Below are 55,492 nucleotides of genomic sequence, written 5' to 3' on the forward strand. Positions count from 1 at the left end.
GACGGCGCTCGCGCGGCGGGCGGAGCGCAGGCGCGTCGCGGCGCGCCCCGGGGACGCCGCGCCGCGCGTGGTCATCGTCGGCGGCGGGTTCGCCGGGCTCCAGGCGGCGCGCGCCCTCGCGGGGGCGCCGGTGCGGGTCCTCCTGGTGGACCGCCGCAACCACCACCTCTTCCAGCCGCTCCTCTACCAGGTCGCGACCGCCGCCCTGAACCCCGCCGACATCTCGGCCCCGATCCGCCACGTGCTCCGCCACCAGGCGAACGCCGAGGTCGTCCTCGGCGAGGTGCTCGCCGTCGAGCCGGACGCGCGTCGCCTCCGGCTCGCGGACGGGGCGCTCCCCTACGACTTCCTCGTCCTCGCCGCCGGGGCGACGCACTCCTACTTCGGCCACGACGACGACTGGGCGCCCCTCGCGCCCGGCCTCAAGACCGTCGAGGACGCCCTGGAGATCCGGCGCCGCATCCTGCTCGCCTTCGAGCGGGCCGAGCGCGAGCGGGATCCCGTGGCGCGGGGCGCGCTGCTCACCTTCGTCGTGGTCGGCGCCGGCCCGACCGGCGTCGAGCTCGCGGGGGCGATCGCGGAGATCGCGCGCCACACCCTCGCCGCGGACTTCCGCCACTTCGACCCGGAGAGCGCGCGGGTGATCCTGCTCGAGGGGCTCCCCGCCGTGCTGCCCACCTACCCGCCCCGGCTCCAGGCGGCCGCGCGGCGGCAGCTCGAGCGGATCGGGGTGGAGGTCCGGACCGGCGCCCGGGTGACCGGGATCGACGCGTCCGGCGTCACCGTCGCGGGCCAGCGGCTCCCCGCGCGCACGGTCCTGTGGGGCGCAGGGGTCGCCGCCTCGCCGCTCGCGCGGACGCTGGGTGCGCCCCTCGATCGCGCGGGGCGCGTGAAGGTCCTCCCCGATCTCACCGTTCCCGGCCACCCCGAGATCGCCGTCGCCGGCGACCTCGCCGCGGTCGCGAGCGACGGCGCTCCCGTCCCCGGCGTCGCGCCGGCGGCGATCCAGGAAGGGCGGCACGCCGCGCGGAACGTCCTGCGCGCCCTCGCCGGGCGACGGCCGCTCCCGTTCCGCTACCGGGACAAGGGCTCGCTCGCGACGATCGGGCGCGCCGCGGCGGTGGCCCGCATCGGCCGGCTCCAGTTCGCCGGGTTCCCCGCGTGGCTCGCCTGGCTGCTCGTCCACATCTTCTTCCTGATCGGGTTCCGCAACCGCGTGGCGGTCCTCGCCCAGTGGGCCTGGTCGTACGCGACCTTCAAGCGCGGCGCGCGGCTCATCACCGACACCGCCGAGCAATGGCGCGCCATCGCCGGCCGCCGGGCGCCGGTCGACGTCGGCCACCTCCCGGCGGAGCCGCCCCCCACGCCGTGAGCCGGTCCCACCGACGAGGGCGCTCAAGGCCCGTCGAACAATCGACGGGCCTTGACCATCCAGGAGGGGCGGGCCGTCGCCCGCCCCTCGCGCCCGAAGTGAATTCGGGCGCTTCACCCCACCCGCCGCCCCGCTCACGCGGGCCGGCCTGAGAGCTCGTCGAATTCTTCGACGAGCTCTCAGCGCGGCGGCAGGGTCGGCAGCGCCGCGGCGATCCGCTCGCGGACGGCGTCCCTGAGCTTCGCCGTGTCCTCGGGGCGGGCACCCTCGAGCGCCACCGGCTCGAGGATCCGCGCCGTCCCCCGGCACGGGCGCACCCACGGGCCTCCCTTCGGGAGCCCGTGCGCGGTGCCGGAGACCGCGATCGGCAGCACCGGCACGCCGGCGTCGATCGCGAGCCGGAACGCCCCCGACTTGAAGGGCAGCATCGTGCCCTTCGTCGAGCGGGTGCCCTCCGGGAACATCATCACGCTCATGCCCCGCGAGAGGTACGCCTTCGCCTTCGCGAGCGCCTCGCCGCCGCTCTCCGGATCGCCGCGGCGCACCGCGATGTCCCCGGTCATCCGCAGCATCCACCCGACCCAGGGGGTCCGGAACAGCTCCTCCTTCGCCACCCACTTCATCTCCTTCGGGATGTGCGAGAGCAGCAGGATGTCGAGCATCGACTGGTGGTTCGCCACCACCACGTAGGGCCCCTTCCCCGGCCAGCGCCCCTCGACCCTGAGGCGCCACGGCGGGAAGGTCTTCGCGATGAGCACGCCGACGATCCGGAGGAACCGCCCCGCCACCACGCGGTTCCGGTCGAACGGCGCGGTGACCGCGAGCAGGAGCGCCTGCACCGGCAGCGCGACGAGGAGCAGCGCCAGCACGAGGACGTAGCCGACGGCGGCGATGGGGATGTAGTATTTCACGATTTGTGATAGTGGCCGAGCCGCGTCACCGCGCGGTCACGGCGGAGGGAGGACCGGCGGCGGCCCGCCGCGGGGAGCACGGACATGCCCGCCTGATTACCAGATCCGGCCGGCGCCGGCGCGGCCGGCCCGCTAGGATTCTTGCGTGCCCGAGCTCCCCGACCTCGAGGTCTACCGCGAGGCGATCGCCGCGCGCACGCTCGGCCAGCCGCTCGAGCGGGTCCGCCTCGGCAGCCCGTTCGTGCTCCGCTCCGCGGAGCCCCCCATCGCGGAGGCGGCGGGGCGGCGGGTCGTCGCGGTCCGGCGGCTCGGGAAGCGGCTCGTCCTGGGACTCGAGGGCGACCTCTTCCTCTGCCTCCATTTGATGATCGCGGGCCGGCTCCACTGGCGGGAGCGCGGGGCCAGGCTCCCGGGCCGGGCCGGCCTCGCCGCCTTCGACTTCCCGGCGGGTACGCTCGTCCTCACCGAGGCGGGGTCGAAGCGGCGCGCGGCGCTCCACCTGGTCCGCGGCGAGGCCGCGCTCGCCGCGCTCGATCCGGGCGGCCTGGAGCCGCTCGCCGCCGATCGCGCCGCCTTCGCCGCCGCGCTCCGGCGCGAGAACCACACCCTGAAGCGCGCCCTCACCGACCCCGCGCTCTTCGCCGGGATCGGGAACGCCTACTCGGACGAGATCCTCCACCGCGCGCGGCTCTCGCCGGTGAAGCTCACCTCGCGCCTCGACGACGAGGAGCTCGCGCGGCTCCACGAGGCCACGCGGGCGGTGCTCGTCGAGTGGACGGAGCGGCTCCGCGCCGAGGCGGGCGAGGGCTTCCCGGAGGGCGTCACCGCGTTCCGCCCGGAGATGGCGGTCCACGGGCGGCACCGGGCGCCTTGCCCGGTGTGCGGGACGGCGGTGCAGCGGATCGTCCGCGCCGAGAACGAGGTGAACTACTGCCCGCGGTGCCAGACCGGCGGGCAGATCCTGTCGGACCGCTCGCTCGCGCGCCTCCTCAGGCAGGACTGGCCGCGCACCGTCGAGGAGCTGGAGCGGAACCCGGCCCTGGGGCTGCGCGCGGCCGAGCGCCCGTGATCGGCCGGGCCGCCGTCTAGATAGAGGCCGCGATCGCGTCTCCGCTCCGCCCCAGGCGCGAGGCCCTCACCCCTGCCCGTCCCGACTCCCCGCTGCCCGCCGACGGGCCCGGAGCACCGCCTCGACCCCGGCGAGCAGCGCGATCGCGGCGCACGCGCCCTCCCCGCCGCTCGCGCAGCCCCCGCGCGCCGACGTCGCGACCGACGCGCCACCGCCCGGCGCCTGATCGGGCGGGGGCTGCTGCACCGTCGGGTCCGACGCCGTCGAGGGCTCGAGCCCGGCGCGGCGGAGCACGTTCTCCATCATCCGCTGCACCCTCGCGTCGGCGACGCCCGGCCGCGACAGCCCCCACGAGAAGTCGTTCGAGCCGGTGGCGAAGACGAAGGCGCCGGAGGGGCGCACGTGGACGGCGGCCTCGTGGGTCCCGAGGGTCCCGTCCGCGAGCGGGTACGGCGACCGGGCCAGCACCACGAGCCCGGGCGGCGTCTGGCCGTTGTCGGCGACCCGGTCGACCTCGTAGCCGACGATCCCCGGGATCGCGTCCCCGTCCTTCACCCCGGTCCCCTCGTACACCCAGTGCCCGGCGCTCCGCACGATCCAGCTCGCCGGCGGCGCCTCCGCCTCGTTCCACCCCGAGTACATGACGCCGACGAGGGCGTTCTCCGGCCAGGCGAGCTGCGGATCGCGGAACTGCACCGTCACGAGGGGCGTGCCGACCATCGGGTCCGAGGCGAACAGCGTCTTGTAGCAGACCTGGGTGCGGCGGGGCCGGGAGGGATCGGCGCGCGACGGCTCGAGGCGGATGTGCCAGTACACCGCGTTGGACGACAAAAAGGCGGCGTTCACGCCGGCGGCGAGCGCCGCCTCGAGGTGCTCGCGGGCGGCGCGGGTCCAGTACTCGTCGTGGCCCACCGAGAGGAACAGGCGCTGGCCGGAGAGGAGCCCGGCGTCGCGATCCATGTCGAGATCCGTGACGTAGACGAGGTCGTACCCGCGGGACTCCGCCCACCGGACGAAGTCGTGCTCGAACCGGAAGTACTGGCCCGCGCCGTCGCCCTCCGCGAAGGGCCGGTCATAGGAGATCTCCGGCGCGAAGCCGGAGTACGAGCTGCGGCCGCCCCAGCGGTTGTACGCCTGGTAGGTGGTGAAGGACGCCTGGAACACCCCGGCGCCCCGGCGGGCGTCGTCGCGCAGGACGAAGATGGCGTGCCGCTGCAGGCCGTCGTCGCGCGTGAGCACGAAGAGGTACACGCCGCTCGTCCAGGCCGGATCCGTCTGCACCGTGAACGTGACCGGCCAGCGGCACTCGACCAGCCCGGTGCCCGGCGCCGCCGCGGGCGTGGGCTGCGGCCCGACCGGGACCGGCCCCCCACTCGCCACGCGGCGCCCCTCGGCGCCGCCGTAATGGCCCATCCGGTAGAGCGTCCAGGCGAGCGTCCCCGGGACGTCGGCGCGTGCGTGCACGTGCACCGCCTCGCCCCGCGCGACGCTCGCCTCGTCGAGGTACGCCTCGAGCTGGCCGTCCGCCGCCGGGTGCGCGAGCTTCCAGCCCGTGTCGCCCGGGAGGGCGTTCTCGAGGGCGATCGCGGTCGCCGCCGCAGCACGCGCCGGGCGCGCGGCCGCCGCGACCACCCCGAACGCGAGGAGCAACCCCGCCCACGCCCGCCCTGCCGCCGGAGTCATCCAGGGAAGAAGGAGCCGCGGCGCGAGCGGGAGAAGTCTCCGGGTGGATCCGCACACGCGCGGGCGCGCCCCCCGTTCACGTCCAGTCTTCCCCCGGGGTCACCGGCAGGGCACCGGCATGCGTCGGGCGCTGCGCACCGGGGCGCGGCGACCCCGACGCACCCGGGCCGGGGCGGGTGACGTGCAGCCGAGCGCAAGGGCCTGGAATCAGGTGGGGCGAGGGTCCGGCGAGACGCGCTGCGGCATGGAGCGGGCGCGCGTCCTCCTCGCCGTCCGGGCCGAATTGCAAAAGACATGCCTCCCAATCCCGATTCCCTTGACACCGGAAAAACACGGGTGTTTCCTGCGCATTTCACACGCCCGCGAAGGTTCCAAATCCACCGCGAGGAGAAGCATGTCGACCGACTTCACGCCGCCCCAGAACCCGCCCTCGTCGCCCGTCCCGAAGAAGAAGATCCGCCGCGAGGACGCGCTCGCGTACCACTCGTCCGGCCGCAAGGGGAAGATCGAGGTCGTCCCCACGAAGCCCTGCGCGACGGCCCGCGATCTCGCCCTCGCGTACAGCCCCGGCGTCGCCGAGCCCTGCCTCGAGATCGAGAAGGATCCGGACGCGTCGTACCTCTACACGGCGCGCGGGAACCTCGTCGCCGTCGTGTCGAACGGGACCGCCGTGCTCGGCCTCGGCGACATCGGCCCCGCCGCCGGCAAGCCGGTGATGGAGGGCAAGGGCGTCCTCTTCAAGAAGTTCGCCGACGTCGACGTCTTCGACATCAACGTGGACGCGAAGGACATCGACAAGTTCTGCACGGTGGTGAAGGCGCTCGAGCCGACGTTCGGCGGGATCAACCTCGAGGACATCAAGGCCCCCGAGTGCTTCGTCATCGAGTCGCGGCTCAAGAAGGAGATGCAGATCCCGGTCTTCCACGACGACCAGCACGGGACCGCGATCATCTCCGGCGCGGCGCTCCTCAACGCGCTCGAGCTCGCGGGGAAGCGGATCGACCAGGTGAAGGTCGTGGTCTCCGGCGCCGGCGCCTCGGCCACCGCGTGCACCAAGTTCTACCTCGCGCTCGGCGTGAAGCGCGAGAACGTCACGATGTGCGACACCAAGGGCGTCATCTACAAGGGACGCGCCGAGGGCATGAACGAGTTCAAGGCCGAGTTCGCCGCCGACACCAAGGCGCGCACGCTCGCCGAGGCGGCGAAGGGCGCCGACGTGCTCCTCGGCTGCTCCGTGAAGGGCATGTTCACGCAGGACATGATCAAGTCGATGGCGAAGGACCCGATCGTGTTCGCCCTCGCCAACCCCGATCCCGAGATCAGCTACCCCGAGGCGAAGGAGGCGCGCGAGGACGTCATCATGGCGACCGGGCGCTCCGACTACCCGAACCAGGTGAACAACGTCCTCGGGTTCCCGTACATCTTCCGCGGCGCCCTCGACGTCCGCGCCAAGCAGATCACCGAGGAGATGAAGATGGCGGCGGCGCGCGCGCTGGCCGCCCTCGCCAAGGAGGACGTGCCGGACTCCGTGTCCCGCGCCTACGCCGGCGAGAAGTTCCGCTTCGGCCGCGAGTACATCATCCCGAAGCCGCTCGATCCGCGGGTGCTCCTCGCGGTCGCCCCGGCGGTCGCCCAGGCCGCCATCGACGGCGGCGTCGCCCGCGTGAAGCTCGAGATGGGCGAGTACCGGGACCGGCTCCGGAAGATGCAGAGCCGCTCGCACCAGGTGATGGGCTCGATCTTCACCAAGGCGAAGAAGAAGCTCGCGAAGATCGTCTTCCCCGAGGGCCACCACCCGAAGATCCAGCAGGCCGCCGAGATCCTCCGCGAGGAGGCGATCTGCGAGCCCGTGCTCCTCGGCCCGGTGGACGAGATCCGGCGGTCCATCGCCGAGCAGCGCCTCGACGAGCTCGACGGCGTGACCATCGTCGATCCGCAGCAGAGCCCGGAGTTCAGCCGGTACGTCTCCTGGTTCTGGGAGATGCGCCAGCGCCACGGCATCAACCTCGAGGAGGCCCGCAAGCGCGTGCGGACCCGCAACTACTTCGGGTCCCTCATGCTCAAGGAGGGCGCGGTGGACGGCTTCGTCACCGGCCTCACCACGGGTTACGCCGAGGCGATCCGCGCGCCGCTCGAGATCATCAAGACCCGCACCGGCCGCCGGGCCGGCGGCGTCTACATCGTGGTGACGAAGCACGACTTCAAGTTCTTCGCCGACTGCACCGTCACCATCGACCCCGACGCCGACGAGCTCGCCGAGATCGCGGCGACCACGAGCGACCTCGCCCGCTACTTCGAGGTGACGCCGCGGATCGCGATGCTGAGCTACTCCACGTTCGGCTCGGCGGGCGGCGACAGCCCGCGGAAGATGCGGGAGGCGACCGAGCTCATCCGGCAGCGCCGGCCCGACCTCGAGGTGGACGGCGAGATCCAGGTGGACATCGCCACCAGCACCGACGTCCGCAACGCGGAGTTCCCGTTCTCCAACCTCAAGGAGGACGCGAACGTCTTCATCTTCCCGAACCTCGACTCCGCGAACATCGCCTACCAGCTCCTCGAGCGCCTCGGCGGCGCCGAGGTGATCGGGCCGGTGCTCCTCGGCATGCACAAGCCGGTGAACGTCCTGCAGATGGGCTGCTCGGTGCAGTCGATCGTGAACCTCGCCGCGATCACCGCGCTCCGCGCGCAGGGCGATCAGTTCCTGTTCTAGGCGGCGCGCCCCGCCGGTGTCGAGCCGCGGCGCTCGACCGGCGGGGCCCCCCGCTGCACCGGCTCGCGGCACCCCGGGCCCCGGTCGCGGACGTGCGGCCGGGGCCCTTCGCTTCCGGCGCTCCCCCTCAACGGCGGACGTTCAGGTTCGCCTTCTTGGTCATGCCGTCGTACGTCGCCTGGATCGCGACCCGGACCTTGCGCCGGGGCGGCGTGGTCGTGGCGATCTGGAACGACACGCGATCGGCGCCGGGCGGCACGGTCACCGAGGCCGGGACGGTCGCGACCGGATCGGACGTGGCGAGCGCGACGTCGATCGGCTCCGCGGTGGGGCGGATCAGGACGACGGTGCCGGTCACGATCCCGCCGCCCTGAATGGAGCCGCGGCTCAGCGCCAGGTAGGCGATCTGCATCGGGACGTTCGTCGGGAGGACCGTGACGACGGTGGCGCCCTGGAGGCCCGTCACCGGATCGGTCGCCGTGATGGTGGCGGTCCCCTCGGAGATCGCGGTCACGAGGCCCTGCGCCGAGACGCTCGCCACGAGCGGCGCCGAGGACGTCCAGGTCACGATTTCGGTGACGTCGACCAGGGAGTCGTCGCTGAGGGTGCCGTTCGCGATGAGGGGCACCGTGCCGCCGACCTGGACCGACGGGTCGATGGGGGCGACGTCCACGAGCACGAGCTGCGCGGCGAGGACGGTCACCTGGACGGAGGCGCTCGCGTCGCCACAGGTGGCGGACACCGTCGCGGTGCCCTCTCCCGCGGCGTTGACGAGCCCGCCCTGCACGGAGGCGATGGACGGATCGCTCGAGGTCCACGCGGCGTCAGCGGTGCAGTCCCAGCTGGCGCCGTCGGAGCGGCTCGCGATCGCGCTGAGCTGGCTCGAGCCCCCCTTGGGCAGGCTCGGGTCGGCGCCCAGCGTGAGCTGCGTTTGAAGCGTGGACCCGCCTCCGCCGCCTCCGCCGCCGCAGGCGATCAGCGCGGCGAGGCAGGCGAGGACGACGAGCGGACGGAACGGCGAACGAGAAACCCAATCGAAGCGCGAAATGTTGCGCATGCGACCCCCAGGAAATTGAGCGGGTCGAACATGGCAACGGAGGGGCGCGAGTCGGAGTCCCGCGACCACGGCAGGCCCGACTCGGACAGTGGACGTCCGGGGCTAGACGCTGGCCGCACCCGCGGCGAACGGCGGCGACGGCGGCGACACCCTGGCCGCACCCGCGGCGAACGCCACGACCGGGCGGGGTACGGCCGACCAGCGGCCGCGCCCCATGTGGCGTCACCCGGCGCGGTCGAGCACGCGGGACAGCCGCTGCCGGACCTCCTGCGCGATGGGCGCGAGCGAGGGCTGCGCGGCGGCGATGGTCTGCATCGGATCGACCGCGACGAGGTGCGCCTTCCGGTCGTCGCCCTCGTACACCACCACGTTGCAGGGCAGGAGCGCCCCGATCTCGAGCACCGCCGAGATCGCCTGGTGGGCGAGGGTCGGGTTGCACGCGCCGAGGATGCGGTAGCGCCGGAAGTCCACCCCCAGCTTCTGCTTGAGCGTCGCCTGCACGTCGATCTGCGTGAGCACGCCGAAGCCCTCCGACGCGAGCAGCGCGGGGAGTCGCTCCAGCGCCTCCTCGAAGGTCCAGCCCGTCGCCTTGCGGATCCCGATCTCGGCCATCGTCGTCCCTCCTCGCCGGTGGAGCCTGTCCTTGCGCCGCCGGTTCGCGCCGACCGCCGTCAGATGGGGACGCGCGCCGCGCCGCCGGTGGGACGCCCGGCGACCGTGCGCCCGCGCGGCCGCGCGGGACGCCGCCGCGGTCCGCCAGGGCGCCCCGGAGCGCCTCCCGCGCGGCGAGCGCCTACCTTGAGGGAATGCCCGAAAAGACCACGCTGCGGCGCGCGCGCCGCGCCCGGAAAGAGGGGAAGGCGGCCACCACCCAGGCGGGCGAGTTCGTCCGCGAGGAGATGGAGCACGCGAAGCGCGGCAAGCACCCCGTGAAGAGCCGGAAGCAGGCCATCGCCATCGGCCTCTCCAAGGCGCGCCGGTCGGGGGTGAAGGTCCCACCGAAGAAGGCAACCCGCTCCCCGTCCAGGACGGCCGGTGCCCGCTCGAGCCGCGCGCGCGTCGGGGGCGCCGGGAAGCGCGCACGGGGGAAGTCCCGCGCCCGCCCCAGCGGGTCGCGCCGGACATCGGCGCGCCGGTCGCGCTAGGGCGGTGAGCCGGCGCTCAGGGTGCCCTTCCTGGTCGTCGTTCACGGCGCCGCGGCGGCGAGCGTCATCGTCATAGGCTCACCCGGAGCGCCACCCCGAGGTCGATCACCGGCGCCTTGCCGAGCCGCGGGTCGGGCGCGACGCCGAGCGCCTGCGCCGCCCCGGGCGGCAGGTCGAAGGCGAACCGGAACTCGCCGCCCCTCCGGCCGAGGTGGCCCGCGACGAAGGACTCGACGCGCAGGTAGGTGAGCGCGAGGACGGCGTGATCGAGCCGGGCGATGAAGCTCCGGTCGGAGAGGTTCCCGAGCACGGAGAGCGTGAACGTGTGATCGTTCCAGCTCCCCGGGCTGGGGAGCGAGGCGTAGGCGCCGGCGTAGTGGCGACCGAGGTAGTAGGGCGTGAACGCGCCCGGCGCCCGCTGCGAGACCTTCGGCGCGGCGGGATCGGTCACGTCCACGAGCGGCGCTCCGGCGAGGAGGAACGGGTAGACGGCGGGGCCGTCGTAGCCGGCGTCGTTGTAGAAGTACTCCGCGCCGAACGTCGCCGCGTCCTCGTCGGAGTACTTCCAGGACCAGGTCCCGCCGACGGTGACCTGCGGCACGAACCCCTCCGGATCGCGGCGCACGTAGCCGAAGACGTCCGCGGCGGAGCTCGGCCCCGCCACCCAGCGCGACCCGTCGACGCCGGTCCGCAGCGCCGCCTCGGCGTACAGGTCGAGGTCCCAGACGCCCGCCGAGACGTCGGCGCCGAAGCGCGGCCGGCGCCCGTCCTGCACGAGCGCGTCCACCCCCAGCTCCGCGAGGCCGAAGACGACCTCGGCGCGCCCGCCGCTCGCCACCCGCCCCACCCGATCGACCGCCTGGGGCTGCCCGGCCACGTCCTCGAGGAGCGCCACGCCGTAGAGGTTCCAGCCCCGCTTCTCCCACGGGACGTGCACCTTCACCATCGTCGCGCCCGCGCGCGGGTCGAACACCGCGAGCGGATCGCGCTTCACCGGGTGCAGGTAGTCCGTCGGGTTCCAGAACTTCCCCACGCCCCACTTGACGTGCTGCTTCCCGGCCGTGACGAAGACGCGCCGGCCGAGATCGAAGTTCACCCAGAGCTGGTCGAGCACGCCGCGCGGGTTCTGTCGCGGCGTCGCGCTCACCCCCGGCACCGGGATGACCGGCTGCCCGAGGGTGCTCGTGTCCGCGACGAGCGTCGGGTCGTAGCTCACCCGCTCGAGGGCGAAGCCGCGGACGCGATCGTTCGGGCGCGCGTCCAGGTACACGTCGAGGAGGTTCGGCGAGGAGAAGAACCACTGCGAGGCGGGGACGCCCTGCTGCGCCGTGGCCAGCGCGCGGAGGTAGAGCTGGCCGCCGATCACCAGGGGGTTCTCCTGGGCGCGGGCGCGCTCGACGATGCGCTCGGGCGGCGGCGGCACCGCGTTCGGGGAGCCGCTCGAGCCGAACATCTCGGCCTCGCGCGCGTCGGAGGGCGCGGGCGGGCCCGGCGGGGCCTGCTCCCCGGCCGGCGCCGGGGCCGAGGGCGCGGCGGGCTGCGCGGGCGGCGGCGCCGGGCCGAACAGCTCCTCCTCGCTCGGGCGGTCCTGCGCGACGGCGGGGCCGGCGGCGCCCAGGGCGGCCGCGAGGAGCGCCGCGGCGAGGAGGCGAGGCGAGCGGGTCATCTCCGATCTCCAGGCGCTAGCGGCTCTTCGACTCGAGCCAGGCCTTCGTGAAGATGTTCGCCGCGAGCGCGCGCAGGTCGATCTCGCGGATGAGGACGAGGGTCGAGTTCCCCTTCTCGATCTCGTCGAACACCCGGATCTCCTCCGGGTACCAGACCTCGCCCCGCTTCGACTCGGAGTAGATCTTCCGCCAGCGCGGGTAGTAGCTCGTGCGCATGAGCCGGCCGGAGAGCGCGAGATCCTGCCGCTTCAGGATGTTGAGGCTCGCCCGGTCCACCCAGAGGCGGCGGACGGGGAAGGAGACGTCCACGCCCGGCTTCACGTCGAGCCGGATCCGGTGGACGTCGTAGACGCCGAGCTTCTCGTCCCCCTCCCACGTCGCGGTGTAGTCCTCGGCGAAGCGCGGCTCGGAGACGTCGTCGCGGCGCATGTCGGTGCCGCCGATCCGCTCGCGCTCCGTCCGCCGCTCCCACCGGCCGGTGGACGGGTCGTAGCTCCAGAGGTTCTTCTCGACCCGCAGGTAGCCCTTCCCCGCCTCGGACTTCGGCTTGGTGAAGAGGAACATCTGCTTGTCGTCCGCGTCGCGCCGGTACACGACGAGCTCGTAGACGACGTCGGTCTTCCCCTTCTCCTTCGCCTCCATGTAGCAGAGCGCCTTCCAGTCGCCCGAGTTGCGCTGGCGATCGTCCAGCACCCGGACGACCTTCGCGAGCTCGTCCGGCCCGAGGGCGCGAGCGGCCGGCGCGGCGAGCGCGGCGGCGAGGGAGAGGGCGGCGAGCACGAGGCGCATGGCGGATTCACCCGATGTGGTGCATGGCGGTGACCGGCCGCAGGCGCGCGGCGCGGAAGGCGGGGAGGAGCGAGGCGAGGACCGTCACCCCGGTGAGGATCGCGACGTGGACCGCGATGGCCCCGGGCTCGAGCAGGAACCGGAGCCGCTCCTGCATCACGAAGATCTGCATGCTCTCGGGGATCGCGATCCCGACGAGGTTCACGAGGCCGGCCACGCCGGCGGCGAGGAGGGCGCCCGCGCCGGTGCCGGCGAGGCCGAGCAGCAGCGTCTCGAGCACGAACAGCCAGAGCACCTTCCGCCGCTGCATCCCGATGGCGCGGAGCGTGCCGATCTCGCGGGTCCGCTCGCGGATGGCGATGAGCAGCGTGTTCAGGATGCCGATGATCACCACCGCCATGAGGACGACGACGAGGAGCCAGGTCAGGGCGCGGACCCCGAAGATGAACTGCCTGAACTGGCCCATCTCGTCCTCCCAGGTGGTGACGTCCAGCTTCTGGCCGGTCCAGTCCTCGCTCGGCACCTTCTGCATGAGCTTGATCCAGTAGGGCTGCGGATCGGGGTCCATCACCCGCCAGCCGGCGCCGGAGAGGGTGGCCCGCAGCCGCGCGGCGATCGCCTTCGCCTCCTCGGGGCGGCGGAGGTAGAGCTGCAGCGCGCCGGTGGTGCTCGAGGCGAGCCCGTAGAGCTGGCGCAGCGAGTCGCCCTGGATGAAGGCGCTGAACGCGGAGAGGAGGCCGACGTTCCGCGCGACGACCGCGACCCGCACGTCGGCGGTGTTGTTCACGCCGCGCGCGGTCGGCGCCGAGAGGGTCAGGACGTCCCCGACCCGGACCTGGAGCCGCTCCGCCTGCCCCTGGAAGAGCAGGACCGTCCCGGGCTGGGCCAGGTCGGCGAGCCGCCCCTCGAGCGGGACGATCACCTTCGCGAAGCCCGGCTCCTGCGTCACGTCCACCCCGCCGATGATGAGGTCCATCGAGGCGGTCTCGGACACCGCCTTCGCCCAGCCGCGCCCGCGCACCGCGATGTAGTCCACGTCGGGGACCGCGCCCCGCACCGCCGCGAGGACGCGCGGGTACTCCGACACGAGCGGCGCGGCGCTCCCCGAGGTGACCTTGAAGAAGCCGCCCACGTTGACGTGGCCGGTGAGGAGCGTGGTCGCGGACTCCATCATCGCGTGCTCGATGCCGGCGGTGAGGCTCGCGAGGAGCACGAGGAGCGAGGTGACGGTCGCGAGCGCGCCCGCGAGGAAGAGGTTGCGCCGCGCGTGGCGGGTGAGGTTGCGGCTCGCCATCAGGAGATCGATCGGGAGCACGCTAGTCCTCCGTCGCCATCGCCTCGACGGGCGTGACGCGCATCGCGAGGAGCGCCGGGTAGAGGCCGGAGAGGACGCTCACCACCACCACGATGACGAGCGAGACGACCACGCTCGCGCCGCCCAGGACGGGCCGGAGCGCCGGCCCGGCGAAGAGGAAGTTCAGCATGTCGTTCGTGGCGGGGATCCCGCCCGCCGCCCGCACCAGCCACACCGCGGCGCCGCCGAGCGCGGCGCCGGCGAGGCCGAACGCGAGGCCGACGGTCGCGGTCTCGACGAGGAGCATCACCAGCACGAACCGGCGCTGCGCGCCGATGGCGCGCATCGTCCCGATCTCCGTCACGCGCTGGAGCGTGGCCATCACCATGGCGTTGTTGACGATGACGAGCGCCACCCCGAAGAAGACCAGGAGCGAGACGTACAGCACGATCCGCAGGGTGGTCACGAACTGGCCGACCACGCCCGAGGCGGCGTGCCAGTCCACGACCCGGAGGCCGAGCCCGGCCCGGTCCGCGGCCGCCTGGACGTCGCGGCGCGTCGCCTCGAGCTTCGCGGGATCGTGGAGCACGAGCGCCGCGTTGAGCGCGACGCCGCGATCGAGCTCCTCCTGCGTGTAGGTCCGCGCGGCCGGATCCTGGGCCGGCCCGGGCGCCCGGGCGCCCTCGAGGAGCGAGCGCTCGTCGATGCGCGCCGTCGCCGCCCGACCCTCGAGCGGGCCGCCGCCGCCGAAGAGCGCCGCCTCGGCGTCCTCGCGCGCCAGCTCCTTCGCGCCCACCGCGCCCTTGAGCCGCGCGATCTCGGCCGCCCGCTCCTTCGTCATGTACCCGTACAGATCGCGGAACGAGAGCAGGTCGAGCACGCTCGTCATGCCGGCGATGCCCGACCGCTCGATCTGCCGGAACTGGATGAAGCCGTAGACCTTCACGTTCACCGAGTTGAAGTAGCCGCTCTTCGCGGGCGCCTTGATGGTGATCGTGTCGCCCACGTCGATGAGGTACAGGCGGAGGAGCGGGGCGAGCTGGTCGTAGAAGATCCGGTAACGCGCGTCGAAGTTCGCGTCGTCCACGCGGAACAGCCGGGCGAGGAGGGCCGGGAGGTCCTCCCCCGCCGCCTCGGACCCGAGCGCCGCCCGGAGCCGGCGCGCCGCCTCCTCCGCCTGGAGGGGATCGAGCTGCTGCAGGATGTCCTTGGTGCCGCGCTGGTTCTCCCTCACCCAGCGCTGCAGCTCCTCGTCCTTGGCGTCGGCGAGCCGGCGGCCGCGCCGGTCGCGCGCGTCCTTGATGAGGTCGAGGCGGCGCGCGTTCTTGAGCTTCAGCCACTCCTCCGCGTACTGCTTCCCCACGAGGATCCCGCGGTGGCCCTTCGGGATCATCTCGCCCTTGGCGACCTGGGCGAGCTCGAAGGCCCGGAAGAACGCGTCGGGGTCGGTGCCGACGTAGCGGATGAAGGTGAAGCTCCCGTCCATGGAGAGCCGGGCGATCCGGTTCTCGAGGAGCTCGAGGTGGCCGTAGCGGTCGCCGTCGAACCCGGCCCAGAAGCCGTCGCTCGCGGCGTTCGTGAGATCTGCCCACTCGCGGCGGCGCTCCTCCGCCTCCCGCCCCTCCAGATCCACGATCGCCAGCGCCTGGCCGAGCTCGTCCCGCAGGAGCCCGACCAGCCGCCGGACGTGGGCCTTTCGCGCCTCGTAGCCGCGGAGCGCCTCCGGGGAGCGGTCCCCCTCCTCGAGCCGCCGCACGTCGGCCCGGAGCCGCTCGAGCGCGACGTCGATCACGTTCCCGGTCGCCACCATCGCCTGATCGATGCCCATCGGCACGACCGCCTTCACGTTGGGGACCCTGGAGAGGACCTCCTTCACCCTGGAGAAGTCCTCGATGGGCTCGAGCTGCGGCTCGCCGCGGAGGCCGCCGTAGAGCTCGAGCGGATCCTTCGACGCCGCGGAGTAGACCTGGAGCTGGCCGCCGAGGCTCCCCTGGATCGAGGTGCGCATGCCGCGGTCGATCGAGTCCATGAGCGACGACCCGAGCACCACGAGGAACGCACCGCCGAGGACGATCGCGCCGATGATGGCGGTCCGGACCCGGGCCGCGGCCAGGTTCCGGAAGGCGATCCGGAGCAGCACCCGGAGCGCGTCGGTCCGCGCGGACACTAGCGCCCCTCCGCCGCGGCCGCGTCGCCGCCCACCGCCTCGCGCCCGACGAGCTGCCCGTCGGCGATCCGCACGATGGCGCTCGCGTGGCTCATCACCTTGGGATCGTGGGTCGAGAAGACGAACGTCGTGCCGTCGCGGCGGTTCATCTCCTTCATGAGGTCGATGAGGTTCGCCCCGGTCTTCGAGTCGAGGTTGGCGGTCGGCTCGTCGGCGAGGACCAGCGCCGGACGCGTGACGAGCGCCCTGGCCACCGCCACGCGCTGGCGCTGCCCGCCCGAGAGCTCGCTCGGGCGGTGGCGCGCGTGGCTGCCGATGCCGACCGCGTCGAGCAGCGCGAGCACCCGGTCCCGCCGCTCCCGCCGGCCGAGCCCGCCCTGGAGGAGGAGGGGGAACTCGACGTTCTGGAAGACCGAGAGCACCTGGACGAGGTTGAAGCTCTGGAAGATGAAGCCGATCGTCCGCAGGCGCAGCTCCGTGAGGGCGCGCTCGGAGAGCCGGGAGGTGTCCCGGCCGTCCACCACCACCGTCCCGGCGGTGGGCGTGTCCACGCAGCCGACCAGGTTGAGGAGCGTGGTCTTGCCGCTCCCCGACGGGCCGGCGAGGGAGAGGAACTCGCCCTTCTCGATCTCGAGCGACACGCCGCGGAGCGCCGGGACGACCGTCTTGCCGAGCATGTAGTCCTTCGACACGTTCCGGATGGAGACGATCGACATGCCTGCTCCCGGTGACGCCGGCCGCGCCGGCGAGGTATCCGGAGATTCTACAATGGGTGGACTCCACCCGCGACGGAGGGCGGCCCCGCCCCGATCATCGCGAGACCCGCGATCCCGTCGCCGAGCGGGTACACGATCACCGGCCAGCGCACACTGCGGCCCCCCGCACCGCCGCTCGCCCCGCGCCCGTTCGTCCGGGTCGCCGGAGCGCAGCCGCCGTGGTGCGGCGCCGTCGCGTCGCCCCCGCGCGTTGCAGGACGGGCCGCGACCTCCGATAATCCGCCGCGCGCGCCCGCGCGTCCGCACACCATGACCACCCCACGTCCCGCCACCCTCTCCTACTTCAGGGGCTCGTTCGCCCTCACCTTCGTCGGCCTGCTCGTCGCGGGCGGGGTGGGCCTGTACTCCACCGGCACCGCGGCGGGCGCCGCGAGCACCGTCTTCATCACCGCGGTCCTCGGGGTCCTCGAGGTCTCCCTCTCCTTCGACAACGCCGTGGTGAACGCGACGGTGCTGAAGGACATGACCCCGGTGTGGCGCCACCGCTTCCTCACCTGGGGCATCGCGATCGCGGTGTTCGGGATGCGGCTCGTCTTCCCGGTCCTGGTGGTGAGCGTGGTCGCCCGGATCGCCCCCTGGGACGCGCTCCGGCTCGCGGCCGTGCAGCCGCGGGAGTACGCGCGGCTCCTCACGAGCGCCCATGCCCTGCTCGGCGCGTTCGGCGGTTCGTTCCTGGGCATGGTGTCGCTCCGGTACTTCTTCGACTCCGACAAGGACGTCCACTGGCTGCGCGGGCTCGAGCAGCTCCTCGCGCGCGTCGGGAAGGTCGAGTCGGCCGAGCTCGGCCTCGTGCTCCTCGTGCTCTACGGCTTCTCTCGCGCGGTCCCGCCCGCCGAGTCCGAGGCCTTCCTCGTCGCCGGCCTCTTCGGAATCGTGACCTTCATCGCGGTGGACGGGATCGCCGCCGCGATGGAGGTGGACGAGGTGACCCTCGGGGCCGTCCACCGCGCCGGCGCCGCGAGCTTCCTCTACCTCGAGGTGCTCGACGCGAGCTTCAGCTTCGACGGCGTGATCGGCGCCTTCGCCCTCACCACCAACCCGTTCGTGATCGCCCTCGGCCTCGGGATCGGGGCGATCTTCGTGCGGAGCCTCACGATGGTGATGGTCGAGCACGGCACCCTCGCCTCGTACCGCTTCCTCGAGCACGGCGCGTTCTACGCCATCGGGGCCCTCGCCGGGCTCATGCTCCTCAACACGGTCGTGGAGGTGCCGGAGGCGGTCACCGGCCTCGTCGGCGCCGCGTTCATCGGCCTGTCGCTCTGGTCGTCGATCCGCTGGAACCGGCGCGCCGCGCGGGCCGCCCCGGACTCGGCGGCCTGACGAGGGCTCGAGCGCCGGCCGGCGTGAGCCTGCGCTGCCCGGTCCACGTGCGTTCGCTGCTCGGCCTCGCTCGGCTCGCCACGGCCGGAGCTCCCTTCACGGCCCGACGCCGGAGGCCCGAGGCCCCGCAGGCCGGGACCTTCACTCGTCCTGGCGCGCCACGCCCACCGCGAAGCCGCCGGGCTCCTCCTCGACCGCGTGGATCGTCCATGGGCGACAGCACGCCGGGCAGTCCTCGACGTAGGTCTGCGACTCTCCGCCGCTGGGGTCGACGAAGATGGTGACCAGCTCGCCGCAGTAAGGGCACTCGATCTCGATGTCCACGCCGAGCGCCGTTATAGTCGCTCCGTGGGAAGGAAGCCCTTCAACAACCCCTTCGAGAAGCTGAAGGCGCTCGCGAAGGAGCAGCCGGCGCCGCCGGCTGCGCGGCCACCTCCCCTTCCCGCTCCCTTGCCCGCGCCGCCGCGGGAGCAGACGGAGGACGAGCTCTGGGCGAGCGCCACGGCCGGCGTCCGCAGGGTCGAGCGCGGCGTCGAGACCGCGCCGCCGCCGCCCCCGCCCGGACCCGGCGCGGCCTTCTACCACCCTGATCTCGAGGCCATCGACGCGCTCCGCGCGCTCGTCTCGGGGGACGCGCCGTTCGACCTCTCCGACTCGGACGAGTTCATCGAGGGGCGGGTGGCGGGGCTGGACAGCGCGATCCTGCGCAAGCTCCGGCGCGGCGACTTCGCGGTGCAGGGCCACATCGATCTGCACGGCATGACGCGCGAGGAGGCGAAGGGGGCGGTGGACGCCTTCCTGCGCGCCTCCCGGCAGGCGGGGAAGCGCTGCGTGCTCCTCGTCCACGGGCGCGGTCTTCACTCGAAGGATCAGCTCCCGATCCTCAAGGACGCGCTCCGGACCTGGCTCGCCACCGCCCGGTTCGCGCGCCACGTCCTCGCGTTCGCGACCGCGCGCCCGACGGACGGCGGCGCGGGCGCCCTCTACGTGCTGCTCCGGCGCGCCGGGCGGTAGGTCTTCGGCCGGGCTGTTGCCTCGACCGCTCGAGAGCGCCGGATCAAGCCCAGCGTCGCTCTGGAGCAGGTGAGAGTCGAGCGCCTTCCGCCAGATCGCCCTGGCGCAATCGGTCCGAGCCCGTCCGTCCCCGCCGCCACCCAGTCGCCAAGGGTAGAAGCCTTCAGCGCAACCCCGCTCCGCTCGTAGATTCCGGAGAGGCGGTGGAGCGGCAGGTGGTCCTTGTACTTGGAGACCGCGGCGGCGGCGGCGGCGATCTGGTGTTGTTGTCCAGCGGCGTCCGCGTGGTACTGGGTGGCGACCCCGGTGAAGATGCTGGACATCGCCTGGCAACCGGACCGGCGCGAGGCCATGCTCCGCTCACCGGCCGCCCGCGCCAGACGGGCTCCCTGCAGTGGATACTGCACGGTCGTCGGCCAAGGCGGAGCGCGTTCGACGCCCCGGCAATCATGACAAACGCTAGAGATGCGTAACGCCGCGGCCGCCAGAGCCGCCGAACTCGTTCACATCAATACCCGGCCATCATCATCACCATCGCCAGGGCTCCACACCCAAACCCGATTACAATCATCCACATACGAGGAGACATCAACGGAAACCCTGCATCTCGCCACGCATCCAGATATGCGGCCCAGAAAGAGTACCTAGAATGCCGACAAACAGTAATTGCGGCCGCAGTCCGAATGACAAGCTGACTCGCAAGCGCAACGACCAGCAACGTTATCGAGGCACTCATAAAGGGGCGCTACCAGAGCCAGTAGGGTAACACCAAAGGCGGGCGACGAAAGAACACCGCCGGCTGCCAGGCGGATCTTGTCCCTTCGGTTCGCGCCCCCGGGCGGCGCCTCGGCCTCCACCTCCTTCTCGAGCCAGCCCCACGCTTGCCGTGCAGCCGCGCTCGCATCCCGCGATCCCTCAGCTTGAAACACCTCGCAGAGCGGGGGCGGGGCCGGGACGATGTGATGGAGGGTCAGCGCCGGCAAGCACGCCTGCGCAGCTCGCTCGCCGTCTGCCCTCGCTCGTGACGGCTTCGTTTGTCTCGCGACGCTCGACGCAAGCGGGTGGCGCCATCAGATCCCGGCGGCGAGGTCGCGCGCGGCCTGGACGGGATCCGCGGCGTCGCGGAGCGGCCGGCCGACCACGATCACGTCGGCGCCGGCGCGGACCGCCTCCGCGGGCGTCGCGACCCGGGCCTGATCGCCGGCGGCGGCGCCCGCCGGGCGGACGCCGGGGACGACCAGCAGCGGCCCCGGGCCGACGGCGGCCCGCACCGCGCGGACCTCGTGCGGCGAGCAGACGAGGCCGCCCGCGCCCGCGCCGACCGCGAGGCGCGCGAGCCGCACGACGGCCGTCTCCGGCGGGCCGGCGAGGCCGATGGCGTCCAGGGCGGCGCCGTCGAGGCTCGTGAGCACCGTGACCGCGAGGATCCGCACCTTCCCCGCGGCGCCCCTCACCGCCGCGCGCACCATCTCCGCGCCGCCGGAGGCGTGGACGGTGAGCAGCGACGCCCCGCTGGCGGCCGCGCTGCGCGCCGCCCCCTCGACCGTGTTCGGGATGTCGTGCAGCTTGAGGTCGAGGAACACCGGCCGGCCCAGGGCTGCGACCGCCTTCACGACCGACGGCCCCTCGGCGACGAAGAGCTCGAGCCCCACCTTGAGGAGCCCGACGTGCGGCGCGATCCGGCGCGCGAACGGCTCGGCGGCGGCGAGCGAGGGGAAGTCCAGCGCGGCACAGATGCGTTCGTTCGGCGTCATGCTCTCTCCCTCCCCGTCACGCGGCGCTCGGCGCGAGCCGTCACACCGCACCGGCGTCGCGATCCCGAGGCCCGAAGGTGCGGCCTTCGGCCCGATCCTCACGCCTTCCCGGCCTGCATCCGGCCGACCTCGCGCAGGAGCGCGTCGGCCTCCGGCTTCGGCAGGCAGTTCTTCACCTCGAAGAGCGCGAACGCGAGCAGGTCCTCGAGCGCCTCGAGGGAGCGGGCCTTCGCCGCGGCGCCCCGGTACGCGCCGCTCGCCGAGACGTTCACGAGGATCTGCGCGACGTCCACCTCGCCGTCCTCGTCCACCCGCACGCCCTCGAAGATCGGCCGCTGCTTCGCCGGCAGCCGGTCGAAGTAGCCGTTCAGCCGCGCCCGGGCGTCGGGCTGCGCCGTCGCGAGCCGGTCGTACACCCGCTTCAGGATCCGCCGGTAGAGCTCGAACGGCCCCGCGGCGCGGCGGCGGCCGGAGGCGGCCGGGACCTCGACCTCGACCTCGACCGCGATCTCCTCCTCCGCGGGCTGCGGCGCGGGCGCGGCGGCGAGGACGCCGGCGCCCACGAGGGCGGTCGCGGCGCGGAGCGCGTCGAGCAGCCCGATCCCCGCGCGGTGGGCCGCCTCCGGGAGCGCGCGCCGGCCGTCCACCGCCTCGACGAGCCGCGCCTCGAGCGCCCCCGGCGCGCTGGCGCCGGCGGCGGTGCGGGAGAGCACCACGTCGCGGCCGCCCAGCTCCGCCCCGAGCCGCTCCGCCTCCTCGACCCGCTTCATCCCCTCGAGCAGGAGGTCGCGCATCCGCACCGGGAGCTTCACCGCGTTCGTCTCGTCGTGCGGCCCCTCGAGGAACGCGAACGTGCCGGTGGTCTCGACGAAGGCGTCGAGCAGGATCTCCTTCACCTGGAGCGCGATCCCCTCGTAGAGCTGGGCGGACGTGAGGAGCCCCTCGTCCACCAGGACCTGCCCGAGGGGGCGCCCGCCCCGCACGAAGGGCGAGCAGCGCTCCAGGTCCTCGGGGCCGATGAGGCCCGCCCGGACGAGCACCTCGCCGAGGCGGTCGGCGGGATCCGACGACGACGCGAACACCACCTGCCCGTCGCGGAAGTAGACGCTCTTCCGGCGGAGCAGCTCGGGGCGCTCGGCGGGCGCGGCCCGGTCCTCCTCCCGGCCGAACGAGAGGAGCAGCACGCCGGTCTTCAGCGTGGTGAAGACGAACTGGACCACCTCGGGGACGGTGAGCGCGGCGAGCGAGCCGGCGAACCACGCGCCGGGGGCGTCGCCGCGGGCGGGGGTGACGAGCGCGAAGGCGTTGGGCGCGGAGAGGAGATCCGCCTGGCCGCCGCCCGCGAGCCCGAGCTGCTCCGCCTCCCGCGGGGGCAGCACGATCTCGCCCTCCGCCCCGACCGACAGCTTCGCGCGCATCTCCGCCTCCGCCGGCGGCGATGCCGCCGGCCGCACCCGTCCTACGCCCGCTCGCCCGGCCCGGGCTTCACGCTCGCGGCGACCAGGGCCGCCGCCTTCCGCGCCGCCTCGGCGACGGGCACGAGCTCGACCGCGCCGCCCGCGCGGAGCTTCCACTCGACCTGTCCCTTCGCGAGCCCCTTCTTGCCCACCGCGATCCGGATCGGGATCCCGACGAGGTCCGCGTCCTTGAACTTCACGCCGGCGCGCTCGTCGCGGTCGTCGAACAGGACGTCCACGCCCTCGCGCGCGAGCCCGGCGACGACCTCCTCGGCCGCCTTCCGGAGCTCCGGCTCGGGGCCGAGGGTGAGCACCGTCGCCTGGAACGGCGCGATGGAGAGCGGCCAGACGATCCCGTTGTCGTCGTGGTGCAGCTCGATCGCCGCGGCGAGGATCCGCTCGACGCCGATGCCGTAGCTCCCCATCACGATCGGCACCTGCTTGCCTTCCGCGTCGAGCACCGTCGCCCCGAGCGACTCCGAGTACTTGGTGCCGAGCTTGAAGATGTGGCCGATCTCGAGCGCCTTGAAGACCTCGAGGGTGCCGTCGCAGCGCGGGCAGCCCTCGCCCGCCTTCACCGTGCGGAGCTCGGCGAGCACCGCCCCGTGGGCGAGGAGGTCGCGCTTCACGTCCACGCCGCGGAGGTGGAACCCGTCCTCGTTCGCGCCGGTCACCATGTCCCGCCGCTCGGCGAGGGACCGATCGACGAACACCTTCGCCTTCGTGAACCGGACCGCGCCGAGGGAGCCCGCGTGCGCGCCCATGAGCGGCGGGATCTCCTCGGGGTGCGCCGGCCGGACCACCGCCGCGCCGGTGGCGGTCTGGAGCTTCGCCTCGTTCAGCTCCTGGTCGCCGCGCACCACGGCGACGACCAGCTCTTCGTCGGCGACGTAGATGAGGGTCTTGAGCTGGCGCCGCGCGGGGACGGAGTGCGGCGCCGCCTCGAGCGCGTCGATCGTGAGGACGCCGGGCGTCGCGAACTTCTCCGGCTCGGCGAGCCCGGGGCCGTCCGCCTCGGGGGCGACGCGGGCCGTGGCCGTCTCGGTGTTCGCGGCGTACCGGCACCGCGGGCACGCGGCGACGAGATCCTCGCCGGCGTCGGTCTTCACCATGAACTCGGACGACTCGCTCCCGCCCATGGAGCCGGAGTGAGCCTGGACCGCCACGAAGTCGAGCCCGCAGCGCGTGAAGATCCGCTCGTACGCGCGCCGCTCGTCCTCGTAGCGGAGGTCGAGGCCGGCCCGGTCCACGTCGAGGGAGTACGCGTCCTTCATGGTGAACTGACGGACGCGCAGGAGGCCGGACTTCGGGCGGGGCTCGTCGCGGAACTTCGTCTGGATCTGGTACCAGACCTGCGGGAGCTGGCGGTAGCTGCGGAGCTCGGCGCGGGCGATGGCCGTGAAGATCTCCTCGTGCGTCATGCCGAGGCCGTAGTCGCCGCCCTTGCGGTCCTTCAGGCGGAACATGTTCTCGCCCATCACCTCCCAGCGCCCCGACTCCTTCCAGATCTCGGCCGGGTGGAGGGCGGGGAGGAAGAACTCCTGGCCGCCGATGGCGTCCATCTCCTCGCGGATGATCGCCTCGATCTTGTTGAGCGCGCGCTTCGCGAGCGGGAGGTAGTCGTAGATCCCGGCCCCGAGCTGCCGGATGAAGCCGGCGCGGACGAGGAGCTTGTGGCTGGCGACCTGCGCGTCGGCAGGTGCCTCCTTGAGCGTCGGGATGAAGGCCTGGCTGTAGCGGACCACGTGCATGGTGCCCGGAGTTATACAATGGAATGCTCCGGGCGCGCGTCACGCGTCCGCTCGCCGGGACCGGGCGGCGGGCGCCTCGCGCCGCGACGGCGCGGGCCGCCGGCGCCGGCGGCTACTTCGCCGATCGCTCGGCGGCGATCCGGATGGCCTCGGACACCACGGCCTCCTCGAGCTCCTCCGCCTTCATCCGCTTCACGATCTTGCCCTCGCGGAAGAGGAGCCCGACGCCGCCGTGGCCGTAGGCGACGCCGACGTCGGCCGCGGCGGCCTCGCCGGGGCCGTTCACCTCGCACCCCATCACCGCCACCTGGACGTCGCCCTTCACGTTCGCGAGGCGCCGCTCGACGCGCTCGGCGATGGGGATCATCGCCACCGAGCAGCGACCGCAGGTCGGGCACGAGGTGAGGGTCGCGCCGCCGAACTTGAGCCCCATCGACGTGAGGAGCATCCGGGCGACGCGGACCTCCTCGACGGGATCGGCGGTGAGCGAGATCCGGATCGTGTCCCCGATGCCGTCGGCGAGCAGGATCCCGAGGCCGGCGGCGCTCTTCACGGTGCCGGCGAGGAGCGTGCCGGCCTCGGTGACGCCGAGGTGGAGGGGGTAGTCGAACCGCTCGGAGAAGAGCCGGTTCGCCCGCACCGTCATGGCGATGTCGTGCGCCTTCAGCGAGACCTTGATCTCGCGGTACCCCTCGTCCTCGAGGAACCGGATGTGGCGCGCGGCGCTCTCCACCATCCCCTCGGCGGTGGGCCAGCCGTGCTTCTCCACGATGTCCTTCTCGAGGGAGCCCGCGTTCACGCCGATCCGGATCGGGACGCTGCGCTCACGGGCGGCCTTCACCACCTCGCGGACGCGCTCCTGCGAGCCGATGTTCCCGGGGTTGAGCCGGATGCCGTGGATCCCCGCGGTGAGCGCGGCGAGGGCGAGCCGGTAGTCGAAGTGGATGTCGGCGACGAGCGGCACCGGCGCCCCGCGCACGATCGCGGGGAGCGCCGCGGCCGCGTCCTCGTCCGGCACCGCGAGGCGGACCACGTCGGCGCCCGCCTCGGCGAGGGCGCGGATCTGCGCGAGCGTCGCCGCGGCGTCGGCGGTCTGGGTGGTGGTCATGGACTGCACCGCGATCGGGGCGCCGCCGCCGATGAGCACGCTGCCCAGCCGGAGCTGCCGCGTCCGGCGGCGCTCGCCCAGCGACGCCCGCTCGCCCTGCCCGTATCCACCCATCTCTCGGCTCCTGTCCCCCGCGGGTGAAGCGCCGCCCGGAACGACGACGGCGGCCGGCCCTCGATCTAGGGCCCGGCCGCCGCGCGCGCCACCGCCGCTACTTCTTCGCGCCCAGCTCGGCGTCGATGACCTGCTTGAACGCCTCGGCGGGCTGCGCGCCCGAGACCAGGCGGCCGTTGATGAAGAACGCGGGGGTGCCGTTCACGCCGGCGTCGTCGCCCGCCTTCTTGTTGGAGGCGACGAGCGCCGCCTTCTGGCCCGAGTCGAGGCAGGCGGTGAACTTGGCGGTGTCGAGGCCGAGCTCCTTCGCGTACCCCTTGAGATCGTCCACCTCGAGCTTGCCGGCCGCCGCGAAGAGGCGGTCGTGCATCTCCCAGTACTTGCCCTGGTCCTCCGCGCAGTGCGCGGCCTCGGCGGCCTTCGGCGCGAGCGTGTGGCTCGGGAGCGGGTAGTCGCGGTAGACGAGCCGGATCTTGCCCGGGTAGGCCGCGACGACCTCCTTCACGGTCGGCTCGGCGCGCACGCAGTACGGGCACTGGAAGTCGGAGAACTCGACGATGGTCACGGGCGCGTCCGCCGGTCCCTTCGACGGACCGGTGGCCGCCACCTCGACCTTCGGCGGCACGTACGCGGGGAGCAGCACCTCGACGCCCATCTCCTTCTTCAGGCCCTCGTAGTACTTCGCGAGGACCTCCTGGCCCTTTTGCCCCTTGATGAAGCGGACGATGCTCGGCTTCACCTGCTCGAGCGGCGGGAGCTTCTGCCCCTGCGCGACCGCGCCGTCGTAGAGCGCCTTGACCTCGGCGTCGTCCGGCTCGGGGAGCTTCTGGACGACCTCGCGGTCGATGAGCGCGTCCACCGAGACGCCGGCCGCCTTCGCCTTCGCCTCGAACACCTGCTTCTGGACCATCTGCTCGAGGGCGCGGCGCTTCAGCTCGTAGATCTGCTCCTGGTACTGCTGCTCGAGCTGCTTCAGGTCCTTCTTCACGACGTCGTCGAGCTGCGCGGCGGTGATGGTCTGCCCGCCGATCTTGGCGACGGGCGCCTGGGGGGCGAGCTGCTGCTGGCCCTGCGAGCCCGGCGGGGTGGACCGCGGCGACTGGCAGGCGGCCAGCGCGAGGGCGAGGCCGAGGACGAGGGGACGAATGGACATGACGCTCCAGGGAAGGACGGCGGGTGCGGAAAAACCGGCAGAGGGTCCGCCAAAATGGCGGACACGTCAATGGAATAGGGCGAGCGCGAAGATCGCGCCGCCCCTCTTGAGAACCACCGGCGCGCGAAGGGATTCCTGCGCTGCGGACGCGCCCGGGAGAGCGAGCGGCGCGCCGAACCTTCCCGATGACACGCCGGCTCCGAACGAATAGAAAAGGACTCTTTTCCGGTTCTTCCGCAGCGCGCCGAGGAGATCGCATGGCCCAGCACGAGAGGCTCGTCATCATCGGGAGCGGTCCCGCCGGCTACACAGCCGCCCTGTACGCCGCCCGCGCGAACCTGAACCCGCTCCTGTTCGAGGGGTTCCAGCCGGGCGGGCAGCTCACCATCACGAGCGAGGTCGAGAACTACCCCGGCTTCCCCGAGGGCGTCCTCGGCCCCGAGCTGATGGAGCGGATGAAGAAGCAGGCGGAGCGCTTCGGGACGCGCTTCGAGGCCTCGGAGATCACCCGGGTGGACCTCTCGCGGCGCCCCTTCCAGCTCTGGCGCGACGACGACCTCTTCACCGCCGACGCGGTGATCGTCGCGACGGGCGCGTCCGCCAAGTGGCTCGGGATCGGGTCGGAGAAGGTCTACCAGGGGCGCGGCGTGTCGGCGTGCGCGACCTGCGACGGCTTCTTCTTCCGCGGGGTCGAGGTGGCGGTGGTGGGCGGCGGCGACACCGCGATGGAGGAGGCGGTCTTCCTCACGAAGTACGCCTCGAAGGTCCACGTCATCCACCGCCGCGACGAGCTCCGCGCCTCCAAGATCATGCAGGATCGGGCCCGCAAGAACCCCAAGATCGAGATCGTCCTGAACGCCACGGTGGACGAGATCCTCGGCGACGGGAAGGCGGTCACCGGCGTGCGCCTGAAGAGCTCGAAGGACGGCTCCCTCCGGGTGCTGCCGCTCCAGGGCGTCTTCATGGGGATCGGCCACGAGCCCAACACGAAGGTCTTCCGCGGCCAGCTCGCGATGAACGACGTGGGCTACCTCACGGTGGACGCGGGCTCGACCCAGACCAGCGTCCCCGGCGTGTTCGCGGCGGGCGACGTGTCCGATCCGAGCTATCGCCAGGCGATCTCCGCGGCCGGCTCCGGCTGCCAGGCCGCCATCGACGCCGAGCGCTGGCTCGGCGAGCACGTGACCGAGAAGTGGGACTGACGGGCGGCGTTCCGCCCAGCGAGCACGCTAGATGAAGATGATCGACGTCGGCGAGAAGCCGAAGACGGAGCGCGTCGCCGTCGCGCGCGGCTTCGTCACCATGTCCCCCGCGACCGTCCAGCGGATCCGGCGCGGCGAGGTCGAGAAGGGGGACGTGCTCGCCGCCGCCCGGCTCGCCGGCATCCTGGCCGCGAAGAAGACGCCCGACATCGTCCCCCTCTGCCACCCCATCGCCCTCTCCGCCGTGGACGTGACCGCCGAGCCGGGCGCGCGCGGCGTCGCGGTGACCGCGACGGTGCGCACGGTGGATCGGACCGGCGTCGAGATGGAGGCGCTCACCGCGGTGTCCGCGGCGTGCCTCACCGTCTACGACATGCTGAAGCGGTACGAGAAGGGCATGACGATCGTCGGCGTCGAGCTCATGGAGAAGAAGGGTGGCCGGAGCGGGCACTGGGTCCGCGCCCCAGCAGCGCCGCCGGCTCCACGCCGAGCAGCCGCGTCGCGTTCCCGCCGCACACGCGGCGGATGACGGCCGGCCCGAGCCCCGCCTTCCCGAGCCGGTCCGCGGCGCGGGGCAGCGCGAGCAGGTCCCCGCCCGACAGCCCCGCGTCGGACCCGAGCACGAGCCCCTCCGGGCCGAGGGAGCGGACCAGCTTCACCGCCGCGTCGATCGCCCCTCGCGCGCCCGACAGCGACAGCGCGGCCCGGTGACCGCAGGCGACGATCGCCCGCACCGTCCGCGCGTCCACCCCGGCGACGAGCACGCGCGTGGGCTCCACCTCCGACGCCTTCAGCACCGCGAGCACCCGCCGGGTGAGCCGCTCGCGCCCGCGGGAGGGCACCTGGACGACGACGGGGAGCCGCAGGGTCCGCGCGAGCTCGAGCTGGCGCTCGAGGACCCGCTCCTCGAGCTCGCCGCCCTCGGCGAGGCCGATCGCCCCGAGCGCGGCCACCTCCGGCCGCCCGAGCGCCTCGGGCAGCTCCGCCAGGAGCGCCTCGAGCCCGCGCAGCGGGATGCGCCGCGGGTGGACGCCGAGGGCCGCGTAGCCGGCGATGCCCGCGCGGCGGAGCCGCCGCGCCGAGCGCACGACCGCGTCCCACCCTGCCCGCACCGCCGCCGACGTCGCCGCGGGGACCGCGTCGTCGGACGGGACGAGCGCGCCCTCGACCCCGAAGAAGCGGAGGTCGGCGAGCGCGCGCGGGTCGAGGTCGCCGGCGTGGAGGAGCGCGTCGAACACGGCGCCCATGGTAACCGGCCGGCGGCGCGAGCGCCCGGGGACGTCTCGTGCCCGTGCCCGTGATCCGTCACCGATCTCCGTGCCCGCTTCCCGGTTCCCGTGTCCCCTTGCCCGTGATCCGACGGCCGGATCGGATCACGGGGACGGGCCACGGGCGACGGGAGTCGGCTCACGGGCCACGCGAGGCCGGTCACGGTCACGGTTCACGGCCGCGCCCCCGGACGACCGTCGCTGCTTCACCGCGGCCGCACGAGGAGCGTCGCGACTCCGGCGCGCACCGGCTCGAGCGGCAGCGCCATCGCGAGCGGCAGCTCGACCGGCCCGAGCACCAGCGCGCCGCCTGGCCGGAGCGCCGCGGCGAGCCGGCGGAGCACCGCCGCCGCGACCGGCGCCTCGAAGTGGATGAGCACGTTCCGGCAGAGCACCACGTCGAAGGGGCCGCCCGCCGGCGGCGGGTCGGAGACGAGGTTCTGCCGCGCAAAGGAGATCGCGCCGCGGACCTCGGGCCGCACCCCCCGCACGCCCGCGGCGTCGGCCGGCTCGAGCCACCGCTCCAGCGCCGGCGGCAGGTGGCGCAGCGCGCGCGGGCCGTAGCGCCCGGCCCGGGCGGCGGCGAGCGCCCGCGCGGAGAGATCGGTCGCGACGATCCGATCGCGCCCCGGGCGCCCCGCCTCGAGGAGCGCGATGGCGACGCTGCACGGCTCCTCGCCGCTCGCGCACCCCGCCGACCAGATCGCGAGCGGGCCGGGCGCCGCGCCGGCGCGGCGCGCGATCGCCTCGAGCTGCTCGGGGTGGCGCCAGAACGCGCTCTCGGTGACGAGCGCGTGCTCGATGAGGGCGGACACCGCCGCCGCGTCGCGCGCGGCGACCCGGGCGGCGAGCACGGAGGCGGGCTCCCCCCGCTCCCGAGCCGCCGTCGCGAGGGCGTCCTCGAGCATCGCCGGCGACCCGCCGGGGAGGGACAGGCCGGCCACCTCCACGAGCGCGCGGGCGACCTCGCGGAACGCGGCCGCCGGCGGCGCGCCGAGCACCCGGGCGGCGGTGGCGTCGCTCACGCCGCGCTCCCCGCCAGCGACGCGACGAGCGGCGCGGCGTCCAGGAGCGGGAGGACCTCTCCGTCCTCGACGCAGAGCCCGGCCACGAGCGGGGAGCCGCGCCAGGCCTCCGGCGTGCCCGCGGCGACGTCCCCCTCGAAGAGGCGCGGGGACTCGACGAGCCGCGCCACCCGATCGACCACGAGCCCCACCGCGGGGGCGCCGGCCAGCACGGCGATCTGGGCGTCGAGGTTCGGAGGTCGCGGCAGGCCGAGGAGCGTCGCGAGATCGACCGCGACCACGGGCGCCCCGCGGCAGACGAACGTGCCGAGCACGTGCGGCGGCGCCCCCGGCAGCGGGACGAGCGCGACGAGCTGGACCACCTCGACCACGCCAGCCGCGGGCAGGAGCGCCCGCCGGCCCGCCGCCTCCACGAGGAGGTGCGCGCCGGGGACCGCCTCGCCGGCGTCGGCGAGGAGCGCCGCCTGCGCGCGCGAGAGGGCCTCCGCCAGGCGGCGGACCTCGGCGACCAGGGCGGCGCGGGGCGGGCGCGGATCGGGGCCGGCGGGCGGCGTCGCGGTGGGGTTCGCCATCGGCGCCGAGGGTACCAACTCCGCGCCCGGACGGCACCCCGCACGCGGCGGGTGGACCTCGGCGTGGGCCGACGCCGTCGCGGAGCACCTCCTCGCCCGGGAAAGGTCCGCGGGGTGGCCCGCGCCGGCTCCGCGCGGGCGCGATCCCGGCGACCTCGCGCCGGACGCCCCGCGACCATCCCGACACCGCGGTGACCTCGCGATGATGATGATATGGAGGAGGTACGATGACCCTCCGATCGTCGCTCGTCCCCGTGCTCGTCGCGCTCCTGCTCGGAGCGTGCATGCCGCGCCACGCCAGCGAGAGGGCGCGCGCGGAGCTGGCCGCCGGCGCGATGATCCGGCTCTCCGGCGGCACGTTCCGGCTCGGCGAGCCGGTCGGCCCGCTCGCCGACACCGCGAGCTACGTCTCCGTCTCCCCGTTCCTCCTGGACGTGACGGAGGTGACGGTGGCGGCGTACGAAGAGTGCGTGAAGGCGGGGAGGTGCGAGCCGGCGGCGGCGACGGTCGAGCGCGAGTGGCTCCGGAGGAAGGCCCGCAAGGCGGAGTCGCGCGCCTGCAACGAGGCCCGCGCGGACCGGGCGGACCACCCGGTCAACTGCGTGGACTGGAACCAGGCGACCGCGTACTGCGCCTGGGCGGGGAAGCGGCTCCCGTCCGAGGAGGAGTGGGAGTGGGCCGCGCGCAACGAGGGCGAGGGGACCACCTACCCGTGGGGAGACGAGCCCGCGCCGGGCGCCCAGCTCTGCTGGAACGGCGAGGGCAACGACGCCGGGCGCGGCGCGCGCACCGGCACGTGCCCGGTCGGGAGCCACCCGGGCGGAGACACGAAGGCGGGCGTGAAGGACCTCGCCGGAAACGTCTGGGAGTGGACCTCCTCGAGGACGATGGCCGGGACGGACAGCCGCGGGCGGGGCGGGACGCCGGTCAAGATCGCACGCGGCGGGGGCTGGTCCGAGGTCGACCCGGCGAAGGTCACCGCCTCGATCCGCTTCGCGGACCTGCCCTCGCGGCGCGACGCCTTCCTCGGGTTTCGCTGCGCGAGCGATCCGCCCTGATCGCGTCGGGGACCGAGGGTGAACGGCTTCGGGCTTCGGCGCCCGGCGATCCGTCGGAGCCGGCGAACGGGGCGGGCCGCGGGATCGGGATGGGGACACGGGCAGGGATCGACGGGCCCGGATCAGGGTTCGGGTGCGGGGGCGCCCCCTGCGGCGCGCCTCACCCCGGGCGCCTGTGCGCAGGCTTGAAATCAGGGGACCGCCGCGCCTAGCCTGCCTGGCCATGACCAACTCCCGCGCCCGCCTCGCCGCCATCGTCCTCGCCGCCGGCAAGGGCACCCGGATGAAGTCGCAGAAGGCCAAGGTCCTGCACGAGATCGCGGGCCGCCCGCTCGCCTGGTACCCGGTGAAGCGCGCCCTCGAGCTCGGCGCCGACCCGGTCGTCGTGGTGGTGGGCCACCAGGGACAGGCCGTGGAGGCCGCCCTCACCGCCGCCCTCCCCGGCGCCCCCCTCCGGTTCGCGGTCCAGGCGGAGCAGCTCGGGACCGCCCACGCGGTGCTCGCCGCGAAGGACGCCCTCGCGGGGCACGCGGGGCCGGTGCTGATCCTCTCCGGCGACACGCCCCTGCTCGAGACCGCGACGCTCCAGGCGGTGGTGGACGCCCGCGCCGACGCCAAGGCGCCCCTCGCGCTCGCCACGATGACCCTCGACGCGCCGACGGGCTACGGCCGCGTCGTCCGCGATCGCCGGCGCCGGGCGCAGCGGGTGGTCGAGGAGAAGGACGCGAGCGCGAAGCAGCGGGCGATCCGCGAGGTGAACGCGGGCCTGTACTGCGCCGACGCCGCGTTCCTCTGGAAGGGGCTCGCGAAGGTGGGGGCGAAGAACGCGCAGCGCGAGTTCTACCTCACGGATCTCGTCGCCATGGGCGCGAAGGCGAAGGGCGGCGCGGCCACCGTGGGCGTCCCCGCCGCCTCGGCGGCGGGGGTGAACGACCGGGCGGAGCTGGCGCGCGCGGCCCGCGTCCTCGCGGACCGGCGCGCCGACGCGCTCATGAAGGCCGGGGTCTCGATCGAGGACCCGGCCCGCTTCGACTGCGACGAGGGGGTGGAGATCGCCGCCGACGTGACGATCGAGCCGGGGGTCCGGCTCCGCGGCCGGACCCGCCTCGGCGCCGGCGCCGTGATCGGGGCGGGCTCGATCCTCGTGGACGCGACGATCGCCGAGGACGTCACCGTGAAGCCGTACACCGTGATCGAGGACGCCACGGTGGCGCGCGGCGCGATCCTCGGCCCGTTCTCGCGGCTCCGGCCCGGATCGGAGATCGGCGAGGAGGCCCACGTCGGGAACTTCGTCGAGACCAAGAAGACCCGGCTGGGCCAGGGCGCCAAGGCGAACCACCTCAGCTACCTCGGGGACGCGGTGATCGGCGCGCGCACGAACGTCGGCGCCGGCACGATCACGTGCAACTACGACGGCGAGAAGAAGAACGAGACCCGGATCGGCGAGGACGCGTTCATCGGGTCGGACTCGATCCTCGTCGCGCCCATCGCCATCGGCGACGGCGCCTACGTCGCGGCGGGCTCGACCCTCACCGATGCGGTCCCGGCGGGCGCGCTCGCCCTCGGGAGGGCCCGGCAGACCAACAAGGAGGGCTGGGTCGCGGCCCACGCCGCCGCCCGCGCGGCAGCCGCGCCGGCGCCCACGCCGGCGGCCGGGACCGGGGGCACCCCCGGGGCGGGCGCTCCGGCGGAGGCAGGCGGGGTCGGCGGACCGTCCACCCGGCAGGCGGGGTAGCAGGCGTTTCACCCGCTCCGTGGTATTCAAGGCGGATCTATGTGCGGAATCGTTGGGTACGTCGGCCCTCGGCAGTGCGTGGACCTCATCGTGGGCGGCCTCCGGAAGCTCGAGTACCGGGGCTACGACTCGGCCGGCGTCGCCGTGGTGGGGCCGAACGGCCTCGCCGTGAAGCGCGCCAAGGGCAAGCTCCAGAACCTGGTGGGCCTGCTCCGGGACGCGCCGCTCGCCGGCTGCACCGGGATCGGCCACACCCGCTGGGCGACCCACGGCCGCCCGTCCGACGAGAACGCGCACCCGCACTCCTACGGCGGCGTGGCGGTGGTCCACAACGGGATCATCGAGAACCACCTCGAGCTCAAGGACGTCCTCACCGGGCGCGGCCACGTCTTCCGCTCCGAGACCGACACGGAGATCTTCGCCCACCTCGTCGCCGACGCGCTCGACGCGGGCGCCCGCGACCTCCAGGCCGCGGTGCGGTCGGCGCTCCAGCAGGTGAAGGGGACGTACGCGCTCGCCGTGATCTCCGAGAAGCGCCCCGGCGAGATCGTCGCCGCGAAGAACGCCTCGCCCCTCGTGGTCGGGTTCGGCCAGGGCGAGAGCTTCCTCGCCTCGGACGTGCCGGCGATCCTCGAGCACACCCGCGACGTCGTCTACCTCGAGGAGGGCGAGCTCGCGGTCCTCACCGCCGCGGGAATCGCGATCTACGGCAAGGATGGCGAGCCGGTCGATCGCCCGCCCCGGCGGATCGAGTGGAGCGCGGTGGCCGCGGAGAAGGATGGCCACAAGCACTTCATGCACAAGGAGATCTTCGAGCAGCCGCGGGCCGTCGCGGACACGATCCGCGGCCGCGCCTCGCTCGAGCAGGGGGACGTGACGCTCGACGGGATCGAGCTCCCCGCGGAGTACGCGCAGGGGCTCGAGCGGCTCGTCATCGTCGCCTGCGGCACCTCCTGGCACGCCGGCCTCTGCGGCCGGATCATGATCGAGGCCCTCGCCCGCCTGCCGGTCGAGGTGGAGCTCGCGAGCGAGTTCCGCAACCGCGACCCGCTCGTCTCCGCGAAGGTGATGTGCCTCGCCATCTCGCAGTCCGGCGAGACCGCCGACACGCTCGCCGCGGTGAAGATCGCCCGCGCGCGGGGGGCGAAGGCCTTCGCGATCTGCAACGTGGTGGGCTCGGCCATCAGCCGGGAGTGCGACGGCGGCACCCTCTTCACCCGCGCCGGCCCGGAGATCGGCGTCGCCTCCACGAAGGCGTTCACCACCCAGCTCGCCGGGCTGTACCTGCTCGCGGTGAAGCTCGGCCGGCTCCGGGGGACGCTCTCGCCGGAGCAGGCGCGCGAGCACCTCGAGGCGCTCCGGCAGGTGCCCGGCTGGATGGAGGGGATGGTCCACCAGGAGGCCGCCCTCATGCCGATCGCGAAGCGCTGCGCCGCCGCGCGCGACGTGCTCTTCCTCGGGCGCGGCGCCCAGTACCCGGTCGCGCTCGAGGGCGCGCTCAAGCTCAAGGAGATCTCGTACATCCACGCCGAGGGCTACGCCGCCGGCGAGATGAAGCACGGGCCCATCGCGCTCATCGACGAGCAGATGCCGGTGGTCGTGCTCGCGACGCGCGAGCCCGCGTACGAGAAGACGCTCGGGAACATGGAGGAGGTCCGCGCCCGCGGCGGGCACGTCTTCGCTGTGGTCTCCGAGGGCGACACCCACGCCGCGAGCCTCGCGGAGGTGGCGCTCCCCGTCCCGCCCGCCCCGCCGCTCCTCGCGCCGCTCCTGTCGATCATCCCGCTCCAGTTCCTCGCCTACCACGTGGCGGATCTGAAGGGGACGGACGTGGATCAGCCGAGGAACCTCGCGAAGAGCGTAACGGTGGAGTAGGAGCGGCGAGCGCAGGGGCACGCGGCGGAGCGTGCCCCGCAGCGAGCGGGGGGGCCGGGGGGGCGCGAGCCCGCGGCCTTCTCGCGGGCGAGTGGCCCCCCGGCAAGATGGTTCCAGCCGAGGAATTTGGCCAAGAGCGTGACGGTGGAGTAGGAGCGCGCGCCGGAAAGTGTCCCCGGTCGCTGGCGGATCGGTTACGACACACCGGGTGGCCAACCACCGGCTCTTCATCGCCCTCGAGCCTCCGGATGGCGTGCGGCGCCGCCTGGCGGCCCTCTCCGCCCGGGTGAGGCGGGCGGCCGGGCGCGCGGCCGACGAGATCCGCTGGGTGCCGGACGAGAACCTGCACCTCACGATGCAGTTCCTGGGCGCGGTGCCCGAGGAGCGCGTCCCGGACGTCACCGCCGCGGTCGAGGCGGCCGCCGCGGCGTCGCGGCCGCTCGCGCTGGAGGTGCAGGGCGCCGGCGGCTTCCCCAACGCGCGCCGTCCCCGCGTCCTCTGGCTCGGGCTCCAGGGCGACGTCGCGCCGGCCCAGGCCCTGGCCGCCGATCTCGGCCGCCGCCTCGCGCCCCTCGGCTTCCCGCCGGAGGCGCGGGCCTGGTCGGCCCACCTCACCATCGGCCGCGCGCGGGACGCGCGGGGCGCGCCCGGCCTCGCCGGCGCCCTGGCCTCCCAGGACGGGACCGAGGGCGTCCCCTGGCGCGTGGGCGAGCTCACCCTGTTCGAGTCGCACCTCTCGCCGAAGGGGCCGCGCTACGAGGCGATCGTCCGCGCCGCCCTCGGTGGCGCCTAGCCGGGAGCCGCCAGCCGGCCGCACCGCAGCGCGACGACCCACGCGGGCGCGGCTCCCTGCAGCGCCCACCCGAGCGCCTGCAGCGCGCCGCCGATCGCCTCGCAGCGATCGCGGAGCCCCAGCATCCCGAGCATCTGCCACCAGTCGTGGGAGTCGCGATCCGGGGCGAGGAGCGGCAGGACCCGGGCCTCGGCGTCCGCCGCGTACGTGCCCACGTCCACCAGGTTCACTCCGAGCCACACGCCCATGGCCGCCGCGGCGACGGTCCGCCGGCGCGCCGCGAACGCGATCCCGGCGACCACCGGGAACGCGAGCTGCCCGAGCGTGCCGCCGAGCAGCGTGAGGAACCGCACCCCGGCGATCCCGAGGATCGCGTGCCCGGCCTCGTGGAAGACGAGGTCCGCGCCCGCCACCGCCGCGAACGCGAAGCCATGGGTCGCCCACGACAGGGCGAGGAGCGCGGTCCCGCCGGCGAGGAGGACCGCCTCGAGCGTCGAGGGGGGTGGCCACGGCGTCGGCTCCGGGTCGAGCGGGAGGGGCACGCCGCGATGGTACCCCGCGCCGCCAGGCCGCGTCCCCGCCGAGGGGGCCGCGGCCAGGTCGGAGCCCCGCCCCCGGGACGGGAGGCCCTTGCGCCGGCGCGCGGGGCGCGCGAGATCTCGGGGGTCGCCAGCCCGCCGGAGACCTCCCGTGGACACGCAGCGTCCAGAGCCCGCTTCCGCCAGCCTCGCCCCGGGCTTCCTCGTCGCCTCGCCGGCGCTGCGAGACCCGAACTTCGCCGGCTCGCTCGTCCTCGTGGCCGAGCACCACGGCGAGGGCGCCCTCGGGTTCGTGGTGAACCGCGCCGGCCCCATCACCGTCGCCGACGTGCTCGGCGGGCTCGATCCCGCGCTGCGCGCCCGCGCCGAGGCGGCGGGCCGGGGCAGCGCGCCGGTGCTCGTCGGGGGCCCGGTCCAGCCGGAGCGGCTCTGGATCGTCTTCCGTCCGGGACCGCAGGCGCCCGAGGAGGGGGCGGTCCGGGTCGGCCAGGACGTCGCCCTCGGCGGCTCGCGCGAGCTGCTCGAGGCGCTCGTGCGCGCGCCGGATCCCGGACCGTACCTGCTCCTGCTCGGCTACGCGGGCTGGGCGCCGCGCCAGATCGAGCACGAGGTCGCCGCGGGCGCCTGGATCCCCATGCCGCTGCACGACGACCTCGTCCTCACGGTGCCCCTCGAGCAGCGCTGGGAGACGGCGGTCCGGCGGCTCGGCCTCGACCCCGCCGGCTTCGCCATGGGCGGCGGCGGCGCGACCGCCTGATGGCGACCCCCACCCGGTCTCATCGCGCCCTGCGGCGCATGCGCGCGTCTGCGCGAGCGCGCTTGACCGCGCGCCCCGTTCAGTAGACATTTGTTCAGGTTCGGACCGCCGGTTGTCAGGGGTCGCTGCTACTGGTGAGCAGAACGCAACGCGGAACGCCGGGTGCGCCGCCCCGCCCCCGGGGCCTACCCGAGAGCGCGCCCCACGAGGAGAGCAGAGATGCCCGTCGCACCGGAGAAGGAGAAGGCGATCGAGCTGGCCGTCTCGTCCATCGAGAAGGCCTTCGGCAAGGGCTCGATCATGCGCCTCGGCAACGAGGAGCCGCTGGTGAAGGACATCCAGGCGGTGTCCACGGGATCGGTGTCGCTCGACATCGCGCTCGGCGTCGGCGGGTTCCCTCGCGGCCGCATCATCGAGATCTACGGGCCGGAGTCCTCCGGCAAGACCACCCTCGCACTCCACGCCATCGCCGAGGCGCAGCGGCACGGCGGGATCGCGGCGTTCGTGGACGCCGAGCACGCGCTCGACGTGAGCTACGCCCGCAAGCTCGGCGTGCGCACCGACGACCTCCTCATCTCGCAGCCGGACTCCGGCGAGCAGGCGCTCGAGATCACGGAGACGCTGGTCCGCTCGGGCGCCATCGACGTGCTCGTCGTGGACTCGGTCGCCGCGCTCGTGCCGAAGGCCGAGCTCGAGGGCGAGATGGGCGACGCGCACATGGGCGTGCAGGCGCGGCTCATGAGCCAGGCGCTCCGCAAGCTCACCGGGACCATCGCGAAGTCCTCCACCATCGTCATCTTCATCAACCAGATCCGGATGAAGATCGGCGTCATGTTCGGGAACCCGGAGACCACCACCGGCGGCAACGCCCTCAAGTTCTACGCGACGCAGCGCCTCGACATCCGGCGCATCGGCGCGATCAAGGACGGCGAGCAGGTCATCGGCAACCGGACGCGCGTGAAGGTGGTGAAGAACAAGGTCGCCCCGCCCTTCAAGGAGGTCGAGTTCGACATCATGTACGGCCAGGGGATCAGCCGCGAGGGCGACGTCCTCGACCTCTCCTCCGAGGAGAACATCATCGAGAAGAGCGGCACCTGGTTCAGCTTCGGCGGCGAGCGGATCGGGCAGGGGCGCGAGCAGGCGAAGGCGTTCCTGCGCGAGCACCCCGAGGTGCTCCACCAGCTCGAGGCGAAGCTCTTCGAGAAGTTCGGGATCCGCCGCGATCCGGTGCCCGTCCCGCCGCCGGCGGAGGAGCCGCCGCCCGCCGAGGAGAAGCGGCGCGCGAAGGGCGCGAAGTAGGTCCCGGGCGAAGGGCGCCGTCCCCCCCGGTGACGCCTGCCCTGGCGCCCGGAGCCGGTCGGCCACGCCCGAAGGCCCGAGGCCTGCGTGGGGCCGCACTCCCCGGCGCGGGCCCACCCTCCCGCCCGCCCTCCCTCCGGGCGGGCGAGCGATACGGCCGGGAACCCGCTACACTTGGCCCCTGCCGGAAGCACCGTGAAGGACCTCACCGACAAGGGCTGGCTCGAGGCGCTCCTCACCGAGGAGCTCGAGCGATACGACCCCGCCGCCGCAGGCGCGCGGCTGCCGGAGGACGTCCGGGCTGCGAGCCAGTTCCCGACGGACCTCGCGGCGGCGTCGCGCCTCCTCGTCGCGCGCTCGCTCCGCCAGCACCACCTCGGGGCGGCGCCCGAGGCGCGGGCGGAGTTCCTCGACGAGGTGCGCCAGCACGTGGCGCTCGCGCTCGACCTCGCCCTGCTCCGCGGCGAGCCGTTCACCCGCACCCGGCAGCGCGCCGAGCTCGCGGCGTACCTCGCGAGCGCGGTGGGCGAGGACGCGCTCGCGATCGCCGTGGAGCCGGAGCGGCCCGGCGGCGCCACCGATCGCGCGGTCGAGCGGGCGCTCCGGGCGGCGGCGGTCGCGCTCCGGAGCCGGTTCTTCCCGCCGGGCGATCCCGCGCACGGCCTCGCGCTGCACACCGGCGCGCTCGCCATCCTCCGGCGGCGCCTCGGCCGCGTCGCGATCGGGTTCCACCGCGACGGCCGCCTCGTCCCGGAGGCGCTCGCACGCCACGCCGCGTACGCCGCGCGCGAGTCGCTCCTCCTCGCGGAGGCGCTCTCCGGCCTGCTCCGCGCCGCGGGGCCGGTGGACGATCGCGCGCGGGCGGTCCGGCTCCGGCAGCTCGTGCGGCTCGGCCTCGGCCGCGCCGACCTGCGCGAGGCGCGGCGCCGGGTGGAGTCCCCCCGGCCTCCCGCGGAGCTCGCGGCGGACGCCCCGGCGCCGATGCGCCCGTTCCTGCTCGAGCAGCTCTTCCTCGGGCAGCTCCGCGCCAGCGCCGCCGAGGAGAGCGCCGCGGCGGCCGGATACGTGGAGGCGTTCACCGCCGCGGCGGGCCTCGAGGCCGGCGCGGTGGCGGCGGCGCGCGTGGAGGCCGCCGCGCAGCACGCGGACCACCAGATCTGGTTCGCGGCGTTCGACGAGACCGGCCTCCCGCTCGAGTGGCAGAAGCTCGCCGACGAGTGGGAGTCGGTGGCGGATCACGCCGTCGAGCGGGTCTCCGCCGCGGTCACCGAGAACGTCGGCGCCCTCGTCACCGAGATCCGGGAGACCGGCGAGCTCGGCCAGCTCCTCGGCAAGGCCGCCGCCGGCCACGCGCTCTCCGCGATCGAGAAGCGCAAGGTGAAGGCGCAGCTCATCGACCTCGCCAAGGCGGTGCCGGCGCTGGCGATCTTCGCCGCGCCCGGCGGGATGCTGCTCCTCCCGCTCCTCGCCAAGCTCCTGCCGTTCAGCGTCCTGCCGAGCGCCTGGGACAAGGCCGAGGGCGGCCCCACGGCGCCCCCGGCCGAGCACGCGCCGAAGAAGGGGCAGGCGCCGCGGAGCGAGCCGCCGACCCGCGCGCTCCCGCCCGCGCAGCGGGTGTGCCGACGCGGCCGCGCGAGCGGGATCTGAGCGCGACCGGGCACGGGACCATTCGTGAACCGTGCCCGTCACCGTCACCGGCTTCTCCGTCACCCGTGAACCGGATCCCGTGGCCCGTGGCCCGGTTCCCGTGGTCCGACCGCGCCTTCGGCTCACGGGCCCAGGGAAACGGCAGGCGGGATGCGGGCACGGAGATCGGGTCACGGCCACGGGCACGGTGACGGGTTGCCGTCACCGGCCCGAAGCCCGGCGCCTGAGCCCTACCTCGCCGCGCGGCGCAGGCGCGTGGCGAGGCGGAGCGCGTCCTCGTTCACGGAAGCGGTGAGGGTCCGACCGCGCTCCTGGGCGATCGTCCGATCGAGCTGATCCGCGTAGCCGGCGCCGTCCGGGCCGAGCGGCGCGCGCGCGGCGATCCAGGTGAGCGCGAGGACCGCGTGGTAGCGCGCGGCCAGCGCGTCGTCACCGTCCACCGGGCGCACGATGGCGTCCACGAGGGCCTTCGCGTCGTCCTTGCCGCCGGCCCGCCCCAGCTCGAGGGCGGCGCGATCCCGCACCGCCGCAGCCCCGTCGGCGAGCTTGCCGCGCCAGCAGGTGCGCTCGTGACACGCCTCCGCCGCGGCGAGGCTCTTCTCCATGCCGGCCAGGGCGTCCGCCTCCGCGCGCGGGCACGGGGCGCCGCAGGCGGCCCTCGCCGCCGCGATCTCCGGCCGCTCGGCGGCGCCGCCCAGGCTCGAGATCGCGGCGAGCGGCCCCCGCCGGAGCTCCCACGAGCGCGCGCCGGACGCCGCGGCCTTCAGGGCGGGGAGCGCGGCCGGATCGCCGATCTGCGCGAGCGCGTCGCAGTAGCGATCGCGCGCGGTCGGGTCGGGCTCGCGGGCGGCGAGCTCGGCGAGCGGCTTCACGGCCTCGCGGGCGCGGAGTCGGCCGAGGGACTCGGCGGCGAACACGCGCACGAAGAGCTGGAGCTGCGGCTCGGCGTCACGATAGCCGAGCTTGGAGACCAGCGCGGGGGCTGCGTCCTCGCCGGCCACGTCCCCGAGGAGCTGCGCCGCCTTCGCGTACAGCGCGCCGGGGACGACGCCGCGCTGGCGCGCCCAGCCCTGGAGCTCGCCGTCCTTGCCCTCGAGCACCGCGAGGAGCGGCGCGGCCATGGGCTTGCCGATCTGCGCGGCGGCGAACGCGGCCTCGGGGAAGAAGGTCACCCCGTCCCGCTCCTCGAAGAGCATCCTGAGCACGGTCGGGGCCGCCTTCGCGTCGCCGATCCGGCCGAGGGCGAGGAGCGCCTTCTTCGCCGTGAAGGGCTCCGCCGTCCCGGAGGTGGCGATGGCGACCAGCGTGTCCACCGCGGCCGGATCGCCGACGTCGCCGAGCGCGTCGACCGCCGCCACCTGGGTGTAGCCGTCGCGGGAGGTGGTGAGCCGCTTCAGGACGTCCACGGCCTCCCGGGCGCGGAGCGCGCCGAGCGCCGCCGCGATGTGCCGGTTCGCCTCGACCGCGTCGCGGTTCCGCTCCTGCGGATCGATCGCCGCCACGAGCGCCGCGGCCGCGGAGGGGTCGCCGATCTCGCCGAGGGCCTGGGCGGCCTCCCCCCGCGCGCGCGGCACCTTCGCGTCCTGCAGGACCTCGACGAGGTAGGGGACCGCGGCGCGGCGATCGCCGGTCGCCTTGCGGACCTGCTCGAGCGCGGCGATCCGCTCGTCGGCGCGGGAACGGCTGGCGGCGCGCTTCGCCCAGCCTGCGGCGTCCTTGGGCTCGCCGCAGGCGGTGACCAGGAGGAGGCCGACGGCCGCGATGGAGATGTTGCGCATGTGTGTGTCCTCGGGGGGACTACGAGGGGTCCGCGCCGCGGTGCGGCGCGGAGACGGCGAGGGGCGTGGGCTCGGGATCGTCCACCGCGAGCGCCGCGCGACGCTCGCGGGCCGCGGCCGCGAGCGCCTCGGCGGCCGGCGCGAGCTCCGGCGCGCGCTCCGCGGCGGCCCGCATCCGGGCCACGGCGTCCTCGAGCACCGCGGCGTGGCGCGCCTCCCGCTGCTTCAGCGCCTCCACGGAGTCGAGGAACGTGCGAAAGAGCTCCTTGAGCTCGTCGCTCCGCCGGAGCGTCCGCATCCGCGGGAAGCGGCCCTGGGCGAGGAGCGAGAGGTAGTGGGCCATCACGAAGACGGGGCCGGCGACCCGGTGCGTGATCACGACGCCGAGGAGCGCCAGCGCGGCGGCGAGCAGCACGGCGATGAGCGCGAACGCGCCGAACAGCAGGCGATCGCTCCGCTCGACGAGGAGCCGGGTCTCGGCGTCGGGCGCGAGCAGCGCGGTCACCTGCGCGTGCGCCTGGTGCAGCCAGAGCCCGAACACCACCGCGACGGCGAGCCCCGCGCCGGCCATGACGAGCGCGTACTTGAGCTGGAAGCGACGGTCGACGAGGTACCGGCGGCGGGGCGGTCGCACGGGGGCCCGGGGCGCTGCGACCGCGGTCTCGGCCATCCGGTGTCCCCTTTCCGCCCGCGGGGGTCGTGCGCGCGGGGCGGGCCCGATTGTATCGCGGGGAACACTCCCGGCAACGGCCGGAGGTGCGGGGAGGTGCGCGCCTCACCGACCGTCAACCACCATTGGACGGGGGATGCCGGCGTTCACCGAGCGATGAATGGCGCGGGCGCGAGCCGGCACGCGCCCGTGGACCGTCACCGTCACCGTCACCGGCTGCTCCGTCACCCGTGAACCGACTCCCGTGGCCCGTGGCCCATCCCCCGTGTTCCGACGACGGCGACGGTCCGACGGATCACGGGCCGACGGATCACGGGCCACGGGCCACGGGAGGCGGGAGGCGGGGCACGGGGGGTCGGTGACGGTGACGGTCACGGTCACGGGTACGGGTTCGCGTGCGGGTTCGGGTTCGGGTGCGCGTTCGGGGGCGGTTGGGACCGGGCCCCTCGACCCGGGGGCCACCTCCGCATATACACACACCCGCCATGCGGATCGTCTTCATGGGGACCCCCGCCTTCGCCGTGCCGTGCCTCGACGCCCTCGCCGCGGCCGGCCACGAGCTGCTCGCGGTGGTCGCGCAGCCGGACCGCCCGGCGGGGCGCGGCGGCGCGCTCCGCGCGCCCGCCACCAAGGTCTGGGCCGAGCCCCGCGGCGTGCCGGTGCTCCAGCCGCAAAAGGTGCGGGATGGCCGCCTCGCCGCGGAGCTCGCCGCCCTCCGTCCCGACCTCCTCGCGGTGGCCGCGTACGGGCGGATCCTCGGCCCCGACCTCCTCACCCTCGCGCCCCACGGCGCGATCAACGTGCACGGCTCGCTGCTCCCGCGCTACCGGGGGGCCGCCCCGATCCAGTGGGCCATCGCGGAGGGAGAGCGCGAGACCGGCGTCTCGATCATGCAGATGGACGAGGGGCTCGACACCGGCGACGTCCTCCTCCAGCGCGCGCTCGAGATCCGGCCGGACGACACCGCCGACACGCTCGCGCCGCGGCTCGCGGCGCTCGGCGGCGCGGCGCTCGTCGAAGCGCTCGCGCTGCTCGAGCGGGACGCCCTCGTCCCGGTGAAGCAGGACGCGTCGCGCGCCACGCTCGCCCGCATCCTCGTGAAGGACGACGGGCGCATTGACTGGTCCGCCCCGGCGGCGCGGATCGCCGACCGGCTCCGCGGCTTCACCCCTTGGCCTGGCGCGTTCACCACCCTCGAGGGCCGGATGGTGAAGCTCCTCGAGGCGCGCGCGGAGGCGGGCGAGCCGGGCGCCGCCCCGGGCGCAGCGCGCCGGCTCGCAGGGCGCGGCCTCCTCGTCGCCTGCGGCGGCGGCAGCGCCCTCGTGGTGACCCGCCTGCAGCCCGAGGGGAAGCCCGCGCAGGACGCCCTCGCCTTCCTGAACGGCCTGCGCCGCGACGCCTTCTCCCTCGGCACATGAACGCCCGCAAGCTCGCCTTCGAGGTGCTCCGCCGGGTCGAGGAGGGCGGCGCCTACGCGTCCCGCGCCCTCGACGCCGCGCTGGCAGGCGCCGGCGCTCGCGATCCGCGCGAGGCGGGGCTCGCCACCGAGCTCGTCTACGGCACCCTGCGCCGCGCCCTCGCGCTCGACGCCGCGCTCGCCCCGCACTCGCGGCGCCCGGTGGCCGCGCTCGACCCGCCGGCCCGGATCGCGCTCCGGCTCGGGGCCTACCAGCTCCTCGTGCTCCGCACGCCGGCCCACGCCGCCGTCGGCGAGGCCGTCGCCCTGGTGAAGGCGGTCGACCACGGCCGCGCCGCGGGGTACGTGAACGCGGTGCTCCGCGCGCTGGCGCGGGCGCCGGGCTTCCCGGAGCCGCCGCCGCTCGCGACGGACCCCGCCGGCCACGTCGCGGCGGCGGAGGCGCTCCCGCGCTGGCTCGCGGAGGAGTGGGTCGCCTGGCTGGGGCCGGAGGAGGCCCTCGCGCTCGCCCGCGCGATGAACGGGCCGGCGCCGCTCTGCCTCCGCGCGGCGACGGATCGCGACGGCCTCGTGGCGCGCCTGCGCGCGGCCGGGATCGACGCGGCCCCTGCCCCGCGCGCGCCGGAGGGTGTGCGGGTGACCGGCGCCCCGGTGGCGGCGGTGGCGCGCGCCGCGGGCGACCTGGCGTTCCAGGTGCAGGACGAGGCCGCCCAGCTCGTCACGCTCTTCGCCGCCGGCGAGCTCAGGGGCGCGAAGGCGCGGGTGCTCGACGCGTGCGCCGCGCCGGGCGGGAAGGCGTTCCACCTCGCCGAGCTGCTCGCGCCCGGGTCGGAGGTCGTCGCCGTGGAGCTCCACCCGCGCAAGGCCGACGCCCTCGCGCGCGAGGCCGCGCGGCGCGGGCTCGCCGGGATCCGGGTCATCTGCGCCGACGCCGCCCGGCCGGTGCCCGGGCTCGAGCCCGGGAGCTTCGACGCGGTGCTGGTGGACGCGCCCTGCGCCGGGCTCGGCACGCTGCGGCGCCACCCCGAGCTGAAGCTCCGCCGGGCGCCCGAGGACCTGCCGCGCATGGCGGCGCTCCAGCGCGAGATCGCGGCGAGCGCGGCGCGGTACGCCGGGGCGGGCGCGCCGGTGACGTACTCGATCTGCTCGTTGTCGCGCGTGGAGGGCCCGGACGTCGTGCGCGGGCTCCTCGAGACGGGCTTCCGGCGGGCGCCGCCCCCCGCGGGCTTCCCCGCGGACGTGCTCACGCCGGACGGGGACCTCCTGACCCTCCCGAGCCGACACGGGACGGACGGCTTCTTCGCGGCGCGGCTGATGCGGTAGGCGCCTGCGCCGAATTACTCCCGAACGCACCCGAACGCGAACGCGAACCCGGGCTCTCCTGCCCGTCACCCGCTTCCCGTCTCCCGCACCCCGTGCCCCGTGAACCGTGAACCCTCGGACATGGGGGATCCGGTTCACCGGGGACGGAGCGGAGCGGCCGGTGACGGTGACGCGCACGGCTCACGGACACGTGCCGTGCCGGTAACCGTCCATTCCCGTGCCCGCCACGGGGGTGGGGCCACGCGCCGGGAGGCGGCTCGACCGACCTGCGCGCCGCCGAGGCGCCGGGTTAGACTGCCGCCATGCCACGGCCCATCCGCATCGCCCCCTCGATCCTGTCCGCCGACTTCGGCTGCCTCGCCGACGAGGTCCGCGCCGTCGAGGCGGCCGGGGCGGACCTCATCCACGTGGACGTGATGGACGGGCGCTTCGTGCCGAACATCACCATCGGCCCGCTCGTGGTCGAGGCGGTCCGGAAGGTGACGCGGCTCCCCGTGGACGCGCACCTCATGATCGTCGAGCCGGAGCGGTACGTGGACGCCTTCGCCAAGGCGGGCGCCGACTTCATCTCGGTCCACGCGGAGGTCTCTCCCCACCTCCACCGGACGCTCCAGGCGATCCGGGCCGCCGGCGCGCGGCCGGCGGTGGCGCTGAACCCGGCGACCGACCTCGGCGCCGTCGAGTACGTCCTCGGCGACTGCGACATGGTCCTCGTCATGACGGTGAACCCGGGCTTCGGCGGGCAGCGCTACATCGACGCCTGCACCGAGAAGGTGCGCCGCCTCCGCGCCATGGCCGACGCGCGCGGGCTCGCCCTCGACATCGAGGTGGACGGCGGCGTGAAGCCCGACGTCGCGGTCACCGTCGCCGCGGCCGGCGCCAACGTCCTCGTGGCGGGCACCGCGGTCTTCGGGGCGGGAGACTACCGCGCCGCGATCGCCGGCCTCCGCACCGGCGCCGAGCGTGGCCGCACCGCCGGCCGCTGACACCGCTCGAGTCGAGGCCGCAGCAGCTCGACGCGAGCGGGCGTCGTCGTCAATCGGCCGGCTCGACCCGCACCCGCACGAGCCCGCGGGGGATCATCCCGAGCTGACGGGCGGCCGCGAGCGACACGTCCACGACCCGGCCCCGCACGAACGGTCCGCGGTCCGTCACCGTCACGTCCACGCTGCGGCCGCTCTCGAGCTCCGTGACCCGCAGCCTCGTGCCGAACGGCGCGCTCCGGTGCGCGCACGTGAACGCGTGCGGGTCGTAGCGCGAGCCGCTCGCGGTGCGCCGGCCGTGCAACGCGCGGCCGTAGTAGCTCGCGAGGCCCTCCTCGCCCTCCGTCCAGTCCGCCCGCCCCGCTTGGTCGGCGGGTGGGGAGCCTGGGGCCGATGTCGGCGGGGCGTGCGCGCAGGCGGCGGCGAGGAGCAACAGCACCGCCGCGACGCGCGCCCCGCCCGCGCTCATACGCGCCGCCCCCGGAGGGCGCGCCGCATCGCGGGGTGCGCGGCGAGCAGGGTGAGCGCGTGCTCGAGGAGGGTCCGCCCGGGCTCCATCTTGAACCAGGTGGAGGCGCCCGACGGGTGCGGGAGCGCGATGACGTCGGTCTTCACCCCGTGGAACTGCGTGCGCAGCCGCCGGCCGACCACCGCCGCGATGGGCTCGGCGTGTCCGAGCACCTCGGCGATCGCGAGCCGCCCCACCGGGACGACCAGCCTCGGGCGGAGGATCTCCACCTCGCGCCGCACGAAGTCCCGCCAGAGCGCGCACTCGTCGGCGGACGGGAGGCGATCGCCGCCGTTCTTCGCCTTGCCGGGGAAGCAGCGCACCACCGCGGAGATGTAGATCCGGTCGCGGACCGCGTCCTCGGGCGCGCCGGTGGCGCGCTCGAGCCAGCGGAAGAGCGTCTTGCCGGCGGTCCACGCGAACGGCCTGCCGAGCCGGGCCTCGTGCGGGCCGGGGGCCTGCCCGATGAGGAAGACCGGGGAGACGACCGGGGGTCCGTGCACCGGCGGGCCGAAGCCCTCGGGTCGGAACGCGTCGATGTCGCGTTGCACCGCCTCCAGGGCGGCGATCGTCTCCGCGGGCGACGCGGGCTCCGCGGGGGCATCCGCGGCCGGGCGCCGGCGCGCTACCTCCACGGCTCCTCGCGGATGGAGTGGATCCACCCCTCGCTGCGCGGCACGTTGGCGGGCACGCCCTGGAAGTCGTCGCGCCAGGCGGCGGCGGCGCCGACGGCGGAGAGGACGGCGTCGAGGTGCTCGGCGCGGCCGTCCTCGACGATCTGCGCGGCCTGCTCCATCTCGAACTCGAGCTTGGCGGCCGAGCGGAGCGCGCGGAGCATCCGGGCCCGCCGGGTGGCGCGGGCGACGCCGTCCCGGTCGTCGTCCTGGTACGCGCAGACGCCGCAGAGCGCCCGCGCGACGTGCGCCGGCCGGACCTCCACCACCACCGGCGTCCCGACCACCGGTGGATCCCAGGGAGGGAACGTGGCGGTCGCGTGCGCGAGCGTGCACAGGCCGAAGAACGTCTGCCGGTAGGTCCGCGCGCTGGTCGGCGTGTGCAGCTCGGCGCGGTAGCAGTCGGTGAACCGCGGCCGCTCCTTGGTGCCGAGCTCGGCCCGGAACCGCGCCGCGGCCTCCGTGAAGTCGCCGTCCGTCCCGAGGAAGCGCCCCTCGAGGTGCTGCCCGAGCACGGCGGGCCCGCGCAGCGCCTGGCGCAGCAGCCCCAGCAGCCGGAGGTGCGTCTCGCAGAGCGAGAGCGCGAAGTCCACCCCGACGACGAGCCGACCCTCGGCCCACTTCGTCTCCTCGGCCAGCCAGGCGCCGAAGCGCGCCAAGACGTCACGCCGGCCCGGCGCGTCGGTGAACGGGCGCCACAGACGCGTGAGCCGGGCCCGCTCCGGCTCGCACTCGATCTTCGCCGCGACGATCTGGTTCCCCGCACCCTCGGCGCCGCTCCAGCGGAGCCCGATCACCACCCCGCGCTCCGGCATGGCGACGCGGGGCGGCGCGGCCCGTCCGTGGACGGCGCTCGACGACGCGCCCGCTTCGGTCTCGGTGCTCATGGGTCGTGGGCGCCCACGACGCGGCGCCTGGGTGCGTTTATCCCCCGATTCCAGCGGGTGTCAACGCCGGCGGCGGGCCCGGAATGGGCGAGGAAGCGCACCGATCCGCCCAGCCGCGCACATGCGGCTCGAACGGGTACCGCCGCAGCCAGAGGGGGTTCCCTGGGCGGGGGCCGGTACCTACCGTACGCGCAGCCATGGAGACGCACGCACGCATCCTGGTCGTCGAGGACGACCCGTCCATCCGGGAGGCCCTCGCGGAGCTGCTCACCGAGGAGGGCTACGCCGTCGCATCCGCGGCGAACGGCGCAGAGGCGCTCGCGCTGCTGGAGCTCGAGGCACCGCCGAGCCTGATCCTGCTCGATCTGATGATGCCCGTGATGGACGGGTGGGCGTTCCGGAGCGCGCAGCGCCGGGATCCGCGCCTGTCCCCGATCCCGGTGCTCGTCCTCTCCGCGAGCCGCGTCGCGGACGGCGGTCCGGAGGCGGAGCTCGCGGCGGACGCGTTCCTCCAGAAGCCGTTCGAGCTCGAGGCGCTCGTGGACTTCGTGCGGTGGCTGACGCGCTCCACCCCGCCGGCCACTCCGCCGGGGCCCCGCGCCTGCTGCGCGGGGTCCGTGGCGTCGCGCGCCCGCTTCGCCGCGGCCGCGGGAGCCGAGGCGCCCCTCACGTGAACGTGAAGACGAGCCGCGCCGACACCTTCCCCTGCTCCAGCTCCGAGAAGCAAGCGTTCACGTCCTCGAGCCGACGCGTCTCGTAGACGACCCTCGTGCGCTTCCGCGCGTGCAGGTCCAGACACTCGGCGAGATCGACCCGCGTCCCCACGATCGAGCCCACCACGTGAATCCCGTGCAGCACGGTCTCGAAGATGGGCAGCTCCAGGCGGTTCTCGGCGGGGAGCGCGACGAGCGCGAGCGTGCCGCCGCGGCGGAGCGAGCCGTAGGCCTGCGCGAACGCCTTCGGCGAGACGGCGACGCAGATGGCCTGGTCGGCGCCGCCGAGCTTCCGGATCGCCTCGACGGGGTCCTCGCGCGTGGCGTTCACCACGTAGTCCGCGCCGAGCTGCCGCGCCAGGTCGAGCTTGGCGTCCACGAGATCGACGGCGACCACGGTGCCGCCCGCGATCTTCGCGTACTGCAGGGCGAGGTGCCCGAGGCCGCCGATGCCGAACACGGCCACCAGATCGCTGGAGCGCGTCCCGGCGACCTTGACGGCCTTGTAGGTCGTGACGCCCGCGCAGGTGATGGGGGCGGCCTCGCGCGGATCGACGCCGGCCGGGACCGCGCCGACGAACGCCGCGTCCGCCTTGGCGTACTCCGCGTACGATCCGTCCACGGAGAAGCCGGTGTTGCGCTGAGCCTCGCAGAGCGTCTCCCAGCCGGAGACGCAGTACTCGCACGTGCCGCAGGCATGGCCGAGCCACGGGACGCAGACGCGGTCGCCCTCCTTGACGTTCCTCACGCCCGGCCCGGCCCGCTCCACGATGCCGACGCCCTCGTGGCCGGGGATGAGCGGCAGCTTCGCCTTCAGCGGCCACTCCCCACGGCACGCGTGGATGTCCGTGTGGCACAGCCCGGACGCCTCGATCTCGACCACCACCTCGCCGGGGCCCGGCGTGGGCTTCGGGACGTCCTCGATCAGGAGCGGCGCCTTGAACTGCCTCACGATCGCGGCTCTCATGGCTCGGCCTCCTGCGTGGCTCCGCGTCCGGCGTGGGGCACCCTCGGGCGCGTGAGCGGCGCGTTCGTCGCCAGGTCTCGTGGCGACACCACTCGCTTCGAGCTACTGCCTACTCTGGCGGCGAGCGCGCCGCTCGACGACGGAGCGCCGTGAGGCTGCCGCGCCTCCATCGCGCCGTGGACGTCCTCGCCATGTGGAGCGAGGACCTCAGATCGCTCGCGCCCACCCCGTTCATCCGCGCGGATGGCGCGCCGCTCGAGTGCTTCGGCCCGCTCCCGCCGCTCCCCCTGGACGGGCCGGGCGCCGCCGGCCCGTGGCGCGCCCCCTCCCCTCGCCCCGCGCCCGGCGACGCGGAGCTGCTCGTCGAGGCGACGCCCGCGGCCGGACCGCGGCGCGGCACCCTGATCCTGGTCCCGCCCTGGAAGCTCCCGCGCCTCTCGATCCTGTCGGGGTGGCGCGCGCGGCTTGCGCGCTCCGGCCACGACGTCTGGACGGTGGTGCCGCCCCGGCACCTCGGCCGCGCCGCGCCCGGGGCGCGGAGCGGCGACGGGTTCGTCTCACCGGATCTCCCGGCGCTCCGCCGCGCCTTCGAGCAGCTCGTCCTCGAGCTCCGGACGCTCGTCGCGCTCGCGCGCCGCCGGCCCGGCGCGGTGGGCATGGTCGGGCTCTCGCTGGGCGGGCTCGCGGCCCTCCTCGCCGCGACCGCGCCCGAGCCGCTCGACGTCGCCGCTGCCGTCGGACCGCCCGCGGATCTCGCCGCGGTGTTCGCGCGGACGCGGATCGGCCGCCGCTACCTCCGGCTCGCGACCGCGGCCGGCGCGCCGCCGCCGCCGCCCGCGCAGCTCGCCGAGATGCTCGCCCCCTTCCGCCCGGAGCGCCGCCGCCCGACCGCGGGCCGGGTGCTCGTGGCCGTCGGGGCGGAGGACCGGATCGCGCTCCCCGAGGGCGCCCTCGCCCTGGCGCGCGCGTGGGGCGCCGAGGCGCGAAGCTACCCGCGCGGCCACCTCACGCTGCTGTTCGCCTGCGAGGCCGTGCGGCGCGACCTCGTCCGGCTCGCGGCGGGCGGAGGGGGCTCGGCCGCCGCCCTCCCCGCCGCGCGCCGCCGGTGACGCCGCGCCCGCCCGCTACTTCCGGCACTGATCCCGGGCGGCCTTCACCTCGTCGAAGAACGGCGCCGGCACCACCCCGCCGCGGATCACCGGCCAGGTCCGCTCCATCGCGGCCCGCCACGCGGCGGCGTCGCCCGGGACCGTCTTCAGCCCCTGCTTCTGCATCGCGACGACCGCGTCGGTGTTGAGCCGGCGCACCTCGGCGTCCACCTTCCGGCCGAGCTCCTGGGCGACGGCGAGGAGCTTCGGCCGGAGGTCGGCCGGGATCTTCTCCCAGGCGTCCTTCCGGATCAGCGTCGCCCCGACGAGCCAGCTCCAGGACTGGTCCATCATGTACGGCGCCCGCTCGAACAGGCGCGCGGTGAGGACGTAGAGCGGCACGTTCGGGATGCAGTCGATCATGCCGGTCTGGAGCGACGGCACGATGTCCGTGGCGTTCAGCTCGACCGGCTTCAGGCCGGCGGCCCGGTACGCCTCGACGCTCTTCGGGTCGCCCGACCAGACCCAGATCTTGGCGTCCTTCATGTCGGCGGGGGTCCGGTGGGGCTTGTCGCAGTACAGGCTCACCGCCCCGATCCGGCTCCACTGGAGCGCCACGAGCCCGCGCCGCTCGAGGGAGGCCTCGATCTGCGGGCGGACCTTCGCGAAGGCGCACTCCATCTGCGCCTCGCTCTGGAAGAGGAACGGCACCGAGAGCGCCTGGGGCTCGGGGATGACGTCGTGCATGCCGACGTTGGAGATCGCGGCCGCCTGGAGCTGGCCGATCCCCATCTTCCGGACCATGTCGCCCTCGCTCCCCTGGGCGCCGCCGGCGTAGATCCGGAGCCTCACCTTCCCGCCCGACGCCTGCTCCCAGCGCTGGCCCAGCTCCTTGAGGAGCTCGTGCCAGGTGGAGCCCTGGGGCGCGAGGGTCCCGAGCTTGATGGTGACGGTCTGCGCGTGCGCCGCCGGGGCGAGCGCCGCGACGAGCGTGGCGAGGAGCAGCTTCTTCAAGACGTTCTCCGTGGTCTCAGAGGAACAGATCGTCGGCGTGGTCGAGCAGCGCCTTCGCCCGGCGCTGCGCGAGGATGTTCGCGAGCCGGAACCGCGGCTCCGCGCCCGGATCGGCGCGGAGCACCTCCTCGAGGACGCGGGTGAACTCGGCCCGGTCCTGTCGCTGGACGAGCACGCCCTCGGCCCATGCGACGTGCGGGCCGAGCTTTTTATTCGACGAGAGCGCGAGCGCCCGGTCGAGGTGCGCCCGCGCCAGCTCGGGACCGCCGCCTTCCGCGGCGGTCCGGGTGGCGTCGTACGCGAGGAAGAACTCGTGGATGGCCCCGGCGCCCCACCCCTCGTCGAGGGCGAGGGCGCGGTTCATCAGGGCGATGGCGACCGGCAGCTCGGCGACGAGCGCCATGTCGTCCTTGCCGTTCACGATGGCGAGCGTCCAGGACGACGCGGTCCAGTAGAGGAGCGAGACGTCGCGCCGGCGCATCCTGCCGAGCGCCTTCTCGAAGCCGCGCCCGTCCCGCAGCCGCCCGGCGATCCCGCGGTGGCGCACGTCGAGGCCGCGCAGGCCGTAGTCGCGGGCGCGCAGGAAGAGCTTCTTCGCCCGGGCCCGCCCCGCCCGCGCCTCGTCGAGCTTCCCGTCGAGGTCCGCGAGCTCGGCGGGCTGCTGCACGAACGCGAAGCCGTACTGCGTGAAGCCGCTCGCGGTCGCGGCGAGGAGCCCCTCGTGCCGCGGGTTCTCCGCGAGCAGGCCCTCCATCGTCTTCAGGCCGAACGGGATCGCGTCGCGGACGAGCTCCGGATCGTCGTCCGAGGCGTAGGTCGAGCCGCTCTGGGCGACGGCGTCCGACGCCGCGGCGAGGGCGGCGCTGCGGCACCCCGAGAGCGACGGGGCGATGACGGCGAGTGCGATCGAGAGGAGGAGGGTGCGCTTCACGCGGGGATCCGGGCCGCGGAGAGGAGTTTCGTGCTACTCATAGATGCCCCTCGTGGAGGGGTCAATCGACTTTCACGTGAGCACCCCTACTTCTTCTCCCGACGGCCCTGGCGCGAGGCCGGAGCGGCTGGGCACCTGGCTCGAGCGCGGCCTGGTGACCCTCCTGCTCCTGGCGATGATCCTCCTGCCCGCGGCGTCCACGGTCGCGCGGCGCTTCCTCGGCCACGAGCTTCCCGGCTCGTCGATCCTCGCCCAGCACATCACCCTGTGGGTCGGCTTCATCGGCGCGCTGCTGGCGACCGCGACCAACCACCACCTCGCCCTCTCCACGATCGAGCTCCTGCCGCAGGGGCGGCCGCGGCGCGCCGCGATCTTCTACACGCAGGCCGTCTCCGCGGCGATCTGCGCGCTCCTCGCCTGGGCGTCGGTGGAGCTCGTCCAGGCGGAGTGGGCCGGGTTCGGCCAGGTCGCCTTCGGCATCCGGACCGCCTGGAGCGAGCTGGTGATGCCCGCCGGGTTCGCGGCGATGGCGCTCCGGTTCGTGTGGAACGCCGGGCACGGGGACGGCGCCGGCCGATGGGTGCGCCGGGCCGCCGCCGCCGCGATCGCCGCGGGCGCGTTCCTCCTCGCCGGGGTGGCCCCGTCCCAGCCGCTCGTCACCGGGCTGCTCCTCGCGATGCTGGCGGCGTTCCTCCTCGGCGCGCCGGTGTTCATCGTGATGAGCGGCCTCGCGATGACCCTCTTCTTCCGCGGCATGGTCGAGTCCGGGCAGCTGCCCGGCGAGGCCATCGCGGCGGTCCCCACCGCGATCTTCAACCTCGTCGCCTCCGCGACGCTCCCCGCCATCCCCCTCCTCACCGCCGCCGGCTACGTCCTCGCCGAGGGCGGCGCGGCGCGCCGGCTGGTCCGCGCCTACAAGGGGCTCTTCGGGTGGATGCCGGGCGGGGTCGCCATCATGGCGACGTTCGTCTGCGCCCTCTTCACCACCTTCACCGGCGCGTCCGGCGTCACGATCCTCGCCCTCGGGGGGCTCCTCCTGCCCTCGCTCCTCGAGGAGAAGTACCCGGAGGACTTCTCGGTCGGCCTCGTCACCGCCTCCGGCTCGCTCGGCCTGCTCTTCCCGCCCTCGCTCCCGGTGATCCTGTACGCGGTGGTGGCCGGGGTGGGGATCGACGTGCTCTTCATCGCCGGCCTCGTCCCCGGGCTGCTCATGATCGTCGTCGTCGCGGCGTACGGCGTGGTCGTGGGCGTCCGGGCCGGCGCGCCCCGGCAGCGGTTCGACCTCCGGGAGGCGGCCGCGGCGCTCTGGGACGCGAAGTGGGATCTCGGCCTCCCGACGCTCGTCGTGGTCGCGGTCGGGACCGGGTTCGCGACCGTGGTGGAGGCCGCCGCGCTCGCGGCGGCGTACTCGCTCGTGGTGGAGCTGCTCGTCTTCCGCTCCATCCACCCGACCCGCGACCTGCCCCGCGTCCTCGTCCACGCCGCAGCGCTCGTCGGGAGCGTGCTCATCCTCCTCGGGACCGCCCTCGGCCTCACCTCGTGGTTCGTGGACGCGGAGGTCCCGACCCGGCTCGTCGAGTGGATGACGCTCCACGTCCACTCGAGGGCGCTCTTCCTGCTCATGCTGAACGCGGTGCTCCTCGTGCTCGGGAGCGTCCTCGAGATCTACTCCGCCATCGTCGTGCTCGCGCCGCTGGTCGCGCCGCTCGGCGCGGCGTACGGGATCACGCCCATCCACCTCGGGGTGGTCTTCCTCGCCAACCTCGAGCTCGGGTTCCTCTTCCCGCCGATGGGGCTGAACCTCTTCCTCTCCGCGTCGCGGTTCGGCAAGCCGCTCCCCTGGGTGTACCGGAAGGCGTTCCCGTTCCTGCTCATCATGACCGCGGGCGTCCTCGCCATCACGTACCTGCCCCAGATCACCGACGGCGTGGTCGCCGCGCTGGGGAAGGGTCCGTAGGCTGGCCTCCCGCGCGCCGAACCCGAACCCGTCACCGTGCCCGTCACCGTGACCGTGACCGTTTCCCGTGCCCGCCTCCCGCCTCCCGTGTCCCCTGGCCCGTGATCCGACGGCGGCGGACCACGGGAACCGGACCACGGGAACCGGACCACGGGAAACGGACCACGGGAACCGGGCCACGGGAACCGGGCCACGGGCCACGGAACCCGGGTCACGGGTCACGGAGAAGCCGGTGACGGTGACGGTGACGGTCACGGATCACGGGGCCGCGTTCACCGGCGCCCGCCTCAGATGTCCGGCGCCGCGTCGTCCGCCGGGGCGCGCGGCGGCCAGCCCTCGCGCAGCGCGAAGATCGCGAACGTCACCGCGTAGGCGCCCGCGACGTCGATCGCGTAGTGCAGGTGCGCGAGGAAGACCGACGCGACCACGAGGACGTGGCCGGCCAGGGCGACCGCGCGGAGCCGCCGGTGTGGCCAAACGTAGAGCACGAGCAGGAACGTC

General features: G+C 74.4%; 50 protein-coding genes (1 of these 50 cut by a window edge). 21 read left to right on the forward strand and 29 right to left on the reverse strand.

The window, feature by feature from the left end; all coding sequences use genetic code 11:
* The first annotated feature begins 67 nt into the window (after positions 1–67).
* Complete coding sequence (locus MNZ27_RS10325) at positions 68–1,372, forward strand: NAD(P)/FAD-dependent oxidoreductase (RefSeq protein ID WP_242394016.1); 1,305 nt, start codon at positions 68–70, stop codon at positions 1,370–1,372.
* 179 nt (positions 1,373–1,551) lie between these two features.
* On the opposite strand, the gene MNZ27_RS10330 is transcribed toward MNZ27_RS10325, so the two are convergent.
* Positions 1,552–2,283: a lysophospholipid acyltransferase family protein gene (locus MNZ27_RS10330; protein WP_242393968.1), complete on the reverse strand. Its 732-nt coding sequence runs from the start codon at positions 2,281–2,283 to the stop codon at positions 1,552–1,554.
* Between the two features lie 145 nt (positions 2,284–2,428).
* Between MNZ27_RS10330 and MNZ27_RS24005 the strand changes: the two genes are divergently transcribed.
* The gene (locus tag MNZ27_RS24005) at positions 2,429–3,352 is read left to right on the forward strand and encodes an Fpg/Nei family DNA glycosylase (protein WP_242393969.1); all 924 of its coding nucleotides are present in this window, start codon (positions 2,429–2,431) and stop codon (positions 3,350–3,352) included.
* A gap of 66 nt (positions 3,353–3,418) precedes the next feature.
* Here the strand turns inward: MNZ27_RS24005 and MNZ27_RS10340 are convergent, their stop codons facing one another.
* A complete protein-coding gene (locus MNZ27_RS10340) occupies positions 3,419–5,035 on the reverse strand; it encodes a N,N-dimethylformamidase beta subunit family domain-containing protein (protein WP_242393970.1) in 1,617 nt (538 codons plus the stop codon).
* A gap of 394 nt (positions 5,036–5,429) precedes the next feature.
* On the opposite strand from MNZ27_RS10340, the gene MNZ27_RS24345 reads away from it, so the two are divergent.
* Positions 5,430–7,745 carry an NADP-dependent malic enzyme gene (locus MNZ27_RS24345; protein ID WP_242393971.1) on the forward strand — a complete coding sequence of 772 codons (2,316 nt, stop codon included), beginning with the start codon at positions 5,430–5,432 and terminating at the stop codon, positions 7,743–7,745.
* A 127-nt stretch (positions 7,746–7,872) separates the two neighbouring features.
* Here MNZ27_RS24345 and MNZ27_RS10350 read toward each other — a convergent pair whose 3' ends face one another.
* Together MNZ27_RS10350 and MNZ27_RS10355 are read right to left on the reverse strand one after the other, a co-directional pair.
* The gene (locus MNZ27_RS10350) at positions 7,873–8,802 is read right to left on the reverse strand and encodes an Ig-like domain-containing protein (RefSeq protein ID WP_242393972.1); all 930 of its coding nucleotides are present in this window, start codon (positions 8,800–8,802) and stop codon (positions 7,873–7,875) included.
* Positions 8,803–9,024: 222 nt separating this feature from the next.
* A complete protein-coding gene (locus MNZ27_RS10355; RefSeq protein WP_242393973.1) occupies positions 9,025–9,414 on the reverse strand; it encodes a DUF302 domain-containing protein in 390 nt (129 codons plus the stop codon).
* 194 nt (positions 9,415–9,608) lie between these two features.
* On the opposite strand from MNZ27_RS10355, the gene MNZ27_RS10360 reads away from it, so the two are divergent.
* A complete protein-coding gene (locus MNZ27_RS10360; RefSeq protein WP_242393974.1) occupies positions 9,609–9,947 on the forward strand; it encodes a DUF6496 domain-containing protein in 339 nt (112 codons plus the stop codon).
* Between the two features lie 70 nt (positions 9,948–10,017).
* On the opposite strand, the gene MNZ27_RS10365 is transcribed toward MNZ27_RS10360, so the two are convergent.
* Genes MNZ27_RS10365 through MNZ27_RS10385 form a run of 5 tightly spaced genes read right to left on the reverse strand, consistent with a single transcriptional unit; the run spans position 10,018 to position 16,580 of the window.
* Positions 10,018–11,613 carry a hypothetical protein gene (locus MNZ27_RS10365; RefSeq protein WP_242393975.1) on the reverse strand — a complete coding sequence of 532 codons (1,596 nt, stop codon included), beginning with the start codon at positions 11,611–11,613 and terminating at the stop codon, positions 10,018–10,020.
* 16 nt (positions 11,614–11,629) lie between these two features.
* On the reverse strand, positions 11,630–12,403 hold the full coding sequence (locus MNZ27_RS10370) for an outer membrane lipoprotein-sorting protein (RefSeq protein ID WP_242393976.1): 774 nt from the start codon (positions 12,401–12,403) through the stop codon (positions 11,630–11,632).
* Between the two features lie 7 nt (positions 12,404–12,410).
* A complete protein-coding gene (locus MNZ27_RS10375) occupies positions 12,411–13,697 on the reverse strand; it encodes an ABC transporter permease (protein WP_277957810.1) in 1,287 nt (428 codons plus the stop codon).
* 22 nt (positions 13,698–13,719) lie between these two features.
* Positions 13,720–15,864 (reverse strand): ABC transporter permease, encoded by a 2,145-nt coding sequence (locus MNZ27_RS10380; RefSeq protein ID WP_242393978.1) that lies wholly within the window; start codon positions 15,862–15,864, stop codon positions 13,720–13,722.
* Positions 15,864–16,580: an ABC transporter ATP-binding protein gene (locus MNZ27_RS10385; RefSeq protein ID WP_242393979.1), complete on the reverse strand. Its 717-nt coding sequence runs from the start codon at positions 16,578–16,580 to the stop codon at positions 15,864–15,866. Before MNZ27_RS10385 ends, MNZ27_RS10380 begins: the two co-directional genes overlap by 1 nt.
* A 309-nt stretch (positions 16,581–16,889) precedes the next feature.
* Here MNZ27_RS10385 and MNZ27_RS10390 point away from each other — a divergent pair, with 309 nt between their 5' ends.
* Complete coding sequence (locus tag MNZ27_RS10390) at positions 16,890–17,960, forward strand: DUF475 domain-containing protein (RefSeq protein WP_242393980.1); 1,071 nt, start codon at positions 16,890–16,892, stop codon at positions 17,958–17,960.
* Between the two features lie 141 nt (positions 17,961–18,101).
* On the opposite strand, the gene MNZ27_RS10395 is transcribed toward MNZ27_RS10390, so the two are convergent.
* The gene (locus MNZ27_RS10395) at positions 18,102–18,284 is read right to left on the reverse strand and encodes a CPXCG motif-containing cysteine-rich protein (RefSeq protein ID WP_242393981.1); all 183 of its coding nucleotides are present in this window, start codon (positions 18,282–18,284) and stop codon (positions 18,102–18,104) included.
* A 24-nt stretch (positions 18,285–18,308) separates the two neighbouring features.
* On the opposite strand from MNZ27_RS10395, the gene MNZ27_RS10400 reads away from it, so the two are divergent.
* Positions 18,309–18,974, forward strand: coding sequence for a Smr/MutS family protein (locus tag MNZ27_RS10400; RefSeq protein WP_242393982.1), 666 nt, complete (start codon positions 18,309–18,311; stop codon positions 18,972–18,974).
* On the opposite strand, the gene MNZ27_RS24275 is transcribed toward MNZ27_RS10400, so the two are convergent.
* From MNZ27_RS24275 to MNZ27_RS10430, 6 genes are all read right to left on the reverse strand, one after another.
* Positions 18,944–19,327, reverse strand: a complete 384-nt coding sequence (locus MNZ27_RS24275) for an IS66 family transposase (RefSeq protein ID WP_408629688.1) — start codon at positions 19,325–19,327, stop codon at positions 18,944–18,946. The genes MNZ27_RS10400 and MNZ27_RS24275 overlap by 31 nt on opposite strands.
* A gap of 717 nt (positions 19,328–20,044) precedes the next feature.
* On the reverse strand, positions 20,045–20,728 hold the full coding sequence (gene pyrF / locus MNZ27_RS10410) for an orotidine-5'-phosphate decarboxylase (protein WP_242393983.1): 684 nt from the start codon (positions 20,726–20,728) through the stop codon (positions 20,045–20,047).
* A gap of 98 nt (positions 20,729–20,826) precedes the next feature.
* Entirely contained in the window at positions 20,827–22,146 is a 1,320-nt protein-coding gene (locus MNZ27_RS10415) for a DUF4388 domain-containing protein (protein WP_242393984.1), read from the reverse strand.
* Positions 22,147–22,187: 41 nt separating this feature from the next.
* Positions 22,188–23,936: a proline--tRNA ligase gene (locus tag MNZ27_RS10420; RefSeq protein ID WP_242393985.1), complete on the reverse strand. Its 1,749-nt coding sequence runs from the start codon at positions 23,934–23,936 to the stop codon at positions 22,188–22,190.
* A gap of 112 nt (positions 23,937–24,048) precedes the next feature.
* A complete protein-coding gene (gene ispG / locus MNZ27_RS10425) occupies positions 24,049–25,158 on the reverse strand; it encodes a flavodoxin-dependent (E)-4-hydroxy-3-methylbut-2-enyl-diphosphate synthase (RefSeq protein ID WP_277957806.1) in 1,110 nt (369 codons plus the stop codon).
* Between the two features lie 97 nt (positions 25,159–25,255).
* Complete coding sequence (locus tag MNZ27_RS10430) at positions 25,256–26,311, reverse strand: thioredoxin domain-containing protein (RefSeq protein WP_242393986.1); 1,056 nt, start codon at positions 26,309–26,311, stop codon at positions 25,256–25,258.
* Between the two features lie 257 nt (positions 26,312–26,568).
* On the opposite strand from MNZ27_RS10430, the gene trxB reads away from it, so the two are divergent.
* Both trxB and moaC read left to right on the forward strand, forming a co-directional pair.
* A complete protein-coding gene (gene trxB, locus MNZ27_RS10435) occupies positions 26,569–27,513 on the forward strand; it encodes a thioredoxin-disulfide reductase (protein ID WP_242393987.1) in 945 nt (314 codons plus the stop codon).
* Positions 27,514–27,544: 31 nt separating this feature from the next.
* A complete protein-coding gene (moaC, locus tag MNZ27_RS10440; RefSeq protein ID WP_242393988.1) occupies positions 27,545–28,042 on the forward strand; it encodes a cyclic pyranopterin monophosphate synthase MoaC in 498 nt (165 codons plus the stop codon).
* Here moaC and MNZ27_RS10445 read toward each other — a convergent pair.
* The 3 genes from MNZ27_RS10445 to MNZ27_RS10455 form a co-directional block, all read right to left on the reverse strand.
* The gene (locus MNZ27_RS10445; RefSeq protein ID WP_242393989.1) at positions 27,933–28,751 is read right to left on the reverse strand and encodes a TatD family hydrolase; all 819 of its coding nucleotides are present in this window, start codon (positions 28,749–28,751) and stop codon (positions 27,933–27,935) included. The genes moaC and MNZ27_RS10445 overlap by 110 nt on opposite strands.
* Before the next feature lie 236 nt (positions 28,752–28,987).
* Positions 28,988–29,806, reverse strand: a complete 819-nt coding sequence (locus MNZ27_RS10450; protein WP_242393990.1) for a CheR family methyltransferase — start codon at positions 29,804–29,806, stop codon at positions 28,988–28,990.
* A complete protein-coding gene (locus MNZ27_RS10455; RefSeq protein WP_242393991.1) occupies positions 29,803–30,378 on the reverse strand; it encodes a chemotaxis protein CheW in 576 nt (191 codons plus the stop codon). Before MNZ27_RS10455 ends, MNZ27_RS10450 begins: the two co-directional genes overlap by 4 nt.
* 227 nt (positions 30,379–30,605) lie before the next feature.
* Here MNZ27_RS10455 and MNZ27_RS10460 point away from each other — a divergent pair, with 227 nt between their 5' ends.
* The 4 genes from MNZ27_RS10460 to thpR all read left to right on the forward strand — a co-directional run bounded on the left by MNZ27_RS10460 (position 30,606) and on the right by thpR (position 35,839).
* Positions 30,606–31,436: a formylglycine-generating enzyme family protein gene (locus tag MNZ27_RS10460; protein WP_242393992.1), complete on the forward strand. Its 831-nt coding sequence runs from the start codon at positions 30,606–30,608 to the stop codon at positions 31,434–31,436.
* A gap of 223 nt (positions 31,437–31,659) precedes the next feature.
* Complete coding sequence (glmU, locus tag MNZ27_RS10465; RefSeq protein WP_242393993.1) at positions 31,660–33,171, forward strand: bifunctional UDP-N-acetylglucosamine diphosphorylase/glucosamine-1-phosphate N-acetyltransferase GlmU; 1,512 nt, start codon at positions 31,660–31,662, stop codon at positions 33,169–33,171.
* Positions 33,172–33,210: 39 nt separating this feature from the next.
* Positions 33,211–35,046 carry a glutamine--fructose-6-phosphate transaminase (isomerizing) gene (glmS, locus tag MNZ27_RS10470; protein ID WP_242393994.1) on the forward strand — a complete coding sequence of 612 codons (1,836 nt, stop codon included), beginning with the start codon at positions 33,211–33,213 and terminating at the stop codon, positions 35,044–35,046.
* A 208-nt stretch (positions 35,047–35,254) separates the two neighbouring features.
* Positions 35,255–35,839, forward strand: a complete 585-nt coding sequence (gene thpR, locus MNZ27_RS10475) for an RNA 2',3'-cyclic phosphodiesterase (protein WP_242393995.1) — start codon at positions 35,255–35,257, stop codon at positions 35,837–35,839.
* Here thpR and MNZ27_RS10480 read toward each other — a convergent pair.
* Positions 35,836–36,381 (reverse strand): hypothetical protein, encoded by a 546-nt coding sequence (locus MNZ27_RS10480; protein ID WP_242393996.1) that lies wholly within the window; start codon positions 36,379–36,381, stop codon positions 35,836–35,838. The two genes, thpR and MNZ27_RS10480, sit on opposite strands and share 4 nt — an antisense overlap.
* 148 nt (positions 36,382–36,529) lie before the next feature.
* On the opposite strand from MNZ27_RS10480, the gene MNZ27_RS10485 reads away from it, so the two are divergent.
* From MNZ27_RS10485 to MNZ27_RS24010, 3 genes are all read left to right on the forward strand, one after another.
* Entirely contained in the window at positions 36,530–37,135 is a 606-nt protein-coding gene (locus MNZ27_RS10485; protein ID WP_242393997.1) for a YqgE/AlgH family protein, read from the forward strand.
* A 219-nt stretch (positions 37,136–37,354) separates the two neighbouring features.
* The gene (gene recA, locus MNZ27_RS10490; protein ID WP_242393998.1) at positions 37,355–38,434 is read left to right on the forward strand and encodes a recombinase RecA; all 1,080 of its coding nucleotides are present in this window, start codon (positions 37,355–37,357) and stop codon (positions 38,432–38,434) included.
* A gap of 195 nt (positions 38,435–38,629) precedes the next feature.
* Positions 38,630–40,081: an LETM1 domain-containing protein gene (locus MNZ27_RS24010; RefSeq protein ID WP_242393999.1), complete on the forward strand. Its 1,452-nt coding sequence runs from the start codon at positions 38,630–38,632 to the stop codon at positions 40,079–40,081.
* Between the two features lie 230 nt (positions 40,082–40,311).
* On the opposite strand, the gene MNZ27_RS10500 is transcribed toward MNZ27_RS24010, so the two are convergent.
* On the reverse strand, positions 40,312–41,859 hold the full coding sequence (locus MNZ27_RS10500) for a HEAT repeat domain-containing protein (protein WP_242394000.1): 1,548 nt from the start codon (positions 41,857–41,859) through the stop codon (positions 40,312–40,314).
* 19 nt (positions 41,860–41,878) lie between these two features.
* Entirely contained in the window at positions 41,879–42,529 is a 651-nt protein-coding gene (locus tag MNZ27_RS10505) for a hypothetical protein (protein WP_242394001.1), read from the reverse strand.
* Positions 42,530–43,014: 485 nt separating this feature from the next.
* On the opposite strand from MNZ27_RS10505, the gene fmt reads away from it, so the two are divergent.
* The 3 genes from fmt (at position 43,015) to rpe (ending at position 46,255) form a co-directional block, all read left to right on the forward strand.
* Positions 43,015–43,947 (forward strand): methionyl-tRNA formyltransferase, encoded by a 933-nt coding sequence (gene fmt, locus MNZ27_RS10510; RefSeq protein WP_242394002.1) that lies wholly within the window; start codon positions 43,015–43,017, stop codon positions 43,945–43,947.
* Positions 43,944–45,269: a transcription antitermination factor NusB gene (locus tag MNZ27_RS10515; protein ID WP_242394003.1), complete on the forward strand. Its 1,326-nt coding sequence runs from the start codon at positions 43,944–43,946 to the stop codon at positions 45,267–45,269. The genes fmt and MNZ27_RS10515 overlap by 4 nt, the downstream gene beginning before the upstream one ends.
* Positions 45,270–45,571: 302 nt before the next feature.
* Positions 45,572–46,255: a ribulose-phosphate 3-epimerase gene (rpe, locus tag MNZ27_RS10520; RefSeq protein WP_242394004.1), complete on the forward strand. Its 684-nt coding sequence runs from the start codon at positions 45,572–45,574 to the stop codon at positions 46,253–46,255.
* 49 nt (positions 46,256–46,304) lie between these two features.
* Here the strand turns inward: rpe and MNZ27_RS10525 are convergent, their stop codons facing one another.
* From MNZ27_RS10525 to MNZ27_RS10535, 3 genes are read right to left on the reverse strand one after another with little or no spacing between them, the layout of a single operon-like run.
* A complete protein-coding gene (locus MNZ27_RS10525) occupies positions 46,305–46,721 on the reverse strand; it encodes a septal ring lytic transglycosylase RlpA family protein (RefSeq protein WP_242394005.1) in 417 nt (138 codons plus the stop codon).
* Positions 46,718–47,395, reverse strand: a complete 678-nt coding sequence (locus tag MNZ27_RS10530) for a uracil-DNA glycosylase family protein (protein WP_242394006.1) — start codon at positions 47,393–47,395, stop codon at positions 46,718–46,720. The genes MNZ27_RS10525 and MNZ27_RS10530 overlap by 4 nt, the downstream gene beginning before the upstream one ends.
* A complete protein-coding gene (locus MNZ27_RS10535) occupies positions 47,386–48,321 on the reverse strand; it encodes a DUF429 domain-containing protein (RefSeq protein ID WP_242394007.1) in 936 nt (311 codons plus the stop codon). Before MNZ27_RS10535 ends, MNZ27_RS10530 begins: the two co-directional genes overlap by 10 nt.
* Positions 48,322–48,518: 197 nt before the next feature.
* Between MNZ27_RS10535 and MNZ27_RS10540 the strand changes: the two genes are divergently transcribed.
* A complete protein-coding gene (locus MNZ27_RS10540) occupies positions 48,519–48,995 on the forward strand; it encodes a response regulator transcription factor (protein WP_308197945.1) in 477 nt (158 codons plus the stop codon).
* On the opposite strand, the gene MNZ27_RS10545 is transcribed toward MNZ27_RS10540, so the two are convergent.
* Positions 48,988–50,001 carry a zinc-dependent alcohol dehydrogenase gene (locus MNZ27_RS10545; RefSeq protein ID WP_242394008.1) on the reverse strand — a complete coding sequence of 338 codons (1,014 nt, stop codon included), beginning with the start codon at positions 49,999–50,001 and terminating at the stop codon, positions 48,988–48,990. The two genes, MNZ27_RS10540 and MNZ27_RS10545, sit on opposite strands and share 8 nt — an antisense overlap.
* Before the next feature lie 149 nt (positions 50,002–50,150).
* Here MNZ27_RS10545 and MNZ27_RS10550 point away from each other — a divergent pair, with 149 nt between their 5' ends.
* The gene (locus tag MNZ27_RS10550; protein WP_242394009.1) at positions 50,151–51,110 is read left to right on the forward strand and encodes a prolyl oligopeptidase family serine peptidase; all 960 of its coding nucleotides are present in this window, start codon (positions 50,151–50,153) and stop codon (positions 51,108–51,110) included.
* A 15-nt stretch (positions 51,111–51,125) separates the two neighbouring features.
* Here the strand turns inward: MNZ27_RS10550 and MNZ27_RS10555 are convergent, their stop codons facing one another.
* Positions 51,126–52,103, reverse strand: coding sequence for a TRAP transporter substrate-binding protein (locus MNZ27_RS10555; RefSeq protein ID WP_242394010.1), 978 nt, complete (start codon positions 52,101–52,103; stop codon positions 51,126–51,128).
* A 16-nt stretch (positions 52,104–52,119) separates the two neighbouring features.
* Positions 52,120–53,034, reverse strand: coding sequence for a TRAP transporter TatT component family protein (locus MNZ27_RS10560; protein WP_242394011.1), 915 nt, complete (start codon positions 53,032–53,034; stop codon positions 52,120–52,122).
* 43 nt (positions 53,035–53,077) lie between these two features.
* Here MNZ27_RS10560 and MNZ27_RS10565 point away from each other — a divergent pair, with 43 nt between their 5' ends.
* Positions 53,078–54,991 carry a TRAP transporter large permease gene (locus tag MNZ27_RS10565; RefSeq protein WP_242394012.1) on the forward strand — a complete coding sequence of 638 codons (1,914 nt, stop codon included), beginning with the start codon at positions 53,078–53,080 and terminating at the stop codon, positions 54,989–54,991.
* Positions 54,992–55,278: 287 nt separating this feature from the next.
* Here MNZ27_RS10565 and MNZ27_RS10570 read toward each other — a convergent pair whose 3' ends face one another.
* Positions 55,279–55,492, reverse strand: partial view of a sphingomyelin synthase family protein gene (locus MNZ27_RS10570; RefSeq protein WP_242394013.1) — the 3' portion only. The gene runs 518 nt beyond the window's last position; 214 of the gene's 732 nt are visible here — the last part of the coding sequence; its start codon lies beyond the right edge, outside the window — the gene reads right to left on this strand; its stop codon occupies positions 55,279–55,281.

This window comes from Anaeromyxobacter oryzisoli (genome assembly GCF_022690765.1).
GTDB classification, from domain to species: Bacteria; Myxococcota; Myxococcia; order Myxococcales; family Anaeromyxobacteraceae; genus Anaeromyxobacter; species Anaeromyxobacter oryzisoli.

What these genes read in the sequence shown, in the direction of transcription:
- MNZ27_RS10340 (WP_242393970.1), bottom strand. Translation starts at nt 5,035, where the DNA reads ATGACTCCGGCGGCAGGGCGGGCGTGGGCGGGGTTGCTCCTCGCGTTC.
- MNZ27_RS24345 (WP_242393971.1), top strand. Translation starts at nt 5,430, where the DNA reads ATGTCGACCGACTTCACGCCGCCCCAGAACCCGCCCTCGTCGCCCGTC.
- MNZ27_RS10350 (WP_242393972.1), bottom strand. Translation starts at nt 8,802, where the DNA reads ATGCGCAACATTTCGCGCTTCGATTGGGTTTCTCGTTCGCCGTTCCGT.
- MNZ27_RS10355 (WP_242393973.1), bottom strand. Translation starts at nt 9,414, where the DNA reads ATGGCCGAGATCGGGATCCGCAAGGCGACGGGCTGGACCTTCGAGGAG.
- MNZ27_RS10360 (WP_242393974.1), top strand. Translation starts at nt 9,609, where the DNA reads ATGCCCGAAAAGACCACGCTGCGGCGCGCGCGCCGCGCCCGGAAAGAG.
- MNZ27_RS10365 (WP_242393975.1), bottom strand. Translation starts at nt 11,613, where the DNA reads ATGACCCGCTCGCCTCGCCTCCTCGCCGCGGCGCTCCTCGCGGCCGCC.
- MNZ27_RS10370 (WP_242393976.1), bottom strand. Translation starts at nt 12,403, where the DNA reads ATGCGCCTCGTGCTCGCCGCCCTCTCCCTCGCCGCCGCGCTCGCCGCG.
- MNZ27_RS10375 (WP_277957810.1), bottom strand. Translation starts at nt 13,697, where the DNA reads ATGGCGAGCCGCAACCTCACCCGCCACGCGCGGCGCAACCTCTTCCTC.
- MNZ27_RS10385 (WP_242393979.1), bottom strand. Translation starts at nt 16,580, where the DNA reads ATGTCGATCGTCTCCATCCGGAACGTGTCGAAGGACTACATGCTCGGC.
- MNZ27_RS10390 (WP_242393980.1), top strand. Translation starts at nt 16,890, where the DNA reads ATGACCACCCCACGTCCCGCCACCCTCTCCTACTTCAGGGGCTCGTTC.
- MNZ27_RS24275 (WP_408629688.1), bottom strand. Translation starts at nt 19,327, where the DNA reads ATGGCCTCGCGCCGGTCCGGTTGCCAGGCGATGTCCAGCATCTTCACC.
- pyrF (WP_242393983.1), bottom strand. Translation starts at nt 20,728, where the DNA reads ATGACGCCGAACGAACGCATCTGTGCCGCGCTGGACTTCCCCTCGCTC.
- MNZ27_RS10415 (WP_242393984.1), bottom strand. Translation starts at nt 22,146, where the DNA reads ATGCGCGCGAAGCTGTCGGTCGGGGCGGAGGGCGAGATCGTGCTGCCC.
- MNZ27_RS10420 (WP_242393985.1), bottom strand. Translation starts at nt 23,936, where the DNA reads ATGCACGTGGTCCGCTACAGCCAGGCCTTCATCCCGACGCTCAAGGAG.
- ispG (WP_277957806.1), bottom strand. Translation starts at nt 25,158, where the DNA reads ATGGGTGGATACGGGCAGGGCGAGCGGGCGTCGCTGGGCGAGCGCCGC.
- MNZ27_RS10430 (WP_242393986.1), bottom strand. Translation starts at nt 26,311, where the DNA reads ATGTCCATTCGTCCCCTCGTCCTCGGCCTCGCCCTCGCGCTGGCCGCC.
- trxB (WP_242393987.1), top strand. Translation starts at nt 26,569, where the DNA reads ATGGCCCAGCACGAGAGGCTCGTCATCATCGGGAGCGGTCCCGCCGGC.
- moaC (WP_242393988.1), top strand. Translation starts at nt 27,545, where the DNA reads ATGAAGATGATCGACGTCGGCGAGAAGCCGAAGACGGAGCGCGTCGCC.
- MNZ27_RS10455 (WP_242393991.1), bottom strand. Translation starts at nt 30,378, where the DNA reads ATGGCGAACCCCACCGCGACGCCGCCCGCCGGCCCCGATCCGCGCCCG.
- MNZ27_RS10460 (WP_242393992.1), top strand. Translation starts at nt 30,606, where the DNA reads ATGACCCTCCGATCGTCGCTCGTCCCCGTGCTCGTCGCGCTCCTGCTC.
- glmU (WP_242393993.1), top strand. Translation starts at nt 31,660, where the DNA reads ATGACCAACTCCCGCGCCCGCCTCGCCGCCATCGTCCTCGCCGCCGGC.
- glmS (WP_242393994.1), top strand. Translation starts at nt 33,211, where the DNA reads ATGTGCGGAATCGTTGGGTACGTCGGCCCTCGGCAGTGCGTGGACCTC.
- recA (WP_242393998.1), top strand. Translation starts at nt 37,355, where the DNA reads ATGCCCGTCGCACCGGAGAAGGAGAAGGCGATCGAGCTGGCCGTCTCG.
- MNZ27_RS10500 (WP_242394000.1), bottom strand. Translation starts at nt 41,859, where the DNA reads ATGCGCAACATCTCCATCGCGGCCGTCGGCCTCCTCCTGGTCACCGCC.
- MNZ27_RS10505 (WP_242394001.1), bottom strand. Translation starts at nt 42,529, where the DNA reads ATGGCCGAGACCGCGGTCGCAGCGCCCCGGGCCCCCGTGCGACCGCCC.
- fmt (WP_242394002.1), top strand. Translation starts at nt 43,015, where the DNA reads ATGCGGATCGTCTTCATGGGGACCCCCGCCTTCGCCGTGCCGTGCCTC.
- MNZ27_RS10515 (WP_242394003.1), top strand. Translation starts at nt 43,944, where the DNA reads ATGAACGCCCGCAAGCTCGCCTTCGAGGTGCTCCGCCGGGTCGAGGAG.
- rpe (WP_242394004.1), top strand. Translation starts at nt 45,572, where the DNA reads ATGCCACGGCCCATCCGCATCGCCCCCTCGATCCTGTCCGCCGACTTC.
- MNZ27_RS10525 (WP_242394005.1), bottom strand. Translation starts at nt 46,721, where the DNA reads ATGAGCGCGGGCGGGGCGCGCGTCGCGGCGGTGCTGTTGCTCCTCGCC.
- MNZ27_RS10535 (WP_242394007.1), bottom strand. Translation starts at nt 48,321, where the DNA reads ATGAGCACCGAGACCGAAGCGGGCGCGTCGTCGAGCGCCGTCCACGGA.
- MNZ27_RS10540 (WP_308197945.1), top strand. Translation starts at nt 48,519, where the DNA reads ATGGAGACGCACGCACGCATCCTGGTCGTCGAGGACGACCCGTCCATC.
- MNZ27_RS10545 (WP_242394008.1), bottom strand. Translation starts at nt 50,001, where the DNA reads ATGAGAGCCGCGATCGTGAGGCAGTTCAAGGCGCCGCTCCTGATCGAG.
- MNZ27_RS10565 (WP_242394012.1), top strand. Translation starts at nt 53,078, where the DNA reads ATGCCCCTCGTGGAGGGGTCAATCGACTTTCACGTGAGCACCCCTACT.